This is a genomic window from Micromonospora sp. NPDC050417 (assembly GCF_044458865.1).
Classification (GTDB): Bacteria; Actinomycetota; Actinomycetes; order Mycobacteriales; family Micromonosporaceae; genus Micromonospora_G.
Genome location: NZ_JBITIH010000010.1, coordinates 56,714 through 98,363 on the forward strand (window position 1 = coordinate 56,714; position 41,650 = coordinate 98,363).

43 protein-coding genes and 2 pseudogenes (1 of these 45 only partly in view) are annotated in these 41,650 nt (G+C 70.6%); 20 read left to right on the top strand and 25 right to left on the bottom strand.

Going from position 1 to position 41,650, the window contains the following annotated elements:
- Positions 1–87, top strand: the final stretch of a protein-coding gene (locus ACIBF5_RS14915) for a sensor histidine kinase (protein ID WP_396811786.1). It extends 1,206 nt beyond the left edge of the window; only the last 87 of its 1,293 coding nucleotides appear in the window; its start codon lies beyond the left edge, outside the window; the stop codon is at positions 85–87.
- Between the two features lie 65 nt (positions 88–152).
- Positions 153–815: a response regulator transcription factor gene (locus ACIBF5_RS14920; protein WP_396812088.1), complete on the top strand. Its 663-nt coding sequence runs from the start codon at positions 153–155 to the stop codon at positions 813–815.
- On the opposite strand, the gene ACIBF5_RS14925 is transcribed toward ACIBF5_RS14920, so the two are convergent.
- Together ACIBF5_RS14925 and ACIBF5_RS14930 are read right to left on the bottom strand one after the other, a co-directional pair.
- Positions 800–1,453 carry an HAD family hydrolase gene (locus tag ACIBF5_RS14925; protein WP_396811788.1) on the bottom strand — a complete coding sequence of 218 codons (654 nt, stop codon included), beginning with the start codon at positions 1,451–1,453 and terminating at the stop codon, positions 800–802. The genes ACIBF5_RS14920 and ACIBF5_RS14925 overlap by 16 nt on opposite strands.
- Before the next feature lie 23 nt (positions 1,454–1,476).
- Positions 1,477–1,728, bottom strand: coding sequence for a glutaredoxin family protein (locus ACIBF5_RS14930; protein ID WP_396811790.1), 252 nt, complete (start codon positions 1,726–1,728; stop codon positions 1,477–1,479).
- Positions 1,729–2,156: 428 nt separating this feature from the next.
- Between ACIBF5_RS14930 and ACIBF5_RS14935 the strand changes: the two genes are divergently transcribed.
- From ACIBF5_RS14935 to ACIBF5_RS14955, 5 genes and pseudogenes are all read left to right on the top strand, one after another.
- The gene (locus ACIBF5_RS14935; RefSeq protein ID WP_396811792.1) at positions 2,157–2,324 is read left to right on the top strand and encodes a hypothetical protein; all 168 of its coding nucleotides are present in this window, start codon (positions 2,157–2,159) and stop codon (positions 2,322–2,324) included.
- A complete protein-coding gene (locus ACIBF5_RS14940) occupies positions 2,321–3,292 on the top strand; it encodes an ECF subfamily RNA polymerase sigma factor, BldN family (protein WP_396811794.1) in 972 nt (323 codons plus the stop codon). The genes ACIBF5_RS14935 and ACIBF5_RS14940 overlap by 4 nt, the downstream gene beginning before the upstream one ends.
- A gap of 256 nt (positions 3,293–3,548) precedes the next feature.
- Positions 3,549–4,424 (top strand): annotated as a pseudogene (locus ACIBF5_RS14945) (DUF5667 domain-containing protein); the annotation flags it as partial.
- Positions 4,425–4,783: 359 nt separating this feature from the next.
- Positions 4,784–5,659, top strand: coding sequence for an HAD family hydrolase (locus ACIBF5_RS14950; RefSeq protein ID WP_396811796.1), 876 nt, complete (start codon positions 4,784–4,786; stop codon positions 5,657–5,659).
- Positions 5,656–6,762 carry a hypothetical protein gene (locus ACIBF5_RS14955; protein WP_396811798.1) on the top strand — a complete coding sequence of 369 codons (1,107 nt, stop codon included), beginning with the start codon at positions 5,656–5,658 and terminating at the stop codon, positions 6,760–6,762. Before ACIBF5_RS14950 ends, ACIBF5_RS14955 begins: the two co-directional genes overlap by 4 nt.
- Before the next feature lie 32 nt (positions 6,763–6,794).
- Here ACIBF5_RS14955 and ACIBF5_RS14960 read toward each other — a convergent pair whose 3' ends face one another.
- The 6 genes from ACIBF5_RS14960 to ACIBF5_RS14985 all read right to left on the bottom strand — a co-directional run bounded on the left by ACIBF5_RS14960 (position 6,795) and on the right by ACIBF5_RS14985 (position 12,593).
- Entirely contained in the window at positions 6,795–7,700 is a 906-nt protein-coding gene (locus ACIBF5_RS14960; RefSeq protein WP_396811800.1) for a lysophospholipid acyltransferase family protein, read from the bottom strand.
- Positions 7,697–8,800 carry an NAD-dependent epimerase/dehydratase family protein gene (locus ACIBF5_RS14965; protein ID WP_396811801.1) on the bottom strand — a complete coding sequence of 368 codons (1,104 nt, stop codon included), beginning with the start codon at positions 8,798–8,800 and terminating at the stop codon, positions 7,697–7,699. The genes ACIBF5_RS14960 and ACIBF5_RS14965 overlap by 4 nt, the downstream gene beginning before the upstream one ends.
- A gap of 123 nt (positions 8,801–8,923) precedes the next feature.
- On the bottom strand, positions 8,924–9,025 hold the full coding sequence (locus ACIBF5_RS14970; RefSeq protein WP_020520584.1) for a 30S ribosomal protein bS22: 102 nt from the start codon (positions 9,023–9,025) through the stop codon (positions 8,924–8,926).
- 250 nt (positions 9,026–9,275) lie between these two features.
- Positions 9,276–9,488, bottom strand: coding sequence for a helix-turn-helix domain-containing protein (locus tag ACIBF5_RS14975; protein ID WP_121157347.1), 213 nt, complete (start codon positions 9,486–9,488; stop codon positions 9,276–9,278).
- A 680-nt stretch (positions 9,489–10,168) separates the two neighbouring features.
- Positions 10,169–11,494: a hypothetical protein gene (locus ACIBF5_RS14980; protein ID WP_396811804.1), complete on the bottom strand. Its 1,326-nt coding sequence runs from the start codon at positions 11,492–11,494 to the stop codon at positions 10,169–10,171.
- Positions 11,495–11,675: 181 nt separating this feature from the next.
- A complete protein-coding gene (locus ACIBF5_RS14985; protein WP_396811806.1) occupies positions 11,676–12,593 on the bottom strand; it encodes a proline dehydrogenase family protein in 918 nt (305 codons plus the stop codon).
- 372 nt (positions 12,594–12,965) lie between these two features.
- Here ACIBF5_RS14985 and ACIBF5_RS14990 point away from each other — a divergent pair, with 372 nt between their 5' ends.
- Positions 12,966–13,571, top strand: a complete 606-nt coding sequence (locus tag ACIBF5_RS14990) for a CGNR zinc finger domain-containing protein (RefSeq protein ID WP_396811808.1) — start codon at positions 12,966–12,968, stop codon at positions 13,569–13,571.
- A gap of 33 nt (positions 13,572–13,604) precedes the next feature.
- Here ACIBF5_RS14990 and ACIBF5_RS14995 read toward each other — a convergent pair whose 3' ends face one another.
- Positions 13,605–14,405: a sugar phosphate isomerase/epimerase family protein gene (locus tag ACIBF5_RS14995; RefSeq protein WP_396811810.1), complete on the bottom strand. Its 801-nt coding sequence runs from the start codon at positions 14,403–14,405 to the stop codon at positions 13,605–13,607.
- An 84-nt stretch (positions 14,406–14,489) separates the two neighbouring features.
- Positions 14,490–15,434, bottom strand: a complete 945-nt coding sequence (locus tag ACIBF5_RS15000) for a Ppx/GppA phosphatase family protein (RefSeq protein ID WP_396811812.1) — start codon at positions 15,432–15,434, stop codon at positions 14,490–14,492.
- A 133-nt stretch (positions 15,435–15,567) separates the two neighbouring features.
- On the opposite strand from ACIBF5_RS15000, the gene ACIBF5_RS15005 reads away from it, so the two are divergent.
- Entirely contained in the window at positions 15,568–16,425 is an 858-nt protein-coding gene (locus tag ACIBF5_RS15005) for a hypothetical protein (RefSeq protein ID WP_396812090.1), read from the top strand.
- Between the two features lie 174 nt (positions 16,426–16,599).
- Positions 16,600–17,838, top strand: coding sequence for an MFS transporter (locus ACIBF5_RS15010; RefSeq protein WP_396811814.1), 1,239 nt, complete (start codon positions 16,600–16,602; stop codon positions 17,836–17,838).
- A gap of 53 nt (positions 17,839–17,891) precedes the next feature.
- Here ACIBF5_RS15010 and ACIBF5_RS15015 read toward each other — a convergent pair whose 3' ends face one another.
- Both ACIBF5_RS15015 and ACIBF5_RS15020 read right to left on the bottom strand, forming a co-directional pair.
- Complete coding sequence (locus ACIBF5_RS15015; protein WP_396811816.1) at positions 17,892–18,575, bottom strand: response regulator; 684 nt, start codon at positions 18,573–18,575, stop codon at positions 17,892–17,894.
- Between the two features lie 31 nt (positions 18,576–18,606).
- The gene (locus tag ACIBF5_RS15020; protein WP_396811818.1) at positions 18,607–19,893 is read right to left on the bottom strand and encodes a sensor histidine kinase; all 1,287 of its coding nucleotides are present in this window, start codon (positions 19,891–19,893) and stop codon (positions 18,607–18,609) included.
- A gap of 219 nt (positions 19,894–20,112) precedes the next feature.
- Here ACIBF5_RS15020 and phoU point away from each other — a divergent pair, with 219 nt between their 5' ends.
- A complete protein-coding gene (gene phoU / locus ACIBF5_RS15025; protein ID WP_396811820.1) occupies positions 20,113–20,778 on the top strand; it encodes a phosphate signaling complex protein PhoU in 666 nt (221 codons plus the stop codon).
- Between the two features lie 112 nt (positions 20,779–20,890).
- On the opposite strand, the gene ACIBF5_RS15030 is transcribed toward phoU, so the two are convergent.
- Positions 20,891–21,649, bottom strand: a complete 759-nt coding sequence (locus ACIBF5_RS15030) for a phosphoglyceromutase (RefSeq protein ID WP_396812093.1) — start codon at positions 21,647–21,649, stop codon at positions 20,891–20,893.
- Between the two features lie 139 nt (positions 21,650–21,788).
- Between ACIBF5_RS15030 and ACIBF5_RS15035 the strand changes: the two genes are divergently transcribed.
- On the top strand, positions 21,789–23,072 hold the full coding sequence (locus ACIBF5_RS15035; RefSeq protein ID WP_396811822.1) for an MDR family MFS transporter: 1,284 nt from the start codon (positions 21,789–21,791) through the stop codon (positions 23,070–23,072).
- A gap of 77 nt (positions 23,073–23,149) precedes the next feature.
- Positions 23,150–24,478 (top strand): MFS transporter, encoded by a 1,329-nt coding sequence (locus tag ACIBF5_RS15040; RefSeq protein ID WP_396811824.1) that lies wholly within the window; start codon positions 23,150–23,152, stop codon positions 24,476–24,478.
- 310 nt (positions 24,479–24,788) lie between these two features.
- On the opposite strand, the gene ACIBF5_RS15045 is transcribed toward ACIBF5_RS15040, so the two are convergent.
- From ACIBF5_RS15045 to mshA, 3 genes are all read right to left on the bottom strand, one after another.
- A complete protein-coding gene (locus tag ACIBF5_RS15045) occupies positions 24,789–25,664 on the bottom strand; it encodes a hypothetical protein (protein WP_396811826.1) in 876 nt (291 codons plus the stop codon).
- Positions 25,665–25,748: 84 nt separating this feature from the next.
- Entirely contained in the window at positions 25,749–26,282 is a 534-nt protein-coding gene (locus ACIBF5_RS15050) for a YbjN domain-containing protein (protein ID WP_396811828.1), read from the bottom strand.
- Between the two features lie 36 nt (positions 26,283–26,318).
- Positions 26,319–27,707: a D-inositol-3-phosphate glycosyltransferase gene (gene mshA, locus ACIBF5_RS15055; protein ID WP_396811830.1), complete on the bottom strand. Its 1,389-nt coding sequence runs from the start codon at positions 27,705–27,707 to the stop codon at positions 26,319–26,321.
- Positions 27,708–27,916: 209 nt separating this feature from the next.
- Between mshA and ACIBF5_RS15060 the strand changes: the two genes are divergently transcribed.
- A complete protein-coding gene (locus ACIBF5_RS15060) occupies positions 27,917–28,681 on the top strand; it encodes an SDR family NAD(P)-dependent oxidoreductase (RefSeq protein WP_396811832.1) in 765 nt (254 codons plus the stop codon).
- A gap of 34 nt (positions 28,682–28,715) precedes the next feature.
- A complete protein-coding gene (locus tag ACIBF5_RS15065) occupies positions 28,716–29,510 on the top strand; it encodes a class I SAM-dependent methyltransferase (protein WP_396811834.1) in 795 nt (264 codons plus the stop codon).
- Positions 29,511–29,612: 102 nt separating this feature from the next.
- Here ACIBF5_RS15065 and ACIBF5_RS15070 read toward each other — a convergent pair whose 3' ends face one another.
- The gene (locus ACIBF5_RS15070; RefSeq protein WP_396811836.1) at positions 29,613–30,698 is read right to left on the bottom strand and encodes a UDP-N-acetylmuramate dehydrogenase; all 1,086 of its coding nucleotides are present in this window, start codon (positions 30,696–30,698) and stop codon (positions 29,613–29,615) included.
- A 68-nt stretch (positions 30,699–30,766) separates the two neighbouring features.
- On the opposite strand from ACIBF5_RS15070, the gene ACIBF5_RS15075 reads away from it, so the two are divergent.
- The 3 genes from ACIBF5_RS15075 to ACIBF5_RS15085 all read left to right on the top strand — a co-directional run bounded on the left by ACIBF5_RS15075 (position 30,767) and on the right by ACIBF5_RS15085 (position 34,292).
- Positions 30,767–31,528 (top strand): maleylpyruvate isomerase N-terminal domain-containing protein, encoded by a 762-nt coding sequence (locus ACIBF5_RS15075; RefSeq protein ID WP_396811838.1) that lies wholly within the window; start codon positions 30,767–30,769, stop codon positions 31,526–31,528.
- Between the two features lie 276 nt (positions 31,529–31,804).
- Positions 31,805–33,229 carry a GH1 family beta-glucosidase gene (locus ACIBF5_RS15080; protein WP_396811840.1) on the top strand — a complete coding sequence of 475 codons (1,425 nt, stop codon included), beginning with the start codon at positions 31,805–31,807 and terminating at the stop codon, positions 33,227–33,229.
- 46 nt (positions 33,230–33,275) lie between these two features.
- A complete protein-coding gene (locus tag ACIBF5_RS15085; protein ID WP_121157367.1) occupies positions 33,276–34,292 on the top strand; it encodes a LacI family DNA-binding transcriptional regulator in 1,017 nt (338 codons plus the stop codon).
- Between the two features lie 68 nt (positions 34,293–34,360).
- On the opposite strand, the gene ACIBF5_RS15090 is transcribed toward ACIBF5_RS15085, so the two are convergent.
- Both ACIBF5_RS15090 and ACIBF5_RS15095 read right to left on the bottom strand, forming a co-directional pair.
- Positions 34,361–34,876, bottom strand: a complete 516-nt coding sequence (locus ACIBF5_RS15090; RefSeq protein WP_396811842.1) for an O-acetyl-ADP-ribose deacetylase — start codon at positions 34,874–34,876, stop codon at positions 34,361–34,363.
- A complete protein-coding gene (locus ACIBF5_RS15095) occupies positions 34,876–35,706 on the bottom strand; it encodes an EI24 domain-containing protein (protein ID WP_396811844.1) in 831 nt (276 codons plus the stop codon). Before ACIBF5_RS15095 ends, ACIBF5_RS15090 begins: the two co-directional genes overlap by 1 nt.
- Positions 35,707–35,807: 101 nt before the next feature.
- On the opposite strand from ACIBF5_RS15095, the gene ACIBF5_RS15100 reads away from it, so the two are divergent.
- Positions 35,808–36,776, top strand: coding sequence for a helix-turn-helix transcriptional regulator (locus tag ACIBF5_RS15100; protein WP_396811846.1), 969 nt, complete (start codon positions 35,808–35,810; stop codon positions 36,774–36,776).
- Between the two features lie 44 nt (positions 36,777–36,820).
- Here ACIBF5_RS15100 and ACIBF5_RS15105 read toward each other — a convergent pair whose 3' ends face one another.
- On the bottom strand, positions 36,821–37,774 hold the full coding sequence (locus ACIBF5_RS15105; RefSeq protein WP_396811848.1) for an SDR family oxidoreductase: 954 nt from the start codon (positions 37,772–37,774) through the stop codon (positions 36,821–36,823).
- 106 nt (positions 37,775–37,880) lie between these two features.
- Here ACIBF5_RS15105 and ACIBF5_RS15110 point away from each other — a divergent pair, with 106 nt between their 5' ends.
- Entirely contained in the window at positions 37,881–38,564 is a 684-nt protein-coding gene (locus tag ACIBF5_RS15110; RefSeq protein ID WP_396811850.1) for a DNA polymerase beta superfamily protein, read from the top strand.
- Positions 38,565–38,568: 4 nt separating this feature from the next.
- Here ACIBF5_RS15110 and ACIBF5_RS15115 read toward each other — a convergent pair whose 3' ends face one another.
- The 5 genes and pseudogenes from ACIBF5_RS15115 to ACIBF5_RS15135 form a co-directional block, all read right to left on the bottom strand.
- Positions 38,569–39,306, bottom strand: a complete 738-nt coding sequence (locus tag ACIBF5_RS15115) for an alanyl-tRNA editing protein (RefSeq protein WP_396811851.1) — start codon at positions 39,304–39,306, stop codon at positions 38,569–38,571.
- Positions 39,307–39,375: 69 nt separating this feature from the next.
- Positions 39,376–40,263, bottom strand: coding sequence for an alpha/beta fold hydrolase (locus ACIBF5_RS15120; RefSeq protein ID WP_396811853.1), 888 nt, complete (start codon positions 40,261–40,263; stop codon positions 39,376–39,378).
- A complete protein-coding gene (locus ACIBF5_RS15125) occupies positions 40,260–40,574 on the bottom strand; it encodes a DUF2516 family protein (protein WP_121157374.1) in 315 nt (104 codons plus the stop codon). The genes ACIBF5_RS15120 and ACIBF5_RS15125 overlap by 4 nt, the downstream gene beginning before the upstream one ends.
- A 68-nt stretch (positions 40,575–40,642) precedes the next feature.
- Positions 40,643–41,359, bottom strand: coding sequence for a hypothetical protein (locus tag ACIBF5_RS15130; RefSeq protein ID WP_396811855.1), 717 nt, complete (start codon positions 41,357–41,359; stop codon positions 40,643–40,645).
- Between the two features lie 2 nt (positions 41,360–41,361).
- Positions 41,362–41,650, bottom strand: a pseudogene (locus tag ACIBF5_RS15135) (transcriptional regulator); the annotation flags it as partial.

Sequence of the window (41,650 nt, forward strand, 5' to 3'; positions counted from 1 at the left end):
GACCGGGTACGTGCCACCGGCGGCACCCTGACCGTGATCAGCCCGACCGGTGGCCCGACCGAGGTACGAGCCGAGCTTCCGTGCTGAACGAGGACACACCGCTACGTACGCCGGAGAACACGACGAACGGCGACGTGATAGACAACCGAGCCATGCGGGTAGTAATCGCCGACGACGCCTTCCTGCTCCGAGAGGGGCTGGTCCGGCTGCTGACCGAACACGGGCACGACGTGGTGGCCGCGGTCGGGGACGGCACCACCCTGGTCGAGGCCGTGGTCGCGCACCGCCCGGACGTCTCGATCGTCGACGTACGGATGCCGCCGACCCACACCGACGAAGGTCTCCGGGCCGCGGTGGAGGCCCGCAGACTCGTTCCCCGGGCCCCGATCCTGGTCCTCTCCCAGTACGTCGAGGTGTCGTACGCCGACGACCTGCTCGCCACGGTCAACCCCGGACCGGGCGCCGGCGGCGGAATCGGTTACCTGCTCAAGGACCGGGTGGCCGCGATCGACGAGTTCCTCGACGCGCTCCGCCGCGTGGCCGGCGGCGGCACCGTACTGGACCCCGAGGTCGTCGGGCAGTTGCTGGTCCGCCGCCGCCGGGACGATCCGCTGCGCGAGTTGACCCCGCGTGAGCGCGAGGTGCTCGGCCTGATGGCCGAGGGCCGCTCCAACACCGCGATCGCGCGTGCCCTGGTGGTCAGCGACGGAGCCGTGGAGAAGCACGTCCGCAACATCTTCACCAAGCTCCACCTCCCGCCCGACGACGAACAGCACCGTCGGGTCCGGGCGGTACTGACCTACCTGCGGGGTTGAGCCGCCAGTCGTACCGCCTCGGTGAGAGTGTCGGCGACCGGCCGACCGGAGGCACGCAGTCGAGCGGGGTCGGTGAAGCCGCCGGTATAGAGGACACAGTCGGCGCCGACGGATTCGGCTGCGTCGGCGTCGTCGATCGAGTCGCCGATGAGCACCACGGCCTCACCGTCGATGCCCAGTTCGGCCAGGTGCCGCGCCAGATGCGCGGCCTTGTGGTCGCCACCGACGGTCCCCCGCAGGCCGTCGACCCGGCTGAACATGCCGGTCAACCCGTACGTCTCGACGGCCGGGACCAGTTCCTCGTGGAACCACATGGAGAGCAGCGACTGGGTGCCGCTCCAGGACCGCATCGCGGCGGTCGCGTCGTCGGCGAGCGCGCAGGTGGTCAACCCGGTCCGGTACGCGTCGTGGAAGATCTTGTCGAGTGAGCCGAACGCGTCGGCGTCGACCGCACGCCCCAGCACCTCGGCGTAGTAGTCGGCGATCGGGCGGCGAAACGACTGCCGGTGCTCGTCCAGGGTCACCGCGGGGCCACCGACGCTGGCGAAGACGACATTGGTCGATTCGACGACCAGACTCAGATCATTGAGCAGGGTGCCGTTCCAGTCCCAGACCAGGTGCGTACGAGCCAATGCCATCGCGAAACAATAACTTGATCACTTCAGGAGGTGGGGGTCAGGTCGCGGAGGAGGCGGGCTTCCTCCACCCGCCAGTAGCCGTGCTCCTTGCCGTCGAGCAGCACCACCGGTACGCGGTCGCCGTACTCACGTTCGAGTTCGAGATCACCACTGACGTCCACTTCGACCCAACGGTCACCCGTTGCCGCCACCACCCGGTCGATGGCTTCCTTCGCCACGTCGCACAGATGGCACCCGGGACGGGTGATGAGGGTCAGTCGCGGTTCGCTCGCCATGGTGTTCTCCCAGGTCCGGCACTGATCGCAGAAGTCTGGCACAGTGCCGCCCCGACCGGTCCCGCGCATCGATGACAGACAGCCCCTCGACACCACCGGTACGTCACGGTACCGTCCACGAGACCACATCCCCGCGTGGAAATATCACCGGCGGGACGAACCAGCACCGCTAGCACCTTTGCCGGCGGCACGCCAAGCCGTGCTGCCTTTCGGCGTGTTGCGGTGTTTTAGCAGGTCACACCCCTCATGACCGGACTGTCCGGGATCCGACAACGCACAATTGGTCCGGTCCATCTGGGCGAATCTGGGAAATACTTTGGCTCTGTGTAACGGACTCGCCACGCGTGGGTGACGTTGGCCCTATCATCACTCGGGTCGGCTCACCCCTTTTGCTGTGAGTCGACACCCCTCAGCCCGAGGAGGCCGCCGTGCCTGTAACTGCACTGCACCAGCACCTCAAGGGTGCGTGCCGCCAACCGGGGCGGTCCGCCGCCGGTGTGGTGGATCGTGCCGGTCCAGGCCCGGGTCGCGGCATCGCCGCCGCGACGTCGCGGCCACCGGTTCCGCTGGCGTACCGGCTCGGGGAGGGCCTGTGAGCACTTACGGATACGCGGACGCGGCACGTGGCCGCGAGGTCCGAACCGCCCGCGCCGCCCTGAACCAGGGGCTGACCCAGCTGCGTGTCTCCATGGACGACATGCTGAGTCTCGCGGTACGCGGGGAGGGCAGTCCGAAACGGACCCGGAACAGACCACACCCGAACGAGACGCCGTCACGGCACACACCGCCGGGCAGCAACGCCCGGCCGATCAGCGGTCGGGTGACGAGTCCGACCCGGCCGACGATGCCGGCCCAGCCGGGACCCGGTCAGACCGGGCCGCGGCCGGACGCACCGGAGACCGAGACCGCGATCCTGCCGGTCGTGCCCGCCGTCGACCCGACGCCCGCACCCTCGGGGCCGCCGCCGACCGGCTACCCGGACCGGCCGGATCCGTCCGACCCGGCGACCGAGGTGTGGAAGCTGATCGAGCGGGCCCAGCAGGGCGAGTCCGAGGCGTTCGGGTTGATCTACGACCGGTACGTGGACACCGTCTTCCGGTTCGTCTACTTCCGGGTCGGTAACCGGCAGCTCGCCGAGGACCTGACCTCGGACACGTTCCTGCGCGCCCTCAAGCGGATCGGCAGCTTCACCTGGCAGGGTCGGGACCTCGGCGCCTGGCTGGTGACGATCGCCCGGAACCTGGTGGCCGACCACTTCAAGTCCGGTCGCTATCGCCTCGAAGTTACTACGGGTGATGTTCTGGATGCAGACCGTGAGGATCGAGGGCCGGAAGGAAGCCCGGAGTCCGCAGTGGTCGAACACATCACCAACATGGCCCTGCTCGGCGCGGTCAAACAACTCAACCCCGAACAGCAGGAGTGCATCGTGCTCCGCTTCCTCCAAGGCTTCTCGGTCGCGGAAACAGCCCAGACCATGGGGAAGAACGAGGGTGCGATCAAGGCCCTCCAGTACCGGGCCGTACGCGCCCTGGCCCGGCTGCTGCCGGACGGTTTTCAGCCGTGAGTCCAGCCGATCCCGGTTACTCAGTCGCGGCAACACCGATCACTCATCGTGATAGTGGGACCGAACGGCCCGTAACCGGCCGGGCTTACCGGGCGTTTGTCCCGGTGCGACGGGCGGTTGCCCAGGCAAACCGCCGGCCCGTCGGTCCGGCCGACTGAGTTGGTCATGACCGACACGGCCCGGACCCGAGCCGCCGTCGCACGGTCGGCGACGATGCCGCCCGTACGGCCGTGACCAGCGAAGGGAGGTGCCCGCGGTGAATCTGAACATATTCCGCCGCTGGCGCGCCGAGCGCTTCGCGCAACTTCTCGACGAAGCCAACGGAGGCCGTCGACACCACATCCGCTCCCGTGTCGACGACGACCTCGCCGAACTCGTGACGGTCGGGCAGCGGGTACGTGGTGCCCAGCCGTCCGTCGACATCGACGTCGACCCCGTGTTCCGAGACGAGCTGCGGATCATGCTGCTCGCCGCCGCCGAACAGGCGGCAATGCAGAACGCGGGTGGGACCGAGCAGGGCACCCGGCGGACCGGCGGTGCCGGTAGCCGGGCGACACGGGGCGGCCAACGAACCCGGGCACGGGTCCGGGGCTCGATCATCGTCGGCGTGGCCGTCGGCGCGATCGCGGTCTCCGGAATGTCGGCGGCGAGCGAGAACGCCCTGCCCGGCGACGCCCTGTACGGGGTCAAGCGCTCCACCGAACGCGCCCAGCTCGCCCTGGCCAGCTCCGACCTGAGTCGAGGACAGCTCTTCCTCGACTTCGCCCAGACCCGGCTCGCCGAGGCGATCGCGGTCCAGGACGACCGGGCCGGATTCGCCGCTGTCCTGAACGACATGGACGCGGACACCCGCCAGGGCATCAAACTGCTCAACACCTCGGCCGCACAGCGTCGCGACGCGGCGGCGCTCGACGCGATCGGTACGTTCCTCACCGGGCAGCGGCGGCAGATCACCGAGTTGTCGGACGGCGCCAGCCACACCAACAGCCAGCGGGTCTCCGACTCACTCGCCCTGCTCGACTCGATCGGTCGGCGGGCGGACCTGCTCCGCGCCGCGCTCCAGTGCGGCGCGGACCCGGCCGCACGGGTCGACAACCTGGGGCCGTTGCCACGGGCCTGCGGTGGCAGCCGCAGCGCGAACGGGCAGCAGCAGAGTTCCTCCCAGGAGAGCAGGCCGCAGAACAACCCAACCCCGAGTTCGCCACGTCCCGAGGTGTCAGCCGAACCCGAGCTGACCCCGACCAGCAGCCCCGAAAAGCAGTTGGAGCAGGGAACGATCATCAAGAAGCCGGCGGGTGACACGACCGCTCCGGTGGATGCCCGACCAGCCGAGTAGAGGCTGGTAGCGCCGCACAGTTCAAGCAACCGTGGTGGGGGTCCAGACCTTGGTCTGGACCCCCACCACGTGTGGGAGCGACATCCGGTGGGGCCGACCCGGTTAGGCTCGCTGGAGGCACGCGCCGTTTCGGTCGATCGGAGGGAGGTCCGCGGGTGGCCCGCACCCGAAAGGTGACCGTCAGCACGGACGCACATGGTCACACCGCCGGCTGGGCCGCGACGGAGCTTGCGGCCAACCTCGCCCCGCCCCCGGACCGGAACGCCGCCGCCTTCTTCGACGTCGACAACACGATGATGCAGGGCGCCTCGATCTACTGGTTCGCCCGCGGGCTCGCCGCGCGCAAGTACTTCACCACCGGCGACCTCGCCCGCTTCGCCTGGCAGCAGCTACGGTTCCGACTGCTCACCACCGAACATGCCGGTGACATGTCCCACGCCAAGCAGGCCGCGCTCGCCTTCGTCGAGGGCTGGCGGGTGGAGGACATGGAACGGCTCAGCGAGGAGATCTTCGACGAGTTGATGGCGCCGAGGATCTGGGCCGGCACCCGGGCCCTGGCCCAACTACACCTCGACGCCGGCCAGCGGGTCTGGCTGGTGAGCGCGGCGCCGGTCGAGATCGGTCGGGTCATCGCGACCCGGCTCGGACTGACCGGTGCGATCGGTACGGTCGCCGAGGTGCAGGACGGGGCGTACACCGGGCGGCTCGTCGGTGACCTGATGCACGGTCCGGCCAAGGCGGACGCCGTACGTCAGCTCGCCGCGGTGGAGCAGCTCGACCTGGCCAGGTGTGTGGCGTACAGCGACTCCTCCAACGACCTGCCGATGCTCTCGGTGGTCGGCCGCGCGGTGGCGATCAATCCGGACAACGCCCTGCGGCAGACCGCCCGGATGCGTGGCTGGGAGGTGCGTGACTTCCGTACGGGTCTGAAGGCCGCCCGGATCGCGGTGCCGTCGACCGTCGCCGCCGGCCTGCTCGCCGGGGCGGTGACCGCCGGGCTCGCGGTGCGGCGCCGCCGGCAGAACCGATGAACGCTCCCGGGCCACTACGCCGGCAACTGGTCGGTCTCGCCGCGGCCCTGGCCGCCGGTGGCGTCCTGCTCGCCCTACCCGCCGCCACCTCCGACCCGGCACCCGGGCCGAAGGTCGCCACCTTCGCGGAGGTCTGGCCGGACAGCCAACCGGTGGAGATCCCGGCGTCCCTCCCGGACGGCCCGGCCTACAGTCCGGTCCACTTCCTCGACGCGCGGACCTCAATCGGCACCGCACCGAGCCCGGAGGGGACGGACCTGCGGCTGGTGCTGCGCGCCGCCGACGGGGCGATCCGCGAACTGCGGCGGCTACCGATCGCCGACGCACCGCAGTTCACCGGCTTCGCCCGGGACGGTGACCAGTTCGCCTGGGCCGAGTCGACCTCGGGTGACGACGGTGCCGGTCGGACCGAGCTGTGGACGGCGAACCTCGCCTCGGCCGAGCCCGCCCGGCGACTCACCACCGACACCGGCGCCGTGGTCTTCTTCAACTCGCAGTACGACATGGTCATCCACGCGGGAAGGCTCTACTGGGCGTCGGCGGCCCCCGGTGAGGAGACCGCGACGGAGATCCGTTCGGTGGCGCTCACCGGTGGACCGGTCTCGGTCCGTACCGAGCAGGGTGCGTGGTCCATCTCCGCGTACCCGTGGTTGGCCAGTGCCGGCACCGGGGCGAGCGGGCCGGTCCTGCTGCGTAACCTCGACGAGCGCAAGGTGATCGAGGTCGATGCGACCGCCTCCGAGCTGGTCACCTGTAGCCCCACCTGGTGCCGGGTGCTCGTGCTCGCCAGCGACGGGCCGGGGCGGATCGAGCTGATGCGGCCGGACGGCACGTCCCGGCAACGGGTGGCCGGCGGGGTGGCCACGGCCGCGATCATCGACGTCGCGGTCCTCGACCGGTTCGAGGTGGTCGCCCTCTCCGACGCGCAGCGTACGGCCACCGACAGTCAGCAACTGCTGCTGTACGACGTACGTGACCAGCGGACCGTGGTGGTGGCCGAGGGCAGTGGCCTGGTGCTCTGCCGCGACGGCATCCTCTGGTGGTCCACCGGGGGCAGCGACATCACCGCGTGGCACGCCCTGGACCTACGCACACTGCGCTGACCGCCGAACCCCTACTCCGGTGCCGGGGTCGGTCAGGGTCCGAACGGGTCGGGTCGGCGTTCCAGTAGCTGGTGCAGGGTCTGCTGGATGGTCTCGCGTACCTGGTCGGCCAGGTTGAACACGACCAGCGGGTCGTCCGCCTGGTCGGCCATGCCCTCGGTCGAGATCGGTGGGCAGAACTCGATCAACCACTTGCTCGGCAGCGGCACCATGCCGAGTGGGCCAAGCCACGGGAAGGTCGGCGTCACCGGGAAGTACGGCAGTTTGAGCAGCCGGGCCAATGGCTTGATGTCGGCGAGCATGGGGTACGTCTCCTCGGCGCCGACGATCGCCACCGGAATGATCGGGGTGCCGGTACGCAGCGCCGCCGAGACGAATCCGCCCCGACCGAACCGTTGCAGCTTGTAGCGGTCGGCGTAGAGCTTGCCGACGCCCTTGAAGCCCTCGGGGAAGACGCCGACCAGTTCGCCCCGACCCATCAGCCGCTCGGCGTCGGGGTTGCATGCCATCGTGCCGCCGGTCTTGCGGGCGAGTTCGGAGACGACCGGCATCCGGAACACGATGTCGGCGCCGAGCAGGCGCAGGTAGCGACGGGCCGGGTGGTGGTCGTGCAGGACCGCGGAGAGGATCAACGCGTCCAGCGCGACTGTTCCGGAGTGGTTGCCGACGACCAGGCCGGCGCCGGTGGCGGGCAGGTTCTCCACTCCGGTGACCTCGGTGCGGAACCATTCCCGGTAGAGCTGACGCAGCAGCGGATGGATGACCCGGTCGGTCAGCTCGGGGTCGAAGCCGAAGTCGTCGATCTCGTACTGGCCGGCGAGACGGCGTCGGAGGAAGGCGAGCCCGGACGCGACGCGCCGATCCCACACGTCGCCCGGCTGGTCGGTGACCGCCGCGCCGATCGGCTCCGGCGCGGGCGTCCGCCCGTTCTCACTCATCTACGCTCGCCCAGTGGTCGCTGCTCCGCGGTGGGGTTGGCCACCGCGGCGCGAACCTGACGGATCCCGTCGAGGATCGCCTGTTCGGCGACGGCGAGCTGCTCGGCGCGGACCACGGTACGGTCGGTGTGGCCGCTGATGAAGTCGTCGAACGCCGCCGCCGTGGAACGCGGGGTGAAGCCGTATTCCGTGGTCAGGCGGGTGGTGTCGACGACCCGGCCGTGCACGAAGAGGTCGACCTGGTCCAGGCCGTAGCGCCCGAAACCGAGGGTACGGGCGATCCCGGCGGCGCCGGAGAGGCCGGGTTCCAGCACCGGTACGGCGACCCGCCCGGATCTCCGGATCGCCTGCGACAGCGCGAGCACCCCCGGCCCGGCGACGTTGTACGTGCCGCCGTGTTCCTCGGTCACCGAGCGGTAGAGCACTTCGAGGGCGTCCTCGATGTGCAGGAACTGCAACCGGGGATCCCGGCCGAGCACGGTCGGCACGACCCGCTGGGCGAAGTAGCGGGTGAGGGTGGTGTCGGCGGTGGAGCCGATGAACGGGGCGAAGCGCAGCACGGTCGCGGTGACGTCGGGGCGACGCCGCCGGAAGCCGCGTACGTAGCCCTCGATGTCGAGGATGTCGCGGGCGAATCCGCCACGAGGCACCGCGTGCGGCTCGGTCTCCTCCGTGAAGACGGCCGGGTCGCGGAACGACGCCCCGTACGCGGCCGTGGAGGAGCGGACCACCAGCCGACGCAGCCGGGGCGCCCGCTGGCAGGCGGCGAGGAGCTGCATGGTGCCGATGACGTTCTGTTCCTTCATCGCCGCCCGCCCGCCGTGTTGCTGGTCGGGAGCCGTCACCAGGGCGAGGTGGACCACCGAGTCGGCGCCCAGTTCGTCGATGACGGTGCCGACCGAGGCCGTGTCGGCGTGTACCCGTTCGACCTGGTCGAGCAGGGGGGCCAGTTCGGCGGACGGGTCGGCGGTGTCGAGCCCGACCACCCGCTCGATCCGTGGATCGGCGGCGAGGCGGGCCGCGACGTGGGCGCCGAGGTAGCGGCTGACGCCGGTCACGACGACAACCCCCGGTGCACCTGCGGTGCGGCCGGGGGTCATCCCATGCTCCTCGTCAGCGGATTCGGGCGCTGACGCCCAGACCACCGCGACCGTGTCACGGGTGCCTCCGAGGGTCGACGGGTGGCAAGTGGTGCCATTGGCCGGGCCGTGGCCCGGCCACGGTCACTTGCCGAGCTTGCGACGCTGGACGCGGGTCTTGCGCAGCAGCTTGCGGTGCTTCTTCTTAGCCATGCGCTTGCGGCGCTTCTTGACCACCGAGCCCATACGACAGCCCTTCCGATACAACGTGCGGGTCGGTCCGGGAGCCATCGTGGGATGTCTCCGGAAACCGAGCTGGACAACGGACCGGATCCGGCCGGTGGGTGTTGGACGCACCAAGGTGGGATCACGGTCGCGGTCCAGGGTAGCCGTCGCCCCTGCACAGGACCAACGCGGCCCCATGTACACCCGTCACGGCGCCGGCCAGGACCACCCCGGCCTGCGTCGGCAGGACGCCGACGGGGGTCTGGGTGGGTCAGGCCGTTTCCTGGAACGCCCCGCGCAGATACTCGTGCACCGCGTGCTCAGGCACCCGGAACGACCGGCCGACCCGCACTGCGGTGAGTTCACCGGAGTGCACGAGTCGGTAGACGGTCATCTTCGAAACCCGCATCAGCGTCGCCACCTCGGCGACGGTCAGGAACCTGACCTCCGACAGCCGAGCGTCGGACTGTGGTGATCCCGTCATGGCCCACCGACCCATCCCATTCCCCGGCGCGCGCCCCCGGGCAGGCTGCTCCCGCGCCACGGTGGGCAACGCGCGTGTTACCAGTACGGTAGCGGGACGGCTGTGACCTGCGCGATCCCTTCACGCTGTTGATCATATGTCGTCAAGCTGCCACACCGCCCCGAGCAGGCATTTTCCACTCGGTAGGGGACAGAAAGCCGACGCCAGCACGACAAACGGCGGGTATCGGGACGCTCACTCGGCGCACAGGGCGACCACCGGATCGGACCGGCTGGCCCACCCACTGGTCGAGAGCACCGGTCGCCGAAGGTCGTCGCGGCCACGGTAGGGCCGACCGCCGCCACCCGACGCGGCCGGTCCACATTGGAGGCGTTGTCCCCGGGCCGAGCCGGTCCAGGGCGGGGACGGGGCGGGCGAAGGCGCCCGGTGGCTCCGGCGGCGCCACCGGAGCCACCGGACGGGTGCCCCGACTCGCTTCCGGACGCGAACCGGGGCTCCGCGCTGGGAGCGGCGTTCACTATCTCAGGTGCCGCGGCGGCTCTCGGCGGCACCGGGGAGTCCGTGGCGATCAACCCATCCCGGATGATGACCCCGACCGCTCGGTGTCCAGCCCTCGATCAACGCAGGGACGGGGTACGTCCGGTCCGTGCCACCGACCAGAGCCGTTGCCCCGGATCCGCTCAGCGGGCGGTACGCAGGTACGCCACACACTCCTCGTGCAGGGTGCTCCACTCCACCCCGAACACGTCACGGCTCGCGTCGGCCTCCGCACGACCGTCGTGCACCACCTCTTTGAAGAAGGCGAGCAGCCGTTCCTCGCTGAACCGGTCGGCGAGGTAGCGAGCGGCCAGGTAACCGACGCCGTAGCTCCCCGAGACGCGCCAGTCCTCCGAACTCGTGGCCGGCTCAAGCGATTCCAGTCTGCCGTTCCAGCCGCCCGAGCGGACGCCGAGCAGCCGCACCACATCCGGCAGCCGCTCGTACTCGTTGACCGGGCGACCGCCGGTCCCGGCGTACTCGGCGATTCCCTCGACCAGCCACCAGTTCTCGGTGCCGGCGTGGCCCCGTTCGGGTAGCGAGGCCGCGTGGGTCATCTCGTGCCGGAGCAGGTCATCGATGGCGGTCCGGTGCAGCCCGTCGGAGTTGAGCACCACGTCGAACCGGCCCCCGCCGATGCCGACCGCGTAGCCGCCGGTCCAGACCGGGCGACCGCCGCCGTACCAGCGCTCCCACTCGGGCTTGAGGGCGTAGAAGATCCGGTAGACGTCCGGTGGCGAGCCGTCCACCGCGTACCGGTCGGCGACCGTGGCCGCCTGTTCTGCCGTCTTGAGCAGGTCCGGCAGCAGGCTACGTACGCTCTGGGGCACCGCGACCACGGTCCGGGCGCCGACCGCCACCGCGAGGTCGGTGACCTCCCACGGCCGGGGCCCCTCCACTCCGGACATCGACGGCTCGACGGCGACCAGGCGCGGCTGCGGGCCGTTGCCGGCCCACCGGGTCCCGATCGTCACCGGCCCGGTACGGCACCCGGGCACCACGAAGCAGTGTCCGACGGTGACCAGCACCCGCCACTCGCTCGTGTTGTTGGTCATCTGGGCCGGTGGGCCGTTGCGCGACGGCTCCCAGGCGGCCACCTTCATCGCCCGGAGCACGTTGAACTGCCGCTTCAGGTCGGCCGCGGCCGGGGAGGCCGGGTCAGCCACCGCGAGAAAGCCCTGCTCGTCGCCGCGGAGCAGGGCCTGCGCCTGCTGCTCCAGCAACACGTCGATCCGCTCACCCAGCCAGGCCGCGGTCACCTCGACCGGGTCGCCCGCCACCGGGCTGCGCGCCGGGGTGGCGCTGGCGACCGCGCCGGGCAGCCCCACCATGTCGGGCGTACGGGCGATCAGCACCGCCACCAGACTCGCCGGTACCCCGCAGAAGAGCAGCACCCCGACCACACCGAGCGCCACCCACACCGGCCATCGCCATCGTCGTACCGGCCGCGTGTCCACCCCGTCGATCATCCACGCGAGAGTACGACATGCACCTGTACGTCAGGCGCCCGCGTAGCCGCCATACGTCGATCGCCCGTACCCGATTCGGGCCATGCGCAGCTCAGCACCCAGCCCGAACCAACCACCACCACCAACAACCCGGCCCCAGTCAGCCCGACCACCGACTACCGCGCCCACCTATCCGAATAAATCAATTCCTGGAGATCAGCGCGCGGGCGAAGAAGACCAGGTTCGCCGGACGCTCGGCGAGTCGGCGCATCAGGTAGCCGTACCAGTCGCTGCCGTACGGCAGGTAGGTCCGGACCGTGTGACCCTCGCCCGCCAACCGGGCCTGCTCCTCCGGCCGGACGCCGTAGAGCATCTGGAACTCGAACTCGTCCGGCGACCGGTCGAACCAGCGGGCCCGGTCCTGGCCGATCGCGATCAGCCGGGGATCGTGGGTCGCGAGCATCGGGTAACCGGCTCCGGAGAGCAGGATGTTGAGGCAGCGCACGTACGACTTGTCGACGTCCCGCGCCGACTGGTACGCCACCGACTCCGGCTCCTTGTAGGCGCCCTTGCAGAGCCGTACCCGTGACCCGGCGGTGGCCAGCTCCCGGCAGTCCGCCTCGGTCCGCCGCAGGTACGCCTGGAGCACCGCGCCGGTCGACGGGAAGTCCTTGCGCAGCCGCGCCAGGATGTCCAGCGTCGAGTCGGTGGTGGTGTGGTCCTCCATGTCGAGGGTGACCGTGGTGCCAGCCGCTGCCGCCGCGGTGCAGATCGCCCGTACGTTGTCGTAGGCGAGCTTCTCGTCGAACTTCTGGCCGAGGGCGGAGAGTTTGACGCTGACCTCCGCGCCCGAGGTCAGGTCTGCCCCGGCGAGCACGGTCAGCAGGGTGAGGTACTCCTCCCGGACGGCGGTGGCCTGCTCCGGGGTCACGGTGTCCTCGCCGAGGTAGTCGAGGGTTACCGTCAGACCACTGCCGACGAGTTCGCGGGTGGCACGAAGCGCATCGTCCGTGGTGGTGCCGGCGACGAACCGGCGTACGACGTCCCGGGTGAACGGGGCCGTTTCGACGAGCCGCTCGACCCGGGATGACCGGGAGGCGGCGAGGATGACCGAACGCATGCTGGGAGCGTAACGTCCGTCGGCGTACCCGAGCCGGGCAGCGGGCAGGTCGGGGCACCCGCCCGACCGAAGTGATCATGGAAATGATCGCCTCGGTCGACCCGTCGACCACCTCCCCTCCCCCGCCATGGAAGTTGCGACCATGGCGGAAGACGCCGCTCACAGCGTTGTGGGAATTTTCCTGGACCACCCATACCCGATGCCGGCATTTCTCGATTCACCGCTTCGGATGACGAAGTCTGCCGCCCAGTCGCCGCTTCGCCACAGGTCGGTCAATCACAAAGTGAAAGCACTTATCAGCGGCGCGTACGCCCGTTGCTCACTCACTACGGGGACGCGCCACTACGGCCCCCAATCGTCTACGGTTGTCGGGTGAACTTCGACGCGTACGCCCGGACCGGAGTTGACCTTGTCAACGCGCGGCTGGACGACCTCGACGACCTGAAGGCGCTCTTCGCCGACGAAAACCTCTGGATGCGCGATGAGGTGGCCGAACGCGACTTGGTGATATTCCGCCGCGCGCAGAAGCGTCTCCGAGACGTCTTCGAATTTGGCACCTCCGGCCGCGACGTGGACGCCGTCGCCGAACTCAACTCACTACTGGAAACTTTTCCCGTTCAGCCACGCATTTCCGGTCACGGATCCAGCGACTGGCACATGCACGTGAGCAGCCGCGGCGCCTCGGTGAGCGCGGAGTATCTGGCTGGTGCGGTGTGGGGGCTCTCGGTCTGGCTTTGCGAGTACGGCAGCGCACGCTTCGGCGTCTGTGCCGACGACCGTTGCGGCAACGTCTACCTGGACACCTCGTCCAACTGCTGCCGCCGGTTCTGTTCGGAACGGTGCGCCACCCGCTCGCACGTCGCCGCCCACCGGGCCCGTAAGCGGGCTGCGGTGGAGGAGGCGGTCCAGGCTTCGGCCGTGCCGAAGCCGAGCGTGCCGAAGGCAAGCCTGCCCGCCCAGGCACTCACCAAGGTCTGAGCGGACCGACGGACCGCGTCACCGTGCCCGCCCTCAGCTCTTGAGGGTGGGTGCGGTAGCGAGGTGGGCACGGGCGAAGGCCAGGGCCGCGCCGAGGTCCGCCTCCCGGCCGGCGCGGCTTTTCGCGCCCCGGGTCGACACCTCCACCGCGATCGCGCCGGTGAAGCCACGACCGGAGAGCGATGCCAGCAGCTCCGCGCAGGGCTGGGTGCCGCGACCGGGAACGAGATGCTCGTCGCGCCCCTCTCCGGTGCCGTCACCGAGGTGGACGTGTGCGAGCTTCCTGCCCATCTGGTCGGCCATGTCGATCGAGTCCGTGTGGGACGCGGCGCAGTGCGACAGATCCAGGGTGTACGCGTCGTAACCGGTCTCCGTCGGGTTCCAGCTCGGCGCGTACGGGACGAAGTGCCGGCCGGCCATCCTGACCGGGTACATGTTCTCCACCGCGACGCGTACGCCCGGGTGCTGCTCGGCCAGCTCGGCGAGGAGCGGAGTGAAGGTGCGCGCGTACTCACGCTGCCAGGTGAAGGGCGGGTGTACGACCACCGTGGGGGCGTCGAGTGTCTCGGCCAGCTCGACCGCGCGCCGCAGACGCTGGGACGGGTCGTTGCTCCAGACCCGTTGGGTGACGAGCAGGCAGGGGGCGTGCACCGACAGCACCGGCACGCCGTAGTGCTCCGCCAGCCCACGCAGCGCCCCGGCGTCCTGGCTCACCGCGTCGGTCCAGACCATCACCTCGACACCGTCGTAGCCGAGCGCCGCGGCCAGTTCGAAGGCCGCCGCCGTCGGCTCGGGAAAGACCGAGGAACTGGACAGCAGCACAGGGGGGGTCACGGTTGTCAGCCTAGCTCTCGGCTACGAAACCGCCACCGACAAGATGGGCTAAATCATCCGAATCCCCAGCTCAGCGGGGTGCGCTCAGGCCGGTTCGAGCTGGTCCAGACGGCGCAGAATGACTCCCTCGCGCAGGGCCCAGGGGCAGATGTCCAGCGACTCGATGCCGAGCCGACGCATGACCGACTCGGCCACCATCGCGCCCGCCAGCAACTGGTGGGCCCGGCTGCTGCTCACTCCCTCAAGCTCGGAGAGCTTGCTCGGCGGAATGTGCCGGATGAAACCGATGATCTGCCGTAACCCGTTCTGGGAGAGACTGCGCCGGACCCACAGCCCCGCGCTGGAGGGGGCCGCCCCGGCCAGCCGGGCGAGCATCCGGAACGTCTTCGAGGTGGCCACCGGCCGCTCCCAGCGGGCCTGCCGCATCCGCTCCACCACCGGGTCGAGCAGGGACTCGATGTACTCCTGGAGTTCCCCGACGGCCTGGGCCGGTGGCGGCTCGGTGGTGCTGGCGTCGACCCTGAGCCGCTCCCGGGTCAGCCGTCCCGCCCCCAGCGGCAACGAGAGCGCGATGTCCGGGTCCTCGTCGATCCCGGCCGCCACCTCCAGTGAGCCACCGCCGATGTCGAGCACCAGCAGCCGCCCGGCGGACCAGCCGAACCAGCGCCGTACCGCGAGGAACGTTGCCCGCGCCTCGTCCGCCCCGGAGAGGACCTCCAGTTGTACGGCGGTCTCGGCCCTTACCCGCGCCAGCACGTGTGCCGCGTTGGTCGCGTCCCGGACCGCCGAGGTGGCGAAGGCGAGCAGGTCGTCGACGGCCAGCCGGGAGGCGGATGCCTTCGCCTCGGCAACGGACGCGACCAGGGCGTCCGCGCCGTTGTCGGTCAGTGCCCCGTTCCGCCCGATCTGCTCGGCCAGCCGCAGCACCGCCTTCTCCGAGTGCGCCGGCCACGGATGCGCGCCATGGTGGGCGTCCACCACGAGCAGGTGGACGGTGTTTGATCCCACGTCGAGCACTCCGAGCCGCATGGTCGAAACCCTAGACGCGGCGATCACCCGGTTTCGCCGGGGGCCGACGCAGCACGCCCGGAAAGGCAGGTATCCGGCCTGGTAGAACCGCCGGGCGTACGCTGACCGGGTGGCGCCTCGTACCCAACTCCGCGTGTTGGTCCAGGATCCGACCGATCCCCGTAGCCAGGAGGTCGATCTCGACTTCCCCCGGGAGTGGATCGAGTTCCTCGACCCGGCGGACGCCGAGCATCTCGTCCGTGCCGACCTGACCTGGCTGCTGTCCCGCTGGACCTGTGTCTTCGGCAAGGCGTGCCACGGCATCATCGCCGGCCGGGCCAGCGACGGCTGCTGCTCGCACGGCGCGTTCTTCACCGACGACGACGACGAGCAACGGGTGAAGGCGGCGGCCGGCCGGCTCACCCCCCAGACCTGGCAGCACTACCGGCGCGGCTTCAAGAAGTACACGGAGATGGACACCGTCGACGGCAAGACGCCGGCCCGGCGTACCGCGACCCAGGGCGACGAGGGCCCGTGTGTCTTCCTCAACGACGCCGACTTCGCCGGTGGCGGGGGCTGCGCCCTGCACGCCCAGGCGCTGCGCGACGGGGTGCACCCGCTGGAGTACAAGCCCGACGTCTGCTGGCAGTTGCCGGTCCGGCGGGACCAGGAGTGGAGCAAGCGGCCGGACGGCAGCAAGGTGCTGGTCTCCACGCTCAGTGAGTTCGACCGGCGCGGGTGGGGCGCGGGCGGCCACGATCTGGACTGGTGGTGCACGTCGTCGCCGGAGGCGCACGTCGGCCAGGAGGCGATGTACCTGTCGTACGAGGCGGAGCTGACCGCTTTGATCGGCGCGCCGGCGTACGCGAAGCTCGCCGAACTCTGCGCGGCCCGGCTCGCCGGTGGTCTGGTGGCGCCCCACCCGGCCAGCCCGGCGGCCCCGGAGCCTCCGCCCACCCGGCGGGTCAACGGCGGCAGCCGCAAGGTGACCGCCCCGACCATCGTCTCGTAGCGGCGCACCGGCCCGCCTGCCGGTCTCGCCTCAAGGGCTCTCCCACGTCCGTGCTCTCCCACGGCTCCGTGGTCTTCATGACAGTGGTTGGACTCTGGCAGACAGATCTGTCTACGGTGGGTCGGCCAGTCAGACAGACACGTCTGTTCGTCCGCCGCCGCGAGAGAAGTCCGCATGAACTCCCCGAGCGTCTCCCCGCCCGACCTCCAGGCGCCACCCAGGGCGGGCCGGCTACCGCACACGGTCGGGTTCTACCTGCTTGCCTCGATCGTGGTCGCCTTTCTCGCCGGGTCCAGCGCCCCGACCCCGCTTTACGCCATCTACCAGGCCGAATGGGGCTTCTCGCCGATCACCGTGACCCTGGTCTTCGGCGTGTACGCGCTGGCCGTACTCGCCGCGCTGCTCACCGTCGGCTCGCTCTCGGACCATGTCGGACGCCGCCCCGTGCTGATCACGGCGATCGCCGTACAGGCGGTGACCATGCTCACCTTCGCCGCCGCGGACGGCGTACCCGCGCTGATGGCCGCCCGGGTGCTCCAGGGCCTGTCGACCGGCGCCGCCGCCGGTGCGATCGGCGCCGGCATGCTCGACCTGAACCAGACCAAGGGCGCCATCACCAACGCGGTCGGCCCGCTGCTCGGTACGGCCACCGGCGCGCTCGGCTCCGGTCTGCTGGTCCAGTACCTGCCCGCCCCCGCCCACCTGGTCTACCTGGTGCTCTTCGGGATCTTCGTCCTACAGGGCGTCGGCGTGCTGCTGATGTCCGAATCGTCGTCGCCGCGCCCGGGAGCGCTCGCCTCGCTGCGTCTCCAGTTCGCGCTGCCACGGGTCGCCCGCCGCCCACTGCTGCTGGCCGCGCCGGCGCTCGCCGCCGCCTGGGCGCTCGCCGGCTTCTACGGCTCGCTCGGCCCCGCCGTGGTACGGCTGGTGGCCGGTTCCAACTCGTTCGTGCTCGGCGGACTGGCCCTGTTCACCCTCGCCGCGAGCGGCGGCGCGATGGTGCTGCTCCTGCGGGCCAGCGCTCCCCGTACGTTGATGTTCCTCGGCACGGCGGGACTCTTCGTCGGCGTGGGCGTCACCCTGCTCGCCATCGCGCACTCCTCGGAGCCGCTCTTCTTCGCGGGCACGGTGGTGGCCGGCGCCGGCTTCGGCGGCGGGTTCCAGGGCGCGATCCGCACCGTGGTCCCGTTGGCCAGTCCCCACGAGCGGGCCGGGGTGCTCTCGGTCATCTACGTGGTGTCGTACCTCGCCATGGGGCTGCCGGCCGTGGTCGCAGGCTTCCTGGTGGTGCATGCCGGCGGGGTGCTGACCACGGCCCGGGAGTACGGCATCGCCGTCATGGCCCTGGCCGCGCTGGCACTGCTCGGTCTGCTCCTGACCCGTCCCGCCGCCAGCCGGCCCGCCCCCGCGTAAACCGACACAGCCGTACCGCCCGGGTCGTACGGCCCGGGCGCAGCGGGAGCGGCCTACGGCTCGAACTTGTAGCCGAGACCGCGCACCGTGACGATGTAGCGGGGCGTGGAGGGCTCCGGCTCGACCTTGGAACGCAGCCGCTTGACGTGCACGTCGAGCGTCTTGGTGTCACCGACGTAGTCGGCACCCCAGACGCGGTCGATCAACTGCCCCCGGGTCAGCACCCGACCCGCGTTGCGCAGCAGCAGCTCCAGCAGCTCGAACTCCTTGAGCGGCAACTGCACCGCGGCGCCGTCCACGGTCACCACGTGCCGCTCGATGTCCATCCGGACCGGCCCGGCGGCCAGGGTGGGCGCGGCCAGGTCGACCGTCTCGCTGCTCTTGCGCCGCAACACCGCCCGGATCCGGGCGACCAGCTCACGCGGCGAGTACGGCTTGGTCACGTAGTCGTCGGCACCGATCTCCAGGCCGACCACCTTGTCGATCTCACTGTCCCGAGCGGTCACCATGATGATCGGTACGTGCGAGCGCTGACGCAGTTCGCGGCAGACCTCGGTACCGGACATCTCGGGCAGCATCAGGTCGAGGAGGACGATATCCGCGCCGGTGCGGTCGAATTCGGTAAGCGCCGAGAGCCCGGTCGGTGCGACCGAGACCTCGAAACCCTCTTTGCGCAGCATGTAGGAGAGGGCGTCGGAGAACGACTCCTCATCCTCGACCACGAGAACGCGGGCCAACGGAATTTCCTTTCCTCTGTCCGACCTGGGATTACTCGGCCGAACCAGTGTCGATCTCAATTGACGGGGGTAGCGGTAGGACGGCGTCCGGGGGACGGGCTGGCAGCCGCAGGGTGAACGTCGAGCCTCCACCAAGCGTGCTTGACACCTCGACCCTTCCGCCATGGTTGGTGGCGATGTGTTTGACGATCGCCAGGCCCAGACCGGTGCCCCCGGTCGCCCGCGAGCGGGCCTGGTCGGCCCGGTAGAAGCGCTCGAAGATCCGGTCGACCTCACTGGGCGCGATGCCGATGCCCTGGTCGGCGACGGAGATCTGGACATGGTCGTCGTCCGCCCGTGTGGTGACAGTCACCCGGGTCTCCTCGGCGGAGTACGCGATCGCGTTCTCGACCAGGTTGGCGACCGCCGTGGCCACCTGGCTGTCGCTGCCGTACACGGTCAGGTCGCGCTGGCCCTCCACCACGACCTCGACCTTGCGCGCGGAGGCCGTGGTGCGGGTCCGGTCGATCACCTCGGCGATCACCCAGTCCACCGCGACCGGCTCCGGTTCCGGCAGCGGCTCGGCACCCTGCAACCGGGTCAGTTCGAGCAGCTCGTTGACGAGCCGCCCGAGCCGGGTCGACTCGTGCTGGATCCGCTCGGCGAACCGTCGGGCCGCCACCACGTCCTCGGACGGCTCGACGCCACCGTTGTCGGCCGGCGGCTCGGTCGCGTCCAACAACGCCTCGGCGAGCAACTGCAACGCCCCGATCGGGGTCTTCAGCTCGTGGCTGACGTTGGCCACGAAGTCACGTCGCACCCGGGCCACTCGGTGCGCCTCGGTCACGTCGGCGGCCTCGATGGCCACGTACCCGTTGCCGATCCCCATCGCGCGCAGGTGCACGCCGAGCGGGTCATGTGCCCCGCCGTCGCGGCTGCGAGGCAGGTCGAGTTCGACCTCGCGCCGTACGCCGGTCCGACGCACCTGCCCGGCGAGGGTACGGATGATCGGGTGGGCCGCGACCGTACCCGGACCGGTTCCGGCACGGAGCAGGCCCATCGCCCGCGCGGCCGGATTGATCAGTACGGGCTCGTCGTTGGTGTCCAGGACCACCACACCGACCCGGAGCGAGTCGATGCTCTTACGTCCGAGCCCGGAAACTTCGTTCTGGTGCTTTGCGATCGCCGGCCTCCCGTCGGCTGGGGTGAGGTCGCCCCCGCCCGGGAGTCGTCGCTCGCGTTGCCCAGGCGCCCGCCGGATGGCGCGCACCAGCATCGAACCGATGGTCAGCCCGACCACCAGCCCACCGGCCACGCCGGCTACGACCCCCCATTCCACCCGGCGATCGTAGGGTCATTGTTATCCAAGCGACCCTACACAATAGGACAAATCAGGCGCTGACTTGGCAAAATTCATGCCTCAGCCTCGCGTCGTTCACCTACGTTCACCTACGGGCCGTCGCGGCGCCCTACCGTGAGCAGGCAACCTGCCCCAACCCCGTGCGGGTACGTCGGAGGCGGTGGCCCACCGGCGACCCACCGACCACAGGACGTGATCATGCGCGACGAGTTCCGGACCGATCTGCACATCGTCAGCCAGCTACTGGTGGACATGGCGGAAGCAGTCCGCGCGGCGATGAGCAAGGCGACCAAGGCGCTGCTCACCGCCGACCGGGCAGCCGCCGAGGCGGTGATCGCCCGCGACGCCGAGGTCGACACCATCTACCGGCAGGTGGAGGAGCGGGTCGCCAACCTGCTCGCCCGCCAGGCCCCGGTCGCCTCCGACCTGCGCGCGGTGATCACCGCACTGCACGTCGCGGCGGACCTCGAGCGGATGGGCGACCTCGCCGACCACGTCGCCAAGACGGCACTGCGCCGGCACCCGTCGCCAGCCGTACCGGCGGAGCTGCGCGGGGTCTTCACCGAGATGGCGGGCGTCGCCGACCGGATCGCGCGCAAGATCGGCGTGGTGCTCTCCAAGCCCGACGCCGACCTCGCGGCCGAGTTGGAGAGCGACGACGACGCCATGGACGACCTGCACCGCGACCTGTTCGCCATCCTGCTCAGCGACGACTGGCCGTACGGGGTCGAGACCGGCATCGACGGCGCACTGCTGGGCCGCTTCTACGAGCGCTACGCCGACCACGCGGTCAACGCCGGCGAGCGGGTGGTCTACCTGGTCACCGGCGAGTTCGCCGACGACCAGAGCATCGCCGGCAGCTAGTCCCGCCGCCCGTCGGACAACCGGCCGACCGCGCCCTGACGCACAGCCGGGTAGACGACATCAAGGGGCCCTCCCCACCGGAAACGGCAGGAAGGGCCCCTTGACCACGTCGTCAGCGGCCCTGGTTCGCGACGGCGGCGGCAGCCTCCTTGGCGGCCTCCGGGTCGAGGTAGGTCCCGCCCGAGGTGACCGGACGCAGCTGCGGGTCGAGGTCGTAGCGCAGCGGGATACCGGTCGGGATGTTGAGCTTGGCGATCGCCTCGTCGGAGATCTGGTCCAGGTGCTTGACCAGGGCCCGCAGCGAATTGCCGTGCGCGGCGACGAGCACGGTACGGCCGGCGAGCACGTCCGGCACGATCGAGTCGTACCAGTACGGAAGCATCCGTTCCACCACGTCCTTGAGGCACTCGGTGCGGGGCATCAGCTCCGGCGGCACCAGGGCGTAGCGCGGGTCTCCGGCCGGCGACCACTCGTCGTCGTCCGCGATCGGCGGCGGCGGAGTGTCGTACGACCGGCGCCAGAGCATGAACTGCTCCTCGCCGTACTCCGCCAGGGTCTGCTTCTTGTCCTTGCCCTGCAGCGCGCCGTAGTGCCGCTCGTTGAGCCGCCACGACCGGCGGACGGCGATCCAGTGCCGGTCGGCGGCGCTCAGCGCCAGCTCCGAGGTGCGGATGGCCCGGCGCAGCACGCTGGTGTGCACCACGTCGGGGAGCAGCCCGTGCTCCCGCAGCAGCTCGCCACCGCGGCGCGCCTCGCCCTCACCCTTCGCGGTCAGGTCCACGTCGACCCAGCCGGTGAAGAGGTTCTTGGCGTTCCAATCACTCTCGCCGTGCCGCAGCAGCACGAGGGTCCCAACTGTCATGCCCCACATCTTTCCGCAGGTCCGGTCAGGACGCGCCGGCACCCGCCGTGACGACCACCACGTGGAAACCAAGATGACCGCGAGTGACCGTGCCGACTAGGTTGTAAGGCATTGGCCCATCAGAGGTCATTACACATCGGGGGGCGACGTGAGGTCGGTACGGGGCTGGGTCAAAGACACCGCAGGTGGGTTACCCACCACTTTCTGGTACCTCTGGACCGGAACCCTGATCAACCGCCTCGGCTCCTTCATCCTGGTCTTCCTCGCCATCTACCTGACCACCGCGCGCGGCTTCTCGGCGGTCGAGGCGGGCCTGGTGATCGGCCTCTACGGGGCCGGCGGCACCGTCGGCACGCTCACCGGCGGCATCCTCGCCGACCGCTGGGGACGGCGACCCACGCTGCTCACCGCACACGTCGGCGCGGCCTCGATGATGCTGGCGCTCGGCTTCGCCCGCGGACTCTGGGTAATCGCGGCGGGTGCGCTGCTGCTCGGCATGTTCGCCGAGGCGGCCCGACCGGCGTTCGCCGCGATGATGGTCGACGTGGTGCCGGACCGGGACCGGTTGCGCGCCTTCTCACTGAACTACTGGGCGATCAACCTCGGCTTCGCCTGCGCCGCGATCCTGGCCGGGTTCGCCGCCCAGGTCAGCTACGAACTGCTCTTCCTGGTCGACGCGGCGGGCACGCTCACCACCGCCACCATCATCTTCCTCAAGGTCCGCGAGCCGCGCCGGACGTACGTCCCCCCGGTCCCGATCCCCGGCACCCGTACCCGCGCCGGCCTGCTCGACGTTCTGGGAGACCGCGTCTTCCTCGGCTTCGTGCTGATCAACGTCTTCACCGCGCTGGTCTTCCTCCAGCACATCTCGATGCTGCCGATCGCGATGGGCGCCGACGGTCTGGCACCCTCCACCTACGGCACCGTGATCGCACTCAACGGAATCCTGATCGTCGCCGGTCAACTCTTCGTGCCCCGGCTGATCCGCCAGCGGAGCCGGTCGCACGTACTGGCGCTGGCCGCCGTCATCACCGGAGTCGGGTTCGGACTGACCGCCTTCGCCGACGCGGCCTGGTTCTACGCGCTCACCGTGCTGACCTGGACCCTCGGCGAGATGCTCAACTCCCCGTCGAACTCGACCCTGATCGCCGAACTCTCCAAGCCCGGGATGCGCGGTCGCTACCAGGGGGTCTTCTCGCTCTCCTGGTCACTGGCCGGGTTCAGCGCACCGATCCTCGGCGGCCTGGTACGCGAGCATCTCGGCAATTCCACCCTCTGGCTCGGCTGCGCCGCGATCGGACTCGCGATCGCGGTCGCGCACCTGCTCTCAGGTCCGGCACGGGAACGTCGGGCGGCGGAACTCAAGCGGCTGGCCGACGAGGCCGCGTCGCGCCCGACCCCGACCCCACTCCCCGCTCCTCAGGCCGCCTGACGACCCGCTGCCACAGATCACTCCCCCGTTCCCGGGGGTGATCTGTGGCACGCTGGTGCGCGGGGCAGGGGCTTCCTATGATCAAACTGGAAAGAAACCTTGCAGAAAGAGGTACGTGGGTGCGCGGCTGGCTGCGCGAAACCGCCGGAGGACTCCCCGCCACCTACTGGTACCTCTGGACCGGGCTCCTGATCAACCGGGTCGGCGCGTTCGCGATGCTCTTCCTGTCGCTCTACCTGACCGGCAGTCGGGGTGCCAGCGAAGGTCTCGCCGGGTTGGTGGTCGGCGCGTACGGGGCCGGTGGTGCGATCGGGGTGCTGCTCGGCGGAGTGCTCGCCGACGGCTGGGGCCGACGCGCCACCCTGGTCTGGTCGCACCTGGCCGCGGCGGTCGGAATGCTCGTGCTCGCCTTCACCGACGACCTGGCCACCATCGCCGTCCTCGCCGCACTGATCGGCGTCATGCACTCGATGCCGGGGCCGGCGTTCGTCGCGGCGATCATCGACGTGGTGCCCGAGGAACGCCGGTCACGGGCGTTCAACCTCCAGTTCTGGGCGTTCAACCTGGGCATGGCCGCCGCCTCGTTCCTCGCCGGCCTGCTCGCCGAGACGAGTTTCCTGGCGCTCTTCCTGGTCGACGCGGGCGCCACCCTCGCCACCACCGTGCTGATCGCCTGGAAGGTGCCGGAGACACTGCGCCGCACCACCGACCGTCGCACCGCGCACAGCCGGGCCGTCGCCGGGGCCGCAGCGGCGCGAAGACCGGGACTGGTCACCGCACTGACCGACCGTACGTTCATGGTGTTCGTGGGGCTGACCTTCGTGCTGGCCGTGCTCACCACCCAGACCTCGACGATCATGCCGCTGGCCATGCGCGCGGACGGACTCAGCGCGACGTCGTACGGGATCGTGGTGGCGCTCGGCGGCGGGCTCATCGTGCTCGGGCAGCTCTTCGTGCCCCGGCTGATCGACGGTTACCGCAAGCACCTGGTCCTCTCCGCCTCGACCGCCCTGCTCGCCCTCGGCTTCGGGGCACTCGCCCTCGCCGACCACCTACCGGTCTACCTGGCCGCCTCGGTGGTGTGGACGGTCGGTTCGATGCTCGCCGCACCACCGAACGCCGAGATCAACGCGGAACTCGCCCCGGCCGTGCTCCGGGCCCGCTACCAGTCCGTCTTCTACCTGACGTTTCCCGCGGCGGCGTTCGTCGCACCCGCGCTGGGCGGGGTGAGTCTGCAGCACCTCGGCGACTGGCACTGGGTCATCGTGGGTGGTCTGGGCCTGGCGGCGGCACTCGGGCACCTGCTGGCCGGCCCGCCCCGCGAACGGCGGGTGGCGATACTCGCAACCAGTACGCCGCCCGCGGCGAACGCCGTCGTCAGCACCGCCGGAGCCGCTGGCGACTGAACGCGCACCGGCCGCACAACGATGGAAAAGTCGACCCGGCGGCGGCGGGCGACACTCACCCCCGTAAGCATCGCCCGCTCACACCGCCGGTCTCAGGTGGCGCCGTCCCCCAACGGCTTCGTGCCACCCGTCCCCCGGGCGCGCCCTGCTCGGTGCTCGGATCTGCTCAATCCTCGGTTCCGCCGAACCGTTCCAAGCGTCGCGCCCGCGATCACGGTAGTTTGCGCTCCGGAACCGGCACAAGCTGAGCGGCTGTCTCGCCGGTCACACGGAAGTGGATCACCATGCGCAAACCAATGTTCCGTACTGTTCAGCCGTCTTCCCGGTTCGGCGATTCCGGCTTGAAGAAGTTACTTTGCTTACCATCCGAACGCTGCTCCTGATAGATGAAATTCAACCGGCGCAGGTCGAACGTCTTGAACCACTGCTCCCAAGTGATCTGGCGCAAGCGGCCACCCTCGCGCCACCCCGGGAAATTGAACGTCAGTACGCCCGCCCGGCCCGCGCGCTCGGTCCCGGCAATCGTCGCCGGCTTCGCCTTACGGGCCCGCGCCCACCGCCGGATCACCTCGTGGCTCGTGGTGACCAGGCTCCGTCCCGGCCGCTCCGGCCGCTGGTCGGGCGAGGAGATCGGCTGGGCGTACTTCAACGACCGGGACATCGTCCGACCCATCCGGATTCCGTGGGCCGCCGCGTTCTTCGCCCGCTCGACGGTGCGGGCAGCCGTACTCGGCGCCGCCTTCGACGGCGACGCCCGCCGCTGCCGCGCCGCCGCGCTCACCTGCCCCGAAGCGGTCCTCTTCCGCGCCGACGACGTACTCTTCCGCGCGGCCGACGTGCTCTTCCGGGCCGATACGGTGCTGGTCCGGGCCGACGCGGTGCTCTTACGCGCCGCCGGACTGCTCTTACGGGCAGCCGCCCCGGTCCGCTTCGCCGGCCGGGTGCTCTTACGCGCCGAGCTACCGCCCGCCCGTCCCTCCGCCCGCAGCGCCCTCGCCAACCGCTGCACCAGATCGTCCTTACGCAACGCGGAGATGCCGGTGATGCCCCGCTTGCGGAGCTGGCCACGAATCTGGTCCGCAGTCAGCTGGGCGATGTCACTCGGACTACTGGTTCGGGCGCTGATCGTCCGGCTTCTGGTCGCGGTCGCGGTGCCGCCACGACTCGAACTGCTTCGTTGAGCCATGAGATTCTCACGCTCCCTGGACAGTCTGTCATCGGCATGCGGCGCGCGTCGCTGATCGTCCGTGCGCCACCGCTGCCATACCCGTCAGGGACGGTCCAAATCCGGGTCGGCGGATTTCGACGGCTCGAAGAGATGGGTGAACGCCGCGAGGTTCGCGACAGACTCGCCCCGTTTGATCCGCCACTCCCATTCGCGCCGAATCGACGTCCCGAAACCGATCTCCAACATGTTGTCGAAGGATTCGTCGGCGTAGCTCAGCACCGAACCGAGCAACCGATCCAGTTCCGTCTCCGAAACTCCGGCCAACCCCACCCGGCCGGTGAGGTACACGTCGCCAACGGCGTCGACGGAGAAAGCCACGCCGTACATCCGGGCATTGCGGCGCAGCAACCAGGCCCACAGCTCCTCGCGCCGCTCATCCGGCTGACGCATCACGAACGCCTCGATCCGAAGCGCGTGCTCACCCACGATCAGGTTGCAGACCGTCTTCAGCTTGTGCGTACCGGGAAGGGTCACCGCGTACGAAAACTCCCCGGTCGCCTCGCACGGAAGCTCACGCTCGGCGCAGACCGACTCGATCAACGCCCCGATCGCCGACCGGTCGTCCCACCCGGTCACCTCGGAAACCGCCCGGTCACCCCGCGAACCGCCCGGTCACCGGATGCCGACCGGCAGAACCGGGGCCGACAGCCCCTCGGCGTCACCCGGCAGTTCCGACGCCAACCTGCTCCGGTGCTCCACCATCGCCTCACGGTAGACCTCTAGCAGCCCGGCCGCCGTCCTGGTCCAGGAGAAGTTCTGCGCGTGCCGGACCGCCCCCTCGGCGAGCGCCGCCCGTCGACCGGGCGCCGCCAGCAGGCCGCTGAGCGTACGGGCCCAGTCGACCGGGTCATGCCCGTCGACCAGGATGCCACTGCGCCCATCCCGCACCGCCGTGACCAGTCCGCCGACCGCAGCTGCCACCACGGGCGTGCCGCATGCCTGGGCCTCCAACGCCACCAGACCGAACGACTCGGTGTACGACGGCACCGCGACCAGGTCCGCCGCCCGGTACAGCTCCGGCAGGTCGTCCCCGGTGCAGGGCGGCCGGAACACGATCGAATCACCGATCCCGAGCGAGGCGGCCAGCTCGATCAACGCGGTCGGCCGGTCCATGCCACTCCCGCTCGGGCCGCCCGCGATCACCACGGTCAACTGGTCGGCGATCAGCGGATCCCGCTCCCGCAGCGCGGCGACCGCGTGCAGCAGCACGTCAGGAGCCTTGAGCGGCTGGATCCGGCCGACGAACGCGACGACGTACCCGTACTCGGGCAGGCCCAACCGACGACGGGCGGCGAGCCGGTGCGCGGCGGCCGACCCGGCCGGTGCCGGCCGGAACCGTTCCAGGTCGACCCCGGGCTCGACCACCGCAACCCGGCGGGGGTCAGCGGCATAACGGGCGATCAGGTCCCGGGCCTCGACGGCGGTGTTCGCCACCATCCGGTCGGCCTCGGCCACCAACTGCTCCTCGCCGATCACCCGGGACTTCGGCTCGGGCCGGTCCCCCTCGGCCAACCGCGAGTTCTTCACCTTGGCCAGGGTGTGCGCGGTGTGCACCAGTGGCACCCCCCAGCGCTCCCTGGCCAGCCAGCCGACGTGCCCGGAGAGCCAGTAGTGCGAGTGGATCAGGTCGTAGTGACCCGGCGGGTGCGCCGCCTCAGCCCGCAGCACCCCGTTGGTGAAGCAACAGAGCTGGCCCGGCAGTTCCTCCTTGGCCAGCCCCTCGAAGGGACCGGCGGTGACATGCCGGACCAGCACCCCTGGCGCCATCTCGACCACCGGAGGCAGGTCACTCGCCGTCGCCCGGGTGAAGATCTCCACCTCGACACCCGCGTCAGCCAACCGCCGGGCCACCTCGACGATATAGACGTTCATGCCGCCCGCATCGCCGATACCGGGCTGGTGCAGCGGCGACGTGTGCACAGAAAGGGTGGCAATTCGGCTCGGCATCGGCCACGGCTGTGCGCCCCGCTGCCGCCCGACGCCCGTGTGGGATTCCGCCACGTCCACTCCTTCGATCAAGCTGACATACGGTCCGGCACATCCCGGGCGCCCCAGGACAACAACCGCCACGCTGATCGTCATCTTCCCGATCACGCCACAACCATTCATCCGGGTACCCGCATTGGTGACCGACCTCATCCGCCGGCCGACCCCGACGCACAGTGCCGCCCTCGGACCGGCAAGACCGGTCGATGGGAAACAATGCCCTGATGACACCTGTCGCGATCGTCACCGGCGCCTCCAGCGGAATCGGCGCGGCCACCGCCCGACGGCTCGCCGCCGAGGGCTTCCACGTCCTGGCCGCCGCCCGGCGGGCAGACCGGCTGACCGAACTGGTCGAGGAGATCGAGAAGAACGGCGGTACGGCCACCGCGGCAACCTGCGACATCACCTCCGACGAGTCGGTCGCAGCACTGGTGGCGACCGCGACCGAACTACCTGGTCCGGTCACCCTGCTGGTGAACAACGCCGGCGGCGCGATCGGGCTCGACCCGGTCGAGTCCGCCTCGATCGGCGACTGGCAATGGATGTACGACGTGAACGTGATCGGCACACTGCGGGTGACCCAGGCGGTACTCCCACTGCTCGACGCCTCCGGCGCCGGCACGGTGATCGTGGTCAGCTCCACCGCGGGGATCGACGTGTACGAAGGCGGCGGTGGCTACACCGCCGCCAAGCACGCGGAGACCGCGCTCACCCGTACCCTCCGGCTGGAACTGCTCGGTCGACCGATCCGGGTGATCGAGATCGACCCGGGCATGGTCCGTACCGAGGAGTTCTCCCTGCACCGCTTCGGCGGAGACGCCGAGCGGGCGGCGGCGGTCTACAACGGGGTGCCGGACCCGCTGGTCGCCGATGACGTCGCGGACTGCATCGCCTGGTGCGCCACCCGACCCCAGCACGTCAACGTGGACCGGCTGGTGGTCCGCCCACTGGCCCAGGCGGCCCAACACCGGGTGCACCGGGTGAGCTGATGTCCGCACCGGGCCGACACCGCCGGGTGCCCTGATGCCACCGCCGCGTCGACCGATCGGGGTGGTGACCCGGGGCACCACCAACCCGAACCGGCTACGTCGGGTGGACAACTGGATCGCGGCGAGCTGCGCGGGACCCCTGCGGGACGCGGCCGACCCGCTGGTCGTCGACCTCGGCTACGGCGCCACCCCGGTCACCGCCGTCGAACTCCGGGCCCGGCTCGCCGCCGCGGTCCGGCCGGACGTACGGGTGGTCGGACTGGAGATCGACCCGGTACGGGTGGCCGCCGCCGCCGACGCGGCCGACCCGCCCGGACTCACCTTCGCCCGGGGCGGCTTCGAGCTGGCCGGGCTCCGCCCGGTGCTGGTCCGGGTTTTCAACGTGCTCCGCCAGTACGACGAGGCACAGGTGCGGCAGGCATGGCGCACGATGGCCGACGCACTGGCCCCGGACGGGCTGATCGTCGAAGGCACCTGCGACGAGCTCGGACGGCTCGCCACCTGGCTGCTGCTGGACGCCACCGGTCAACCCCGGTCGCTCACCCTGGCGCCGAGGCTCGCCACCCTGGAGACCCCGGCGGCGCTGGCCGAGCGGCTACCGAAGGCGCTGATCCACCACAACGTGCCCGGCACCGGAGTGCACGGACTGCTCCGGGCGCTCGACGACGGGTGGCGCGACGCGGCCCCGTACGCCACCTTCGGTCCCCGCCAGCGTTGGCTCCGTACGGTCAGCGCGGTCCGGGACGCCGGCTGGCCGGTCCTGGACCGTCCCGCCCGCTGGCGCCTGGGCGAGATCACCGTCCCCTGGACCACCGTCGCCCCGGGGTAAGGAAGGGCCCCTTGTTATCGCTTTTTGTATAGGAAGGGGCCCTTCCTAACGCCGGCAGGCGTAACGCGGGCGCGGCGCAGGGGGTGGGGATGGGTGGGGCGGTCAGAGGGTGCAGTTGACCAGCACGGGTTCCGGGTGCAGGGTCACGCCGAACCGGTCGTGCACCCCGTCGCGGATCTCCCTGGCCAGGTCGATCAGGGCGGCCGTCGTACCGGAGTCCGGGTTGGTCAGCGCCAGTGTGTGCTTGGAGGAGATGGCCGCACCGCCGACACCCCGGTAGCCCTTGCCGAACCCGGCCTTGTCGATCAACCAGGCGGCGCTGACCTTCACCACACCACTCGGGGTGGGCCAGGACGGCGGCTCGCCGAGCCCGTCGGACCGTTCGACGAGCTGCTCGTACGCGGCGACGTCGAGCACCGGGTTGGTGAAGAACGAACCGACCGAGCGGGTGTCCGGGTCGGCCGGGTCGAGCACCATGCCCTTGCTGGCGCGCAGTGCCCGTACGGTCGCCCGGGCCTGCGCCAGTGGCACGTGGTCACCGATCCCGACGCCGAGCGCGCGGGCGAGTTCGGCGTACCGGACCGGGGTGGACAGTGGAGAACGCTGGAGCGTGAAGTCGACGCTCAGCACGGTCCATCGGTCGCTGTGCCGGAAGATGCTGGACCGGTAGGCGAAGTCGCACTCCTGCGGGGTCAGCCGTACCACCTCGTCGGCCACCCGGTCGTACGCCTCCACCCCGGCGACGGTCTCGGCCACCTCCTGACCGTACGCCCCGACGTTCTGGATCGGGGTGGCGCCGGCCGAGCCGGGAATGCCGGAGAGGCACTCCAGGCCGGACCAGCCGTTCTCGACGGTCGCGGCGACCAGGTCGTCCCAGGGCTCGCCGGCCTCGACCCGCAGGGTCACGGTCCGATCGTCCTGCGCGACCACCCGGTAGCCGCGCGACCGGATCAGGATCACGGTGCCGGGGAACCCGTCGTCGCCGATCACCAGGTTGCTACCGCCTGCCAGGATCAGCACAGGCTGCCCGAGTAACTTGGCTTCTCGTACTTCTTGTACGATTTTATCCGTTTCCTCGGCCAGTACCAGCCGACGCGGCGGCCCGCCGAGCCGCAGCGTCGTGTAGTTCGCGAGCGGCGCCGGCTCGGCGGGATCGGCTGCGGCGGTCTGGGCGCTTACGTCTGGCACGTTGTTCACCCTAGGCTGAGGAGAAGCCAGGCGACCCACTGGTGGCCCGGTAGCGCGGGAGGATCCTGATGAGCAGACTGCACGGCACCAAGGATTTCTGGCTCGCCGCCCTGCGTGCGGACGGGCCAGCGTTTCGCGTGGCGGTCTCCGAGGCGCCACCCGACGGCCCGGTGCCCTCCTGTCCGGAGTGGACCACAACCGACCTGGTGCGCCACCTCGGCTCGCGGTACCGCTGGGTCCGCGGCGTGATCAGCAGCGGGACCGCGCAGGCGCCGACGGAGCGGCCCGTCGAGGACGGCCTGCCGGCCGGAGCCGCGGCGATCGAATGGTGGCAGCACGAGTACGACCAGCTGATGGCCGCCTTCGACACGATCGATCCGGAGGCGCCGGCCTGGAACTGGGCACCGCAGCCGAAACGGGTCGGATTCTGGCCTCGACGGATGGCCCTCGAAACCACGGTGCACCGCTGGGACGCCCAGCTGGCGATCGCGTCGGCCGAGCCGATCGAGGCGAAGCTCGCCGCCGACGGGGTCAGCGAGGTGCTGGACACCTGGTTGCCGGCTGGCCGGCGCCGCTCGCCCGAACCCCGGTACGGCGTGGTGCAGCTCGTCGCGGCCGACGCCGGCCAGGACTGGTACCTGAGGTTGCGTGGCACCGGTGTGGCCCTGCTCGACACCGACACGATCCTGGACGACGACGACCACCACGCCAGGGCGCACGTCACCGGCAACGCCAGTGACGTGATGCTGGCGCTCTGGGGCCGGATCAACTTCGACGTGCTGGAGACCTCCGGCGACGTCACCCTGCTCGAGGGTCTGCGCGCGGGCTGAGTGCGCGCGACCCGCTCGGGCCCGCGTCTCTTCACGGCTGCTCAGGCAGCGCCACAAGGAGACTCCGTGTAACTTTGTGAGAGCGCTCTCTTGACACTCGGGTGACCCACGTTCAGGCTCGGAGGCGAGAAGTCATCGCGCGCCCGCCGGACGGCCACCGCCGGCGACAGCGCGTGAGCCGGCACGGGGGGCCGCGACCACCGGCGTGCCGCTGCCTATCGTTCTCGTCGTCGTCCGCGGCACTAACAGCGGCATCAGGAAAGGTGCGGTATCGGTATGACCAGTCTTGAGACGCCACCGGCGGTGCTGGCGGCACCTGCGGAGGCGACGGTCCGTTTCCCGGAGGGCTTCGTCTGGGGCGCGGCCACCGCCTCGTACCAGATCGAAGGGGCGGTGGCCGACGACGGTCGCGGCCCGTCGATCTGGGACACCTTCAGCCGTACGCCGGGCAAGGTCTACGCCGGCCACACCGGTGACGTGGCCTGCGACCACTACCACCGGTACCCGCAGGACGTGGCACTCATGGCCGACCTCGGGCTGCAGGCGTACCGGTTCTCGATCGCCTGGCCCCGGATCCAGCCGGACGGCTCCGGCCCGGTCAACCCGCGCGGGCTCGACTTCTACGACCGGCTCGTCGACGAACTGATTGGCCGGGGCATCGACCCGATCGTTACCCTCTACCACTGGGACCTGCCGCAGACCCTGGAGGACCGGGGCGGCTGGACCAACCGGGCGACCGCCGAGCACTTCGCCGAGTACGCCACCGCCGTCTACGCCCGCCTCGGCGACCGGGTGAAGACCTGGACCACGCTGAACGAGCCCTGGTGCTCCGCGTACCTCGGTTACGGCAACGGCGTACACGCCCCGGGCCGACAGGACCCGGCAGCCGCCTTCACCGCCGTACACCATCTGCTGCTGGCGCACGGCCTCGCCGGCCGGGCCCTGCGCGCGGCCGGCGCACAGACCCTGGGGATCACCCTCAACCCGACCGAGGCGTACCCGGTCGACCCGAGCAGGCCGGAGGACCTGGCGGCGGTACGGCTGGTCGACGGCCTGGCCAACCGGATCTTCCTGGACCCGATGCTGCGCGGGGAGTATCCCGCCGACGTGCTCGAACACGTGGCCCGCTTCACCAACCTCGACCATCTGCGCGACGGCGACGAAAAGATCATCAACGTCCCGATCGACCTGCTCGGCATCAACTACTACCAGCCGACCTACGTGACCGCCCGGGAGGGCGCGACCGGTGGCGGCGGCGCCTACCCGGGCACCGACGGGATCGAGTTCGTGGCGCCGGTCGGCCCGCTCACCGACATGGGCTGGATGATCGAGCCGCGCGGCCTGACCACCCTGCTGGTACGCATCTCGGAGAACTACCCGGGCGTCCCGATGATCATCACTGAGAACGGTGCGGCCTTCCCCGACAAGTTCGACCGTGCCGACCCGGACGCCGACGGGCGGATTCCGGACGCGGACCGGGTGGACTACCTCGACGGGCACCTTCGGGCCGCGCACGAGGCCATTTCGCGGGGCGTCGACCTGCGCGGGTATCTCGTATGGTCGTTGCTGGACAATTTCGAATGGGCCGAGGGCTACCGTAAGCGGTTCGGGATCGTCCACGTCGACTACCTGACCCAGCGACGGGTGCTCAAGGACAGCGCGCGGTGGTACCGGGAGGTGATCCGCCGCAACGGCTTGTGACCGGCCCGCTGACGGGATTGCCACGGCGAGGAGACAAAGGAGCCGCATGACTATGGCGCGGGAGCGACCGACCCTGGAGGCGGTGGCACGGCGCGCCGGCGTCTCCCGAGCCACGGTGTCGCGGGTGGTCAACGGTTCGACCACGGTCGCCGAACCGATCCGGGAAGCGGTCCGGCGGGCGGTCCAGGAACTGGGGTACGTACCCAACCTGGCCGCCCGCAGCCTGGTCACCCAGCGGACCGACTCGATCGCGTTGATCCTGCCCGAGGCGGCCACCCGGGTCTTCTCCGACGACCACTTCTTCCCCGGCATCATCCGCGGGGTGAGCCAGGAGCTGGAGGCCGCCGACAAGCAGCTCGTGCTGATGCTGGCCGGCTCCACGGCCAGCCACGACCGGGTGGAGAGCTACGCCATGGGCCGGCACGTCGACGGGGTGCTCTTCGCCTCGCTGCACGGCGCCGACCCGTTGCCCAGCGCGCTGGCCCGGATGGGCATCCCGGTCGTCTGCGGCGGACGCCCACTCGGGCGGGCGTCCGTACCGGTGCCGTACGTCGACGTCGACCACATCGGCGGGGTGGCCCGCGCCGTACGGCACCTGCTCGACTCCGGTCGACGACGGATCGCCACCATCGCCGGCCCACAGGACATGGTCGCCGGCATCGAACGGCTGGCCGGCTACCGGACCGAGTTGCAGGACTCCCGGCGTCGCTCGATCGTCGCGGTCGGCGACTTCACCCGGGAGTCCGGGGCGCTCGCCATGCGCCAACTGCTCGACGACGACCCGACTCTCGACGCGGTCTTCGTCGCCTCGGACCTGATGGCCCACGGCGCCCTCCGTACGCTGCGCGAGGCCGGTCGCCGGGTCCCCGACGACGTGGCGGTGATCGGGTTCGACGACATCGAGTCGGCCCGCTACACCGATCCGCCCCTGACCACGGTGCGCCAGCCGATCCTCCAGATCGGCCGGGAGATGACCCGACAACTGCTCCGGCTCGCGGCCGGCGAGGAGGTCGAACCGGCGGTGGTCCTCCCGACCGAACTGGTGCTGCGCGACTCCGCCTGACGCGCCCGCCCCAGAGATCGAGCCTGACCCCGGCGGTCCCGCACGTCGAGCCCGAACCCGTCGGCGACTCAGCCGGCGGAGCGCACCCGTTCCGCGACGGCCAGGGTTCCGGCGTCGAAGAGCACCAGTTGGGCCTCGACGACATGTGTTGGCCGAGCGGCCCGTAGGACGGTCAACGCCTGGCGTACGGCGTCCTCGATCGGCCAGCGATAGACGCCGGACGAGATCAACGGGAAGGCGATCGACGTGGCACCGAGTTCGTCGGCGACCCGCAGGCTGTGGGAGTAGCAGTCCCGCAACAGCCCGGACCGGTCCTCGTCGGCCGACCAAACCGGGCCGACGGTGTGCACCACCCAACGGGCCGGCAGCCTGCCGGCAGTGGTGGCGACCGCTTGGCCGGTCGGCAGGCCACGGCCGTACCGGGATGCCCGCAGGTCCCGGCAGGCGTCGAGGATCGCCGGACCGCCGCGTCGGTGGATCGCCCCGTCCACCCCACCGCCGCCGAGCAGCGACGAGTTCGCCGCGTTGACGACCACGTCCACCCGTACCGTGGTGATGTCCCCTTGGAGCAGTGTGGTCTCCACTATGCCTCCGTGCCAGGGGCTGGCTGCTCGATCCAGCGGCCGGGTTCGTCGATCGGCTGGCCGAGTGACCGCCGGGCGAGCAGAGCGGCGCCGGCCACCGCCGCCGGCATGACCAGGATCGCGCCGAGCGGGATCAGGAAACAGCAGAAGACGGCGACGCCGAAGCCGAGCGCGACCGGCCGGTGCTCGCGCAGCACCCGACGCCGGTCCGCCAGCCGCAGCCCGCGCCGGTAGAAAGGGGCACCGACCAGCTCCAGGGCGAGGAACCAGCCGCCGACCGCGGCGGCGATCACCGGTACGACGAACTGCCCGACCACCGGAATGAACCCGGCGAAGAAGAGCGGTACGCCGAGGAGCACGGAGCGGGTGACCAGCCGGAGCGAGTCGACCATGCTCCGCCGCAGGGAACGCAGCCAGTGCACCTCGATCTCGTCGGGCACCCCGCCATACCGGGCCTCGACCCGGGCGGAGATCTCCTCGTAGAACGGGTCGCCGACGACCAGGGTCACCGCCGTGAAGGTGAGTACGCCGAGCACCGCGCCCAGGGCCAGGAACGCGAACGCGGCGAGCACCCGGATCAGGTCCCGCCCCCATTCCACCCAGCCGTCGGCGAACGGGGTGACCAGGCCGGCGAGGTCGGTGACGAAGTAGATCAGCGTGGCGTAACCGGCGAGGAAGAGGGCACCGGTGATCAGCGCCGGCACGATGCCGAGCAGCACCAGACGGGGGTTTCGGGCGTACGTGCCGAGGCCGCGCAGAAGCAGCCCGACACCGGTGAAGAACTGCCCGGCCGCGCTGACAGCCGGGGCCGCGACCTTGGCTGCGCCCACGAGCCGGAAGCCTACTGGGTGGCCCTGACCCCGGGCTCTGTTCCGCCACCCGCCCGGCCGGCCGGCGGCTCGGCACCGGCGGGGGACGGCAGTATGGACGGATGCGCGCTGCTCGGCTGATCTCGCTGGTGCTGCTGTTGCAGAACCGGGAGACGATGACCGCCGCCGAACTCGCCCAGGAGCTGGAGGTGTCCGAGCGGACGGTGTACCGGGACGTGCTGGCGCTCGGCGCGGCCGGGGTGCCGGTCTACGCCGACCGGGGGCGGGCCGGCGGCTACCGGCTGCTCGGTGGCTACCGGACCAGGCTGACCGGGTTGAGTCGCGCCGAGGCCGACGCTCTCTTCCTCTCCGGCCTGCCCGGACCGGTCGACGAGATGGGGCTCGCCGAACCGGTCGCCGCCGCCCGGTTGAAGGTGCTGGCCGCGTTGCCTCCGCCGTTGCGGGACGCGGCTCGACGCTCCGGGCAACGGTTCCACCTGGACGTACCCGGCTGGTTCGGGGCCGCCGATCCGCCGCCGCTGCTGAGCGAGTTGGCCACGGCGGTCTGGCAGAACCAGGTGGTGGAGTTGCGCTACCACCGGCGCGACCGGGAGGTGACCCGGACCGTGCAGCCGTACGGCCTGGTCCTCAAGGGCGGGGTCTGGTATCTCGTCGCGCGGGTCGGTGACGACCACCGCACCTACCGGGTGGACCGGGTGGTCGGCGTCGAGGTCACCGCCACCGGCTTCGACCGGGACGAGGATTTCGACCTGGCCGGCTTCTGGTCGGCCCAGGTGACCGGGTTCGTGGAGGCCATGCTTCCCGAGCGGATCACGGTACGGCTGAGCCCGGCCGGCCTGCGGGCGCTGCGGTACCTGACGGAACCACCGGCGGCACAGGAAGCGCTCGCGGCGGCGGGCGAGCCCGACGGGCAGGGCTGGGTGGTGACGCGGCTACCCGTCGAGTCGCTCGACGTCGGCTACACCATGCTGCTCCGCTTCGGCCCGGAGATCGAGGTACTCGACCCGCCGCCGCTGCGAGACCGGCTCGCCGAGGCGGCGACCCGGCTGGGCGCGCTCTACCGGCCGTGAGCCCTGTCGAGGCGTGAGCCGTGACCCCTGTCAGGGCGTGACGATCAGCGGTAGCCGGTGGCGTCGGCGGGCTTGCCGGGGTCCTGCACCTCGACCATGTACCGCCAGGCGTCGGGTTGGCTGCCGTCGAGGTCGGTGAAGCCGTACACCTGGGCGAGTTGACCGCTGGAGAGCGACTGGCCGGACCAGCGGGCCCGGTCCGGGTCGGCGGCGAGCGCGGCGACCGCCCGGCCGACGTACGCGGGCGACTCCGAGACGGCAAAGTGTGGTTCCTTCGCGGTCGCGTCCCGCCAGTTCGCCTCGGTGACACCGTAGATGTCGAGCATCATCTCCGAACGCAGCCAGCCCGGGGTCAGCGCGACCGCAGTCGCCCCGTACGGGCGCAGTTCATGGGCCTGGCTGAAGGCGAGCCGGTTGACCGCCGTCTTCGCCAGGTCGTAGAAGACGGTGGCGCGGTAGTTCTTCTCGTTGTACTCCGTGGTCCCGTCGCCGACCTCGACGACCAGGCCACCGGGCGAGCGGATCAGCAGTGGTAACGCGTAGTGGCTGGTGATCAGGTGAGTGTCGATCGCCAGCCGGAGCGTACGCAGCCCGTCGGAGAGTGAGTGTCGCCAGAGCGGCTGATCCCAACCGATCATCGGATCGGCGCCCCACACGTCGTTGACGAGTACGTCCAGCTTTCCCTGCTCTCGGTCGATCTGTTGGACCAACGCCTCGACCCCTCCCGGCACCAGATGGTCGACCGGCACCGCGATGCCGACACCGCCGGCCTCGTTGACGAGTTCCGCGGTCTCCTCGATGGCCTCGGGTCGGTTCATTTCCGAGCGTTGCCCACGGGTGCTGCGACCGGTCGCGTAGACGGTGGCGCCAGCGGCGCCGAGCTGCACCGCGATCTGTCGGCCGGCTCCTCGGGTCGCCCCGGCGACGAGCGCGACCCTTCCGGCCAGTGGTCGTTCGGTGAGGCTCGTGTCAGAGCCCGTGTCGATGAGTTGACTCATGTCGAGGACGTTGCCAACAAAACCTGACAACCGATGGCACCTTTTCCAACGTCGCTGAACAAAAAACCCGTTCAGCCGCATCGGCCGGTACGCGATCATCTCCGGTATGCGCCTGCTCCTCGCCGGGATCGTCGGCTCGACCGCGTACGGCCTGGCCGGTCCCGGCTCCGACGTGGACCGGCTCGGCCTCTTCGCCGCGCCCACCGTCGCCTTCCACGGGCTGCATCCGCCGCAGGCATCGATCGTGACCACGTCACCGGACCGGACCCTGCACGAGGCGGGCAAGTGGTGCCGGCTGGCGCTGAGCGGCAACCCGACCGCGACCGAACTGGTCTGGCTACCCGACGATCTCTACGAGACCCGGACCGACCTGGGCGACCGGCTGATCAGCCTCCGCACGGCATTCCTGGCCGCTCCCCGGGTCCGGGCCGCCTACCTCGGCTACGCCGGCCAGCAGTTCCGCAAGCTCGAATCGCGCGGCGACGGTACGTTCTCGGCCGACACCCGGCGACGGACCGCCAAACACGCCCTCCACCTGGCTCGCCTCGTCCACCAGGGCCGCGTGCTGTACGCGACCGGCCGCCTGCCGATCCGACTCGACCACCCCCGGTCCTTCGTGGACTTCGGTGAGCGAGTCGCCGCCGGTGAGGTCGACGAGGCCCGTGCGCTGCTCGTCGAGGCCGAACGGGACTTCGACACCATCCGCAGCCCGTTGCCGGAACGACCGGACGAGCAGGCCGTCGAGAGCTGGCTGCTCGACGTACGCGCGGCGAACCTGCCGCAGGACTAGCCGGTCATTCGACCAGACGCACCCGTACCCGGCGGTTGGCCTTGCCCTTGCTCTCCACCTTGACGACCTGGACCTTGCCGATCTGGGCGGTCGAGGCGACGTGCGTGCCCCCGTCGGCCTGTACGTCCAGCCCGACGATGTCGACGATCCGGATCTCCTGCTCGTCGGCGGGGATCAGGTTGCTCTGGGTTCGGATGATGTCCGGCAGGGCCAGCGCCTCGTCGCGCGGCAGCACCTTCACCGCCACCGAACGGTCGGCCGCCACCTCGACGTTGACCAGTTCCTCCAGCCGGCTCTTGAAGTCGGCCGGCACCTCGGGCAGGTTGAAGTCCATCCGGGCCTCGCCCGGTTCCATGCTGTTGCCCGTGACGAGGGCGCCGAAGTCCCGGAACACCACCCCGCAGAGCACGTGCAGCCCGGAGTGGGTACGCATCAGCATGGTGCGCCGGGTCTCCTCCAGCGCGCCGGTGACGGCGGTGCCGACCGGTGGGACAGGGTCGCCCTCGGCCGGGATCAGGTAGAGGTCGTCGCCCTTGTGGGTGCCGACGATCCGGGTCTGCGTGCCCTGCCAGAGCAGCACACCGTGGTCCGGCGGCTGGCCGCCGCCGCCGGGGTAGAACGCCGACCGGTCCAGCACGATCCCCCGTTCCGGGTCGACGTGCACCACCGTGCACGTCCACTCCCGCAGGGTCGGGTCAGCGAGGTCGAGCCGAACCGTGTGTCCATGTCGTGTAACACCCATGCCCAGGCAGGTTACTCGTCCGACCGGTACCGCTCGTCGAACCTGCCGAGCTGTTCTCGTCGAACCCGCCTAGCTGTTGAGGAACTGGGAGACCCGGGCGCGTAGATCCGCCCGGTGGGTCCAGAGCACACCAGGACGGTCGTAGACATGCAGTGTGGCGTCGGGCAGGGCGGCGGCGAGTTGCTCGGCGACGGCGAGCGGGTGCAGGTCGTCTCCGGCGCAACCGATCACCAACGAACGGGCGGTGACCGCGCCGAGCGACGCGGCGTCCGAGACGGCGACCTCGTCCGGCAGGCTGGCCAGCCCCGCCGCCAACCCGTCCCGCATCAACTGGTCGATCCGCTGGCGAAGGTAGGCCCAACCGGCCGGGGTGTTGCGCACCGCTGGCGGCAGTTCGGCGGCGGCTGCCTCGGCGACCGTACCGGCCTCACCGCTCTCGACCGCCTCCAGCAGCGCGGTCAGCCGCTCCCGGGCCGCCGCCGGCCGAGGTTGGTCCAGCACCGCCGGCAGGAAGAAGACCGCCCGGTCGAACCGTTCCGGGCTCTCGGAGAGCAGCCGGGTCAACGCACCCGCGCCGAGACTGACGCCGACCGCACGGGTGGCCCGGCTCAGGTCGGCGACCGCCCGCAGGTCCCGGGCGAGGTCCGCGTAGCTCCACCTGCCGTCCGGCGCGTCCGACCGTCCGTGGCCACGGAACTGGAAGAAGACCCGGCGCCCGCTGACCGCGCTGCCCAGTGGCCGGGTGACCGCGATGCCGCCGCCGAGCCCGTGCGCGAAGACGGTCACCGGGTCGCCAGCGCCGGTGATCAACCGCTCCAGCCGTACGCCGTGCGGGGTGGTGACGAGTTCGGTCTCCGGCTCGGGCAGGGCGGGACGTCCGGTTCGAGGTGCGCTCGGACCGGGTCCGTACGTCCGTGGCCCGCCGTCAGGGGGTGGAGGCCAGCGGAAATCTCTCACCAGAAGCCTTTGCCGTCGGTCAGGTCACGCAGGCCGGGCCGGACGTCGAGCAGGTAGATCAGGGCAGCCGCGATGCCGATCAGGCCGAAGATGGTGATGACACCGCCGAGCAGCAGGGTCATGACCATGCAGACGGCGAGGATGGCGATCCAGCCCCCCTTGGGCAGGGTGCCGATCGCCGGGAACGCGTCCGACCGTTGTGTGATCGCGTGCACCAGTGCCACCCCCTCGATGATGAGGGCGAGGATGCGGAGCGCCAGCTCAATGACGTACCGGACATCGGCGTAGAAGATCGGCGCGGCAGTATCCATGCCGTGAAGCTTATGTCGACAACCCCGGGTACGGGCTACTTGCCGTACCCGGGGTTCTCCGGCCGCGTCTACTTCTCCTCGCCGGCCGGGGTGCGCTTCGCCGACTTGGCCGCGCCGGCCTTCGTGGCGGTGGCCTTCATGGCGGTGGCCTTCGTGGCCGGCGCCTTGGCGGCAGTGGCCTTGCCCGTCGTCCGGGCCGGGGTACGGGTGGCCTTGGTCGCCACGGCCTTGGCCGCAGTCTCCTTCGTCGCGAGCACCTCCGGGGTGACGCCCACCTCAGCCGGGGCCTTCGGCGCGTCAGCGGGAGCTGGTGCCGGTGCGGCGGCCGGGGTGCCGACCGAGGCGACGACCCGCTCGCCTCGGGCCACCATGGCGCCGTAGGCGGCGGCGGCCCGCTCGGAGGCGGTGTGCGCGCTGGAGACCACGACGGCGGCGTTGCGGATCGCGGCCGTCCGCAGCCGGCTGACGTCCAGCTCCGCGCCGACCGTGCGGCCCCGCAGGCTGGTCGCGGTGGTGTTCGCGGTACGCAGCGCGTCGGCTGCCCGCTCGCGCAGCTCGGCGGCGCCGACCGTGGCCTTCTCGCGCAACTCGGTCGGGTTGATGGCAACAGCCTTCTCGCGCAGTTCGGCGGTGCTGGTCGCGGCCTTCTCAGTCAGCGTCGCGGCCTTCTCGGTCAGCTCGGTGACGACGCTGGGGAGCTTGCGAAGCTGCTCCAGGGCGAGGTCGCCGATGCCGGCGGCGGCGTAGAGGGGGGTGGGGATACGGGGGGTCCGGGGGTCGGTCATGACTACTCCTCCTCGACCGCTGGCGCGGTCTTCCGGGCCGCCTTGCGGGCGGTCCGCTTGGCGGGTTGGGGGGTGCTCGGTGGTGGCGCGGTGCCCGACTCGGTTCGCGCGACCGACTTAAGCGCGTCGTCGATTGCCGTACTGCCGTCGGCCGGTCCAGTGGTGGGGCTGGTCGACGCGGTCGGCGGTGTGTCGGTGGTGGTCGCGGGCTCCGCCGGCGTGGTGGTCGCGGGCTCCGCCGGCGTGGTGGTCGCGGGCTCCGCCGGCGTGGTGGTCGCGGGCTCCGCCGGG

Coding starts and splice junctions, on each gene's coding strand:
- ACIBF5_RS14955 (WP_396811798.1), top strand. CDS start 5,656: ATGAACGCTCCCGGGCCACTACGCCGGCAACTGGTCGGTCTCGCCGCG.
- ACIBF5_RS15110 (WP_396811850.1), top strand. CDS start 37,881: ATGCGCCTGCTCCTCGCCGGGATCGTCGGCTCGACCGCGTACGGCCTG.
- ACIBF5_RS15125 (WP_121157374.1), bottom strand. CDS start 40,574: ATGGATACTGCCGCGCCGATCTTCTACGCCGATGTCCGGTACGTCATT.
- ACIBF5_RS15065 (WP_396811834.1), top strand. CDS start 28,716: ATGCCACCGCCGCGTCGACCGATCGGGGTGGTGACCCGGGGCACCACC.
- ACIBF5_RS15100 (WP_396811846.1), top strand. CDS start 35,808: ATGCGCGCTGCTCGGCTGATCTCGCTGGTGCTGCTGTTGCAGAACCGG.
- ACIBF5_RS14925 (WP_396811788.1), bottom strand. CDS start 1,453: ATGGCATTGGCTCGTACGCACCTGGTCTGGGACTGGAACGGCACCCTG.
- ACIBF5_RS15045 (WP_396811826.1), bottom strand. CDS start 25,664: ATGGCTCAACGAAGCAGTTCGAGTCGTGGCGGCACCGCGACCGCGACC.
- ACIBF5_RS15130 (WP_396811855.1), bottom strand. CDS start 41,359: ATGACCGACCCCCGGACCCCCCGTATCCCCACCCCCCTCTACGCCGCC.
- ACIBF5_RS14920 (WP_396812088.1), top strand. CDS start 153: ATGCGGGTAGTAATCGCCGACGACGCCTTCCTGCTCCGAGAGGGGCTG.
- ACIBF5_RS15080 (WP_396811840.1), top strand. CDS start 31,805: ATGACCAGTCTTGAGACGCCACCGGCGGTGCTGGCGGCACCTGCGGAG.
- ACIBF5_RS15085 (WP_121157367.1), top strand. CDS start 33,276: ATGACTATGGCGCGGGAGCGACCGACCCTGGAGGCGGTGGCACGGCGC.
- ACIBF5_RS15105 (WP_396811848.1), bottom strand. CDS start 37,774: ATGAGTCAACTCATCGACACGGGCTCTGACACGAGCCTCACCGAACGA.
- ACIBF5_RS15000 (WP_396811812.1), bottom strand. CDS start 15,434: ATGCGGCTCGGAGTGCTCGACGTGGGATCAAACACCGTCCACCTGCTC.
- ACIBF5_RS15075 (WP_396811838.1), top strand. CDS start 30,767: ATGAGCAGACTGCACGGCACCAAGGATTTCTGGCTCGCCGCCCTGCGT.
- ACIBF5_RS15030 (WP_396812093.1), bottom strand. CDS start 21,649: ATGTGGGGCATGACAGTTGGGACCCTCGTGCTGCTGCGGCACGGCGAG.
- ACIBF5_RS14980 (WP_396811804.1), bottom strand. CDS start 11,494: ATGATCGACGGGGTGGACACGCGGCCGGTACGACGATGGCGATGGCCG.
- ACIBF5_RS14985 (WP_396811806.1), bottom strand. CDS start 12,593: ATGCGTTCGGTCATCCTCGCCGCCTCCCGGTCATCCCGGGTCGAGCGG.
- ACIBF5_RS15040 (WP_396811824.1), top strand. CDS start 23,150: ATGATCAAACTGGAAAGAAACCTTGCAGAAAGAGGTACGTGGGTGCGC.
- ACIBF5_RS14970 (WP_020520584.1), bottom strand. CDS start 9,025: ATGGGCTCGGTGGTCAAGAAGCGCCGCAAGCGCATGGCTAAGAAGAAG.
- ACIBF5_RS15060 (WP_396811832.1), top strand. CDS start 27,917: ATGACACCTGTCGCGATCGTCACCGGCGCCTCCAGCGGAATCGGCGCG.
- ACIBF5_RS14930 (WP_396811790.1), bottom strand. CDS start 1,728: ATGGCGAGCGAACCGCGACTGACCCTCATCACCCGTCCCGGGTGCCAT.
- ACIBF5_RS15010 (WP_396811814.1), top strand. CDS start 16,600: ATGAACTCCCCGAGCGTCTCCCCGCCCGACCTCCAGGCGCCACCCAGG.
- ACIBF5_RS14975 (WP_121157347.1), bottom strand. CDS start 9,488: ATGACGGGATCACCACAGTCCGACGCTCGGCTGTCGGAGGTCAGGTTC.
- ACIBF5_RS14960 (WP_396811800.1), bottom strand. CDS start 7,700: ATGAGTGAGAACGGGCGGACGCCCGCGCCGGAGCCGATCGGCGCGGCG.
- phoU (WP_396811820.1), top strand. CDS start 20,113: ATGCGCGACGAGTTCCGGACCGATCTGCACATCGTCAGCCAGCTACTG.
- ACIBF5_RS14965 (WP_396811801.1), bottom strand. CDS start 8,800: ATGACCCCCGGCCGCACCGCAGGTGCACCGGGGGTTGTCGTCGTGACC.
- ACIBF5_RS15115 (WP_396811851.1), bottom strand. CDS start 39,306: ATGGGTGTTACACGACATGGACACACGGTTCGGCTCGACCTCGCTGAC.